This window comes from Streptomyces sp. TSRI0107, from assembly GCF_001905845.1.
In the GTDB taxonomy this organism is placed as follows: domain Bacteria; phylum Actinomycetota; class Actinomycetes; order Streptomycetales; family Streptomycetaceae; genus Streptomyces.
This window is the reverse complement of record NZ_LIVZ01000008.1, coordinates 171,862-226,645: the sequence shown is the minus strand read 5'-3', so window position 1 is coordinate 226,645 and position 54,784 is coordinate 171,862. Positions and strand designations below refer to the sequence as shown.

Sequence of the window (54,784 nt, the reverse complement as noted above, 5' to 3'; positions counted from 1 at the left end):
GCGACGCTCCGCCCGGCCTGACTCGCGACCCGCCGCCAACGCCCTGTCCGCACGCCTCGTACACCTCACGTCCCGGGCCGTGGTCGGCACGGGCCCGCACCCCAGCGTGTCACATCGTCTCCGGGCCCCCGCCGGGCGGCTCAGCGGCCGTCGTACCCGGCCGTGGGCATCGACAGCCTGCGGTGCACGCAGGCCTTCATCCGGGCGTCGTAGAACGGTTCCGCCCGGCCCACGGTCTCCACCCGCACCCCGCGCCGCGCGCACAGGGCGGTGAACTCCTCGACGTCCGACAGGGCGCTGGCCAGCACCCGGCGGCTGGGGGCGAGGAACAGGTCGCAGCCGGGCCGCACCCCGTCCCACAGCAGGGCGTGGTCGGGGCGCAGCGCGCGCACCAGCAGTTCCCGGGTGACGACGTAGCCGTGCTCGACGGCCCAGCGGGCGCACATGGCGTGCTGGCCGCGGGAGTCCACCAGGAAGGGATCGCTCTCCAGTTCCTGAAGCGGCGTCAGGCTCGCGATCGCCGTGACACGGACCGGCCCGGGGCCCTCTCCCATGGCGTCCCCCTCACCTCCGGGTTCGCGGCCGACCCTACTCCTGCCCGTACGCTTCGGGGAGTCGCGCGAAGGGGGCAAAGAGGTGCCGGTGGAGATCACCTGGTGGGGTCACGCCACCTGCACGGTCGAGGATTCGGACGTGCGTGTGCTCACGGATCCGCTGTTCGCGCGCCGGCTCGCGCATCTGCGGCGCCGACGCGGGGCGCTGCCGCCGCCCGGGGCGTGGCGCGCGGATGTCGCGGTGGTGTCACATCTGCACGCCGACCATCTGCATGTGCCGTCGCTCGCGCGGCTCGCGCCGGGCACGCGCCTGCTCGTGCCCCGGGGCGCACCCCGTGCGGTGCCCGGACTGCGCCGGCTCTCCCATCTGCGGGTGACGGAGGTGGCGCCCGGCGACCGGGTGAGCGTGGGGGACCTGCTGATACGGGTGGTGCCGGCGCGGCACGACGGGCGGCGGCTGCCGGTCGGGCCGCACCGCTCCCCCGCGCTCGGCTACGTCGTCGAGGGCGAGGCGCGCACCTACTTCGCCGGGGACACCGGGCTGTTCGACGCGATGGCCGAGGAGGTGGGGCCGGTCGACGTGGCGCTGCTGCCGGTGGGCGGCTGGGGTCCGTACCTCGGCGAGGGGCATCTGGACGCGGGGCGGGCGGCGCGGGCGCTGGCCCGGCTGGCGCCGCGCAGCGCGGTGCCGGTGCACTACGGCACGTACTGGCCGATCGGCATGGACGCGGTGCGCCCGCACGAGTTCCACGCGCCCGGCGACGAGTTCGTGCGGCTGGCGGCCGAGCGGGCGCCGGGGGTGGCGGTGCACCGGCTCGGGCACGGGGAGAGCGTCCGGCCGGAGGTGGCGCGGTGAGCTGGCTGGGGGCCGCCTCGACGACGGTGCCGCCGGAGACCACCCAGCAGGCGATCGGCTATCCGACGCTGTTCCTGCTGGTCCTCGCGGGGGCGCTGGTGCCGGTGGTGCCGACGGGGGCGCTGGTGAGCGGCGCGGCGGTGGTGGCGTTCCATCAGACGGCGCCGTTCTCGCTGGCGCTGGTGTTCCTGACGGCGGCACTGGCCGCGTTCCTCGGCGACATCGCGCTGTACTGGCTGGGGCGGCGCGGGATGAAGTCGAAGAACGGCTCACGGTGGCTGCAGGCCATCCGTTCCCGTGCCCCGGAGGACCGGCTGGCGCAGGCCCAGGACAAGCTGGCCGCGCACGGCGTGGCCGTGCTCGTCCTGTCCCGGCTGATGCCGGCCGGCCGGCTGCCGGTGATGCTGGCCTGTCTGGTCGCCGAGTGGCCGCTGCGCCGTTTCGCCCGCGGCGACCTGCCCGCGTGCCTCGCCTGGGCGGTGACGTACCAGCTGATCGGCATCCTCGGCGGCTCGCTGTTCCCCGAGCCGTGGGAGGGCGTGGTCGCCGCGGTCGCCCTGACGGTGCTGATCAGCGTGGCGCCGGGCCTGTGGCGGCGGCTGCGGGGGTCCGAGGCGCGGTGACCGGGGCCGGCCCGGGGCGTCCTCACTCCAGCACGCGGGAGCCCCCCACCGGCAGGTCCCACAGGTCCGCGCGGTCCAGGCCCGCCTGCTCCCAGGCGGCCCGGACCCGGGTGAGGGGTTCCAGGACGGGCTCGGCGGACAGGACGAAGGTCGCCCAGTGCATGGGGGCCATCCGGGCCGCGCCGAGGTCCCGGGCGGCGCGCACCGCCTCCTCCGGGTCGCAGTGGACGTCGCTGAGCCACCAGCGGGGGTCGTAGGCGCCGATGGGCAGGAGGGCGAGGTCGATGCCGGGGTAGCGGCGGCCGATCCGGGAGAACCAGTGGCCGTAGCCGGTGTCGCCCGCGAAGTAGACCCGCTGCCCGTCGGGCGCGGTGAGGACCCAGCCGCCCCACAGGGAGCGGCAGGTGTCGGTCAGGGTCCGCTTGGACCAGTGGTGGGCGGGGACGAAGTCGAGGCGGACGCCGCGCAGTTCGGACGCCTCCCACCAGTCCAGCTCGGTGACGGTGGTGAACCGGCGGCGCCGGAACCAACCGGCGAGCCCGGCGGGGACGAACACCGGGGTGTCGCGCGGGAGGCGGCGCAGGGTGGGAGCGTCCAGGTGGTCGTAGTGGTTGTGGCTGATGACGACCGCGTCGACGCGCGGCAGCGCGCTCCAGGGCACCCCGACCGGAGTGATCCGCGCGGGGGTGCCGATGATGCGGCGGGACCAGACCGGGTCGGTGAGGACGGTGAGCCCGCCGATGCGCACCACCCAGCTGGCGTGTCCGGCCCAGGTGACGGCGACGGTGCGGGTGTCCACGCGGGGCAGCGGGCCGGGCTCGTACGGCAGCCGGGAGATGTCGGCGAGGCCCTCCTTGCCGGGCCGCACTGCGCCCTCGCGGGCGAACCGGGCGAGGGCCTTGATGCCGGGCAGGGGCGCGGTCAGCCGGTCGTGGAAGGTGCGGGGCCAGACCCTGCGCTCCCCCAGCGGGCGCGGTTCGGCGAGCGGTGGAAAGGGGGGCGCGAGGGGGGAGACGACGGCCGGGTCGTCGGCTTCCCGGGCCGTCGTGCTCGTGGTCGTCGACTCGGACTGCTGCGTCATCGAGGAGGCTCCCATCGCTGAGCGTCGTCGCGGAGGCCGTCGAGGACCGACCTCAGGGTGATCAACGAGCGGTGCAGGTGCGGCAGTTCCAGCGGTGCCGGTGAGCGAAGGCATTCCGTGCGGTCGGCGTCCGAGCCGCCCAGCAGGGCGCCGGTGGACAGCCGGACGCGCAGCGCGCCCAGCTCGTCGCCGAAGCGGTGGCCGCCGGGCGCGGGCATGCCGAGCCGGGCGGAGAGGAAGTCCTCCAGTTCCTGGGCGTCGGTCACGCCGTGCGCGGCCAGCCCGGACTTCAGCGGGCCGAGGTCGGCGTAGAGGTGGCGGCCGGCCCGCGGGGGCAGGGCGAGCGCCCCGGCGGCCACGACCGCGCGGTGCGCGGCGTCGGCCACGCGCGCGTGGAGGCGTACGGTGGCGGCGATCCGCTCGGTGACCGGTTCCGGTTCGGCCAGGGCGTAGGCGGCCGCCGCGGCGACCGGCCCGGCGACGCGGGCGCCGAGCGCGGTGAGGACGTCGAGGACGCGGGCGCGCAGGCCGTCGCCGGACGGGCCGACGGGGAACCGGGCCAGGGCCGCCGGCCAGCCGGGCGGCAGCAGCGCGCCGGCCAGGTCGGTGACGACGGTGACCCGGTCCGGCCACATCTCCGCGGGGCTGAGCAGCACGGTGTCGTGCGGGTCGTGGACGGTGTCGCGCCAGGTCTCGTCGCTGACCAGCTGCAGGCCCTCCCCCGCGGCGGCCTCGATCGTCTCGTGCAGCACCTCCGGCGGCGCCACCGTGGCGGTGGGGTCGTCGGCGACGGACAGCACCAGCAGCCGCGGGTCACCGCCCTCGGCGCGCACCCGGCGCACGGTCTCCAGCAGGGCGTACGGGTCCGGTACGCCGCCGCACTCGGCCGGGGTCGCCACGTGGAAGACGGGCCTGCCGAGCAGCCGGGCGTACGGCGCCCACCAGGCGGCGCAGGGCCGGGGCACCAGGACGTCGCCGCCGAGGGCGGCGGTCAGCGCGAGCAGCACGGCGGGCGCGCCCGGGGCGGCCACCACGTGCTCGGGCGCGGTGGCGAGCCCGCGCCGCGCCCAGTACCCGCAGCCGGCCTCCAGCAGTTCGGGCCCGCCGCCGACGGGTTCCCCGCCGCCCCGGTGCGCGGCCGCGGCGAGCACGCCGACGAGCTCGGGCAGCACGGGCAGCCCGTCGTCGGGCGCCGGCGGGCCGTAGCGGACGGGGCCGTGGCCCTCGGCGTGGGGGCGTGGGGCGCGCGGAGGCCCGGGGTCCTCGTGGCCCCCGGGCCGCACGGGGTCCTCCCCGTCGCCGTCGCCGTCCGCGTGGGGCTCTGTCGCCGTCCCGTCGTGGTCGCTCGTGGTCGCTCCCTGGTCCGCAGGTGGTGTCTTGTCCGAGTCGGGTCGTGTCGGTGTCGTGTCGTCCCGTGCCGTACCGGCCGGGTGGTTCGGGTACCCGCGCTTCTGCGTACCCAGTACGCCGGCGGGTCAGCCTTCCCCGCGGGGCGCCTTGCCGCGCAGCCGGTACACGGCTCCCCCGAAGGCGCCCGCGATGAGCACCCCGCCCGCGACCAGGGCGGGCACGGACGTGTCGAAGGCGCCGCCCTCGCCGGCCCGCACCCCGCGCTGGATGACCGCCGTGCCGCAGTTGGGGTCCTTCAGGTCGGGGCAGGGCTCCGGCTTGCGGGGTTCCTCGGCGCGGCCGCCGGTGCTCTGCCCTGCCTCCTTGCAGCCGCCGTCCTTGGGATCGGTGCAGGACGACGAGTCGAGGGGCGCCTCGGCGCGTCCGCCGCCGATCAGGGCGCCCTCGTCGAGCGGGGTCTTGGCGGCACCCTCGTCGAGAGGGATCTTGGCGGCATCCTCGTCGAGCGGGATCTTGGCCGAACCCTCATCGAGCGGGGCCGTGGCGGCACCCTCGTCGAGCGGAATCTTGGCCGAACCCTCATCAAGCGGGGCCGTGGCGGCACCCTCGTCGAGCGGGGCCGTGGCGGGGCCCCCGTCGCTCGGTGCCGCGGCGAGGGCGTCGGCGCTGTCAGGGGCCACGGTGACGCTGTCGGGGGCCACGGTGACGCTGTCGGGGGCCACCGTGACGCTGTCCGGGGCCACCGTGACGCTGTCGGGAGACACGCTCACGCTGTCGGGCGCCACGGTGAAGCTCGCGCTGAACGCCTTGCCCTGCGCTCCGGACGCGGCCGGGCAGGTCCCGTCCACGGTCCACGCGGAGTCCTGGCCCGACTCCCCCTGGCCGTCCGCCTCGGCCTCCGCCTCAGCCGCCACCCCCTCGTCCTCGCCCCCGTCCTCGTCCTCGCCCGCGTCTTCGGAATCCGCCTCCTCCGCCTCGGCGCCCTCCGGAAGCGCGATCCGCGCGGTGCCCCGGTAGACCGGCCCGGTCGCCGTGCCCTCCTGCCCGTCGGCCAGCCGCAGCTCCACGAGCCCGTCCTCGAAGGCCCGCGAGGTCGCCTCCAGGGTGTCGGGCGGCGTCCCGCCGAGGTCGTCGCAGGTGACGGAGACGGTGACGTCGCCGTCGGGCGCCGCCCGGCCGGGGCTGACCTCGGCGGCCGGCTCGGCGAGCACGGCGGGGGCGTTCCCGCCCACCACGGCCGCGGCCAGCGCGGTGACTATCAGGACTCGTACAGCGGGGCGCATGACGGACTCCCAGCCCGGACGGCGACGGCGGACACGCAGCCATCACATCCGCTGCCCCGACGCGCCGCGCGCGGCCGACCCCCATTAGCGGGAACGTGACGGCCATCGGGGTGACGGCGGCGGGACCCCGCCCCCGCGCGGGGCCAGGTTTTCCCGCCGTCGCGGCGGTGACTCGGCACTCTGCACGCCGACCACGCCCCTCAACCCCACGGGAGGTCCTTCCATGAGCACCAAGGTCGCCGACCACGTCCTCGAGCGGCTGCGCGAGTGGGGTGTGGAGCACGTCTTCGGCTATCCGGGCGACGGCATCAACGGCCTGCTCGCCGCGTGGGGACGGGCGGAGGACCGGCCGCGGTTCATCCAGTCCCGGCACGAGGAGATGTCCGCGTTCCAGGCCGTCGGCTACGCCAAGTTCAGCGGCCGTCTCGGGGTGTGCGCCGCCACCTCGGGACCCGGTGCGATCCATCTGCTCAACGGGCTGTACGACGCCAAGCTCGACCATGTCCCGGTGCTCGCGATCGTCGGTCAGACGCACCGCACCGCGATGGGCGGCTCGTACCAGCAGGAGGTCGACCTGCACTCGCTGTTCAAGGACGTCGCCTCGGAGTTCGTGGAGACGGTGACGGTGCCCGAGCAGCTGCCGAACGTGCTGGACCGGGCGATCCGCACCGCCTACGCGCGCCGCTGCCCCACGGCCGTCATCATCCCAGGCGACGTGCAGGAGCTGGACTACTCGCCGCCGACGCACGAGTTCAAGATGGTCCCCTCCAGCCTGGACCGGACGTCTTGGACGGCGGTGCCGTCCGACGACGCGGTGCGGCGGGCGGCGGAGGTCCTGAACGCCGGTGACAAGGTGGCGATCCTGGTCGGCCAGGGCGCGGCCGGCGCACGGGCCGAGGTGGAGACGCTCGCCGAGCTGCTCGGCGCGGGCGTGGCCAAGGCGCTGCTCGGCAAGGACGTCCTCAGCGACGAGCTGCCGTACGTCACCGGCTCGATCGGGCTGCTGGGCACGCGCGCGTCGTACGAGCTGATGCGGGACTGCGACACGCTGCTGACCATCGGCTCCTCGTTCCCGTACTCGCAGTTCCTGCCCGAGTTCGGCAAGGCGCGGGGTGTGCAGATCGACATCGACCCGCACATGATCGGGATGCGCTATCCGTACGAGGTGAACCTGGTCGGTGACGCGAAGGCGACGCTGGAGCGGCTGATCCCGCTGATCGAGGGCGGGCGGGGCCGTGAGTGGTACGAGACGGTGTGCGACAACGTCCGGCACTGGCACGAGGTGATGGAGCGGCGTGCGGGGCTGAGCGCCGACCCGGTCAATCCGGAGTACGTGGCGCGGGCCCTGGACCCGTTGCTGCCGGACGACGCGATCGTCACCTCCGACTCGGGCTCGACGGCGAACTGGTACGCGCGCCATCTGACGATGCGGGCCGGGATGCGCGGCTCGCTGTCCGGGACGCTCGCCACGATGGGCTGCGGGGTGCCGTATGTGATCGGCGCGAAGTTCGCGCACCCGGACCGTCCCGCGATCGCCCTGGTCGGGGACGGGGCGATGCAGATGAACGGCATGGCGGAGCTGATCACGGCGGCGAAGTACCGGGACCGGTGGGAGGATCCGCGCCTGGTGATCGGCGTGTGGAACAACCGGGACCTGAACCAGGTGACGTGGGAGCTGCGGGCGATGGGCGGCGCGCCGTCCTTCCTGCCGTCGCAGGAGTTGCCGGACGTGCAGTACGCCGCGTTCGCCCGCTCGCTCGGGCTGACCGGGATACGGGTGGAGAAGCCGGAGGACGTGGAGGCCGGCTGGCGGGCCGCGCTGGAGGCGGACGGGCCCGCGGTGGTGGAGTTCCTGACCGACCCCGCCGTCCCGCCGATCCCGCCGCACGCCACCTGGGAGCAGATGGAGGCCACGGCCGCGTCGATCCTGAAGGGCGACGCGGACCGCGGGTCGGTGGTCAAGCAGGGCTTCAAGGCGAAGATGCAGGAGTTCCTGCCCGGCGGCAGGAAGTGATCGCCGGTCGCCTCGGATGCCCCGTCGCCTCTCCCCGACGGGCTCAGGCCGTCGGGAGTCCCGCGTAGTTCGCGGCGAGTTCCGCCGCCGCGTGCGGGGACGTGGTGATCCGGTCCAGCTGGGAGAGCTGGAGGCGGGTGTCGAAGGCGGACTGCGCCGGGTCGGTGTGCAGGGTGGTGGTCATGAAGTACGAGAAGTGCTCCGCCCGCCAGACCCGGCGCAGGCAGGTGTCGGAGTAGGCGTCGAGGAGCGCGGTGGAGCCGGTCGTCCGCAGGTGGCCGAAGGCGCGGGCCAGGACGGTCACGTCGGCCGCCGCGAGGTTGAGGCCCTTGGCGCCGGTAGGCGGCACGATGTGCGCGGCGTCCCCGGCCAGCAGGACCTTCCCGTAGCGCATGGGCTCGGTGACCGAGCTGCGCATCGGCAGCACCGACCGCGCGGTGATGGGCCCGCGGTTCAGCGGGCGGGCGCCCCGGGCGGCGAGCCGCGAGTCCAGCTCGTCCCAGATCCGCTCGTCGGACCAGTCGTCCGGGTCGGTGCCGTTGGGGACCTGGAGGTAGAGCCGGCTGACCTGCGGGGAGCGCATGCTGGCGAGGGCGAAGCCGCGGTCGGAGTGGGCGTAGATCAGCTCGTCGTAGGCGGGCGGCGCGTCGGCGAGGATGCCGAACCAGGAGAACGGATAGGTGCGTTCGTACGTGGTGAGGGTGCCCTCGGGCGCCGCTCGCCGGGTCACTCCGTGGTACCCGTCGCAGCCGACGACCCAGTCGCAGGTCAGGGTGTGCTCGCGGCCGGCGCGGGTGTAGCGGATGACGGGGCTGTCGGTGTCCGCGCCCTCGACGGCGTGGACCCGGGCCTCGAACAGCAGCGGCGGGCCCTCCTTGAGCTGGAGGGCGATGAGGTCCTTGACCACTTCGGTCTGGGCGTAGACCCACACCCGGCGGCCGCCGGTCAGTGAGGGGAAGTCGACGCGGTGGGCGCGGCCGGCGAAGCGCAGCTCGATACCGTCGTGGGGCAGGCCCTCGCGCTCCAGCCGGTCGGCGGCGGCGGCCTCGCGCAGCGCGTCCACGGTGCCCTGCTCGAGGATCCCGGCGCGCTGGCGCTGCTCGACGTAGGCGCGGTCCCGGCTCTCCAGGACGACGCAGTCGATGCCCTGCCGGTGCAGCTGCCGGGCGAGCAGCAGCCCCGCGGGTCCGGCACCGACGATGCCCACACGGGTACGGCTCGGGTACGCCATGGCGCAGCCCCTTTCACTGTGTACGTGCTGTGTACGTGTACGTGCTGTGTACGGATGTTTCGCGCGTTCGCATAGTGAAGTATTCTTCACTCTTGTCGAGCCGAAGTTTCTTCCGCCGCGCGCCGGGTGTCAACACCCTCGACGCCCCTGCTGCCGTACGCGCGCGGGCCCGGCCACGCGTTAGCGTTCACCCGATCCCGACACGAGCACGGAGCGCCCATGTCCCCGACCCACGCCCCGACGGCGGAGCCCTCCGAGGCGGCCCCGGCCGAGGCCGTCGCGCCGCTGATGCGCGGTCTGACGGTGCTGCGCCGGCTCACCGACGCCGACGGGGCACTCAGCCTCGCCGACCTGGAACGGGCGACCGGCCTGGCCCGCTCCACCCTCGACCGGGTCGTCGGCACGCTGGCCCGCATGGGGTACGTCCGCCTGGACGGGCGGACCGTGCTGCTCGCGCCGCGCCTGACGGAGCTGGGCAACGCCTATCTCGCCGCGCTGCGGCTGCCCGCGCTGCTGGGCCCGGCCGCCCGCGTGCTCGCCGACGAGCTGGACGAGTCGGTGTCCCTCGCGGTGCCCGACGGCGCCGGCATCCGGTTCATCCACCAGACGACCCGGCGCCGCACCATGTCGGTGAGCTTCCGCATCGGTGATCTGCTGCCCGCCGAACGCACCGCGCCGGGAGCGCTGTTCGCCGCCCGGTGGGACGAGGAGGCGTGGGCGCGCTGGCGGGAGCGCCGCGCCGCCGACCCCGCGGAGGAGGGCTTTCCGGCCCTGCCGCCGCGCCGGCTGTCCGAGCGCCCGTCCGACGTGGAGTTCACGGCGGCGGTGCGGCTGGCCGCCGAGCGGGGCTGGGCGCTGGACGACCAGCTGATCGAGCCGGGGCTGATCGCGCTGGCGGTACCCGTGCACGGGCCGGACGGCGGCGTGGTCTGCGCGGCGAGCGTGGTGAGCCACACCAGCCGGCACAGCGCGGGGTCGCTGCGCGAGCGCCTGCTGCCCCGGCTGCGGGCCACCGTCGAGGCGATGGAGCGCGAACTGCGCCGGGCGCCCGCGGGCGGCGGGCAGGCGACCGGCCCGTCGGGGCTGGCCGCCTGGACCGGCGCCTCCAAGCAGGAGCTGGGCCGGACGTTCAACGAGTCGCTGGCGCGCGGGCTGACCGTGCTCACCGCGTTCGGCGAGGGCCGCGGGGCGCTCACCCTGACCGCCGTCGCCGAGGCGACCGGGCTGGCCCGGGCCACCGCCCGGCGGGCCCTGATCACCTTCGAGCACCTCGGCTACGTCGTCCAGGACGGGCGCGTCTTCCGGCTCACCCCGCGCGTGCTGGCGCTGGGCTTCCCGCCGCTGTCCCGGACGACGCTGTCGCGGATCGCCGCCCCCCACCTGGCCGCCCTCACCGAGCGGCTGCACGACTCGTCGTCGCTGGCGGTCCTCGACGGCGACGACGTGCGGTACACGGCCCGCGCGGCGGCCCGGCGGATCATGACCGCCGACATCACCGTCGGCACCCGCTTCCCGGCCTACGCCACGTCCATGGGGCGGGTGCTGCTGGCCGGGCTGCCGCCCGCCGAGCGCGCGGCCCGCCTCGCCCGCACCGGCCTCGCCCCGCTCACCCCGCACACCGTCACCGACCCGGGCGAGCTCGCCGTCCTGCTGCACCGGGTGCGGCAGGACGGCTACGCGCTGGTCGACGAGGAGCTGGAGGTGGGGCTGCGGTCGATCGCGGTGCCGGTCCACGACCGCGCGGGGACGGTCGTGGCGGCGGTCAACGTGGCCATGCACGCCAGCCACCGCACCCCTCGGGAGTGCGTCGCCGAGGTGCTGCCCGAGCTGCGGGCCGAGGCCGCCCGCATCGAGGCCGATCTGCACCTCGCGGGGCGGTTCACCGACGTGCCGGCGGTCTGAGGCGGCGCCTCAGGCCTCCGCCGGGGCGGCCGCGGGGGCCTGCGGGCGGGCGCCGCCGAGCCGCCGGGCGAGCGGCACCAGGGCGATGGCGCAGGCGCCGGCCGCGCCGGTCAGGGCGAACGCGGTGAAGCCCCAGCTCTCGTTGCCGTTCTGGGCGAGCACGCCGATCAGCCAGGGGCCGACGATCGCGCCGGTCCGGCCGACGCCGGTCACCCAGCCGAGCCCGGCGGCCCGCTCCTTGTCGCGGTAGACGGTGCCGGTGGCGGCGTAGACCATGACCTGCGCGCTGAACAGCCAGACACCGGTGACGGCCACCACCGCGTAGGTGACGCCGAGCGGCAGGTGGGCCTTGAGCAGCAGGGCGCCCGCGGCGGTGAGCGCGAACCAGATCGCGGAGACCCGGACGGCGCCGAACCGGTCGGCGGTGCGGCCGGCGATCAGCATGCCCACGATGCCGCCCGCGTTGATCACCAGCAGGAAGCTGACCGAGGAGTCCAGGCCGTAGCCGGAGGACCGCATCATCTGGGGCAGCCAGGTGGAGACGCCGTACACCAGCAGCAGGCCGCAGAAGGACGCCACCCAGAGCAGCGGGGTCGCGTAGCGCGCCTCGGGCCGGAACAGCTCCCGGATCGCGGAGAGCCGTCCCTTCGCACCGGCGCCGGGTGCCTCGACGGGGGCGGGCCGGGGCACGCCGTAGCGGTCGGCGACGGCGTACGCCTCGTCGCGGCGGCCGCGGGCCAGCAGCACGCCCGGCGACTCGGGCAGCAGCCGCAGCAGCAGCGGGACGGCGACGACCGCGGGCAGCACACCCGCCCAGAACACCCAGCGCCATCCGGCGGCGGGCGCCAGGGTCATGCCGAGGCCGGTCGCGGCCATGCCGCCCGCGTGGTAGGAGGTCATCAGCAGGCCGGTGGCGAGCGCGGCCCGGCGGGGCGGCGCGAACTCCAGCACCATCGCCAGGCACAGCGGCATCAGCCCACCGAGGCCGAGCCCCGCGACGAACCGCCCGGCGCCGAACAGGCCGGCGCTGCCCGCGAGGGCGCACAGGGCGGAGCCCAGGGAGAACAGGGTGACGCTGGAGACGAGCAGCGGCCGGCGGCCCAGCCAGTCGGTGACGTTGCCGGCCAGCAGCGCGCCGATCAGCATGCCGAACGTGGTCCAGCTGCCGATCGTGCCCGCGTCGGCGGCGGTCAGGCCGAGGCCGGGGTCGTCGAGCATGTACGGCAGCACCGCGCCGTAGATGTTGACGTCCATGCCGTCGAAGAAGACGGCCAGCCAGCACAGGGCCAGGACTGGGAAGACGGAGCGGAATGAGGTCATGGCGGTCCCTGGGAGGTGCGGGGAACGGGAGAGTCTGTTCGCGGTTCACGGTGAAGTTCGCCTGGTGAAAGTTGCTTCACTTTCCGGGCTGGGTGAGTTTCACCGGCCACGCGCCGCACGTCAATGCTTTGCGCACGCCATTGACAGGCGTTGTCCGCGCTTGCAGACTCACCCGGAGCATTCTGGTGAACTGTGGTTCACCAGGCGAACATGCGATCAGTGAACGTACCGCGCACGACTCCGGAGGGCCGCCCCGCATGACCGTCACCCGTGACCTCCTGATCGGCGGCAAGGAGACCCCCGCCGCCTCCGGCCGGACCACCGCGGACATCAGCCCCTTCACCGGCGCCGTGTACGCGACCGTGGCCGCCGCCGGGCCGGAGGACGTCGAGCGGGCCGTGGCCGCCGCGGACGCCGCCTTCGAGTCGTGGGCCGCGCTGAGCCCGTTCGCCCGCCGCGCGGTCTTCCTGAAGGCCGGCGACGTCCTCGACGCCCGCGCCGAGGACGTCGCCGGGCTGATGGAGCAGGAGGTGGGCGCGACCCTTCCGTGGGCCCGCTTCAACGTCATGCTCGCCGCGCAGATACTGCGCGAGGCGGCCGCCGCCGTCACCGCGCCGCGCGGGGAGGTGCTCACCGCCCAGGAGGAGGGCACGCTCGGTCTCGCGGTCCGCGAACCCCTCGGCGTGGTCGCCGCCTTCGCCCCCTGGAACGCGCCCGTCATCCTCGGTGTCCGCGCGGTGGCCGCGCCGCTCGCCGCCGGGAACACCGTCGTGCTCAAGCCCAGCGAGGACGCGCCGATCGCCTGCGGGCTGCTCGTCGCCGACGTGCTGCGCGAGGCCGGGCTGCCCGACGGGGTGCTGAACGTGGTCACCAACGCGCGCGAGGACGCCGCCGCCGTCGCCGAGGCGCTGATCGCCGACCCGCGGGTGCGGGCGGTCAACTTCACCGGCTCCACCCGGGTCGGCCGGGTCATCGGCGCCCACGCGGCCACCCGTCTCAAGCCGGCCGTGCTGGAACTGGGCGGCAAGAACTCCGTCATCGTCCTGGACGACGCCGACCTCGACCACGCCGTCGACGCCGCCGCCTTCGGCGTCTTCATGAACGCCGGGCAGATCTGCATGTCCGCCGACCGGATCCTGGTGCACGAGAGCCTGGCCGACGAGTTCACCCGCAGGTTCACCGCGAAGGTGGCGGCCCTGCCGTCCGGCGACCCCGCGGACCCTCGTACGGTCATCGGCCCGCTGGTCACCGAGGACGCGGCCCGCCGGGTCGCCGCGCTGGTCGCGGACGCGGTGGGCAAGGGGGCCACAGTGCTGACCGGCGGCGGGGAACCCGAGGGCGCGGTGTACCCGGCGACGGTGCTCACCGGGGTCACCGAGGAGATGGACGTGTACCGCGCGGAGGCGTTCGGCCCGGTGTGCACCCTGGCCACGTTCGCCGACGACGATCAGGCCGTCGCCCTGGCCAACGACACGGAGAACGGTCTGACCTGCGGCATCATCACCGAGAACGGCACCCACGGGCTGCGCGTCGCCCGCCGGGTGCACACCGGCATCGTGCACGTCAACGACCAGTCCGTCGGCGACGAACCGCAGGCCCCGTTCGGCGGCGCCAAGGCGTCGGGCTACGGGCGGTTCGGCGGCCGGTGGGGCGTCGAGGCGTTCTCCAACACCCGCTGGGTCACCCTCGCCACCCGGCACGCCCACTACCCGTTCTAGGCACGCCGGGTCCGAACGCGCCGGGCGCGGCCGTCAGTGCGATACCGCCGGCTCGGCGGCGTCCGGTTCCGGCTCCGCCGGCAGCAGCAGCTCTTCGTAGCGGCCCAGGGCCAGCACCACGCCGAGCAGCAGGAACGGGAGCAGCACAGCGAATACCGCCATGGCCTGTCCTTCCGCGAGTGAGGGGCGTGGGGGGCCGGGACCGGGTCTCCGCCGATCCGGTCCGCAAACCCCGTGTCGCCCTCCGCTCGTCGGGTACGCGGTGTCCACCCCAGCAGTCTGGAGGGAGACATGCAGCGAGGCAGTGACCGGCTGAGCGTCCACCGGGACGACGAGATGAAGCACCAACTGCAGGGCATGCTGCGGTCGGGACACTCCACCCGCACCGAGGAGTGGCACGATCCGGAGCCGTCGGCCGAGGACGACCTGCGTGTGGCGGGCGGGCCGGGGCTGGGCTCCCTGGAGGAGACCCGTCTGGAACTGGCCCGGATCCTGGGCCGCAAGCCCTTCCCGGCCGGGCCGGGCGAGCTGATCGGCGAGCTGCGCCGGCACAACGCGCCCGACGCGCTGATCGAGCCGCTGACGCGGCTGCCGCGCGGATCCCGCTACGGCAACGTGCAGGAACTGGCCGAGGCGCTCACCCGCGGGGAGGGAGCGCCGTGATGGCCGACTACGTGAGGGAGGTGATGACGCCGGGCGTGGTGGCGGTCCGCCCCGACGCCTCGCTCGTGGAGGCCGCGCAGCTGATGCGCAGCCAGGACATCGGCGATGTCGTGGTGGCCGACGGGCAGGACGTGGTGGGCGTGCTCACCGACCGGGACATAACGGTGCGGGCGGTCGCCGACGGCGTCGACCCGCTCACCGTGAGCGCCGGACAGGTGTGCACCCCGCACCCGGCCGTGGTCGCCCCCGACGACCCGGTGTCGACCGCGGTGGCGCTGATGCGGGAGAAGGCGGTGCGCCGGCTGCCGGTGGTCGAGCGGGGCCTGCCGGTCGGGATGGTGAGCCTCGGGGACCTCGCGGTGGCGCAGGACCCGGACAGCGCGCTCGCCGACATCAGCCGGGCCGCGCCGGACGACGCCGGCCACCGGGCCGGGCCCGACGTCCGAGGACCCGTATGAGCGGTGCGACCGTCGCCCGGACCGCCGCCACCGGTGTATCCGTCGACGTCGGCGAGGCCACCACGCGGTATGTGATGTACGGGCTGCTCCCCAGCTGGTTCGTGCCCGGCGTCGCCGACTGGGTGATGCACCGGCGCACCCGCATCGAGGAGACCACGGGGCTCAAGGAGTCCCTGATCCACTCGCTGATGATGGCCGAGGTCGGCATCCCCATCGCGCTGTCCCTGCGCCACCACGTCAACCCGCTGCTGCTGTCGGTGCAGCTCGCGGGGGCCGCGGCGCACGAGGCGACCGCGCTGTGGGACGTGCGCACCGCCCATCGCAGCGACCGCGAGGTCAGGCCCGTCGAGCAGCACATCCACAGCTTTCTGGAGTCGCTGCCGTTCGGGGCGATCGCCTCGCTGATGTGTCTCCACCCCGACCAGGTCAGATCGTTGCTGCGCGGAGGACGCGGCGACCCTGACGCCTGGCGGTTCGTGCCGCGCCGGCCGCCGCTGCCGCGCGGCTATCTCGCCGGGATCGCCGCCGCGATCGGCGTGTGCGTGCTCCTGCCGTACGGCGAGGAGCTGCTGCGCTGCGGGCGGGCGGCGGTCCGGCGCCGCAAGGGGCGCCGCCCGGGCCGCGGGGCCGACGGGCGCGCCGCACCGGAACGCTGACCCGAAGGGACGTCGAACCATTATGCGTATCGCTTTTCTGACCGCACCCGAGGGTGTCGAGCAGGTCGAGCTCACCGAGCCCTGGAAGGCGGCCGAGAACGCCGGCCACCAGCCGGTGCTCGTGTCGACGAAGTCCGGCGAGATCCAGGCCTTCGACCACCTCGACAAGGCGGACATGTTCCCCGTCGACGAGGTCGTCGGCGAGACCGCGGCCGGCTCCTTCGACGCGCTCGTGCTGCCGGGCGGGGTGGCCAACCCGGACTTCCTGCGGATGGACGACAAGGCCGTGGCCTTCGTGCGGGACTTCTTCACCGGGGGCCGGCCGGTGGCCGCGATCTGCCACGCGCCGTGGACGCTCGTCGAGGCGGACGTCGTACGCGACCGGGAGCTGACCTCCTGGCCGAGCCTGCGGACCGACATCCGCAACGCGGGCGGCACCTGGGTCGACGAACAGGTCGTCGTCTGCGAGCGCGGCGACAACAAGCTGGTCACCAGCCGCAAGCCGGACGACCTGGAGGCGTTCTGCGCGACCTTCCTGGAGGTGTTCGCGAAGGAGGCCGGGTGAAGCCGCCGTGTGACGCAGCCCGTGTGAGGGCGCCTGTGGTGTGAGGGCGTCCGACGCCGCCGGGAAACCCATCGGGTCTCCCGGCGGCGTTCGTATGCCCGCCGTTCATGCCCGCCGGTGGGCGGCTGCCGAGGGCCGGTGGGTCCTACGGGGTCCGCTCCCGGCCCGCTCCCTTGTCGCCCGGACCCCACTTGCCGACCGGCGTCCGCCCGTCCCTGCGGTCGCCCGTCGGCCCGTCACCGGCCGTCGCGCGGTCGCGGGCGCCGTCCCGGGTGCGGGACGCGGCGACGAAGCGGCGCGGATTGCGGCGCAGGTACTCGCCCTCGAGCTGGGCCATCCGCTCGTTGTGCGCGCGCAGCGCGTCGTTCGAGCCGTAGAGCAGCGTGTCGTGGCGTGTGCGGTGGATCGTCTCCAGCTCTTTCATCAGCTGCTGGTCGTCCAGCCGTCCAGGGTCGACTCCGGTCATCGTGGTGCCCCGCTCGTCGTGTTCGTGTCTGCGGTACGGGTACCCGCCCGGGGAGCAATACCCCCAACGGCATCCGGGAGGGAGCCATGGACCTCGCGTTCCTGAATCCACTCTACGAACATCCGGGCCCCTGGGCCTCCGTGTACGTGGACCTCTCACAGCACGCGGAGGACATGCACCACCAGCGGCACCTGACGGCCGCGGCGATGGCCCGGGAGCTGGCGGGCCAGGGCGCGGACGAGGCGACCTGCGACGCGGTGCGGAACGCGATCGAGGAACTGCGGCACTCTTCCGAGCCGCACGGGCGGGCCCTGTTCGCCCGGGCGGGTGACATCGTGCTGGACCCGTCGCTGACCCGGCCCCCGCAGGGCGGCAGCTGGGCCGTGTGGGCGCCGCTGCCGCGCACCGCGCCGCTGCTCGACCTGGAGGGCGAGGACACGTTGTGCGTGGTGGCGTACATCGACCGCAAGGGCGCCGATTTCGAGCTGCGCAGCGCGGTCGTCCGGGAGGACGCCGGGTCGGTCGCCGGGCGCCAGTGGCCGGTGCACCGCACCAGCTCGGTCGACTGGTCGGAGCGGCACTTCCAGCTGCGGGTGGAGAACACCTGGGAGCACAACGCGGCGGAGATCGCCGACGCGCTCGCCGTCTGCCAGGAGGAGACGCGGGCCGACCTGCTGATCCTGGTCGGTGAGGACCGGGAGCGGCACGCGGTGCGCGACCGGATGCCGCAGCGGCTGCGCGACCAGGTCGTGGAGGCCCCGCACGGCGCGGGCAGCAGGCTGCTGGACGCCGACGTGGAGCAGGCCCGCGCCGAGCACGAGCGGGCCCGCGCGGACGCCGAGCTGGAGCGGTTCCTGGCGGGCCGCGCGCCGGACGCCGAGGGGCGTGTGGTGGCTGCGGAGGGTGTGCCCGCGCTGGTCGAGGCGGCGCGCGAGCACCGGATCGACGAGCTGCTGGTGCGCCCGGACGGCCCCGACAACCACCGTGAGGTGTGGATCGGCGAGGACCCGGACCAGCTGGCGGTGCGCCGCACGGATCTGAGGATCCTCGGCGAGCAGCACTCCTGGCCGGCCCGCGCGGACGACGCGCTGATCCGCTCGGCGGTGGCGACGGCGGCCCCGGCGATCTCGGTCGCCCCGGCGGCCGGCGCCCACCGCGAGGACGTCCCGGTGGGCGGCCTCGGCGCACTGCTGCGCTGGAGCTGAGCGCGGGCGACGGCCGGGGTGGCGCTCGCCGCCCCGGCTGTCGCAGGCCGTGCTCCGGGCCGTTACCGGGCCCGCTCCACCCGGCGTTCGTCCCAGACCGGCTCGGGTGTCTCGCGGACGCGGCCGTCGCTGCCGAAGACCAGGAAGCGGTCGAAGGAGCGGGCGAACCAGCGGTCGTGGGTGACGGCGAGGACCGTGCCCTCGAAGGCCTCAAGGCCCTCCTGGAGCGCCTCGGCGGACTCCAGGTCGAGGTTGTCGGTGGGCTCGTCGAGGAGCAGGGCGGTGGCGCCGGCCAGTTCCAGCAGGAGGATCTGGAAGCGGGCCTGCTGGCCGCCGGAGAGCCGGTCGAAGCTCTGTTCGGCCTGGGCGGTGAGTTCGTAGCGGCGCAGCCGGGACATGGCGGCGCCCCGGTCCTGGGAGTGCTCCCGCCACAGGATGTCGAGCAGGGTCCGGCCGGTCAGCTCGGGGTGGGCGTGGGTCTGCGCGAAGTGTCCGGGCACGACCCGCGCGCCGAGCTTCCACTGCCCCGTGTGGGCCACGTCCTCGCCGGCCAACAGCCGCAGGAAGTGGGACTTGCCGGAGCCGTTGGAGCCGAGCACGGCGACCCGTTCGCCGTAGAAGACCTCCAGGTCGAACGGTTTCATCAGGCCGGTCAGCTCCAGGCCCTGGCAGGTGACCGCGCGGACGCCGGTGCGGCCGCCCTTGAGCCGCATCCTGATGTCCTGCTCGCGCGGCGGCTCCGGCGGCGGGCCGGCCTCCTCGAACTTGCGCAGCCGGGTCTGGGCGGCGGCGTAGCGGGACGCCATCTCGTGGCTGACGGAGGCGGCCTGCCGCAGGTTCAGCACCAGCTTCTTCAGCTGGGCGTGCTTCTCGTCCCAGCGGCGGCGCAGTTCCTCGAATCGGGCGAAGCGTTCCCGGCGGGCCTCGTGGTAGGTGGCGAAGCCGCCGCCGTGCACCCAGGCGTCCGCGCCCGCGGGTCCTGGCTCCACGGAGACGATCTTCTCGGCGGCGCGGGCGAGGAGTTCCCGGTCGTGGGAGACGAACAGGACCGTCTTGCGGGTCTCCTTCAGCCGTTCCTCGAGCCAGCGCTTGCCGGGCACGTCGAGGTAGTTGTCCGGCTCGTCGAGCAGCAGCACCTCGTCGGTGCCGCGCAGCAGCGCCTCCAGCACGAGGCGTTTCTGCTCGCCGCCGGACAGGGTGCGCACCTGGCGCCACTGCGCCTTCTCGTACGGGATGCCGAGCGCGGCCGTGGTGCACATGTCCCACAGCGTCTCGGCCTCGTAGCCGCGTGCCTCGGCCCAGTCGGCGAGGGCCTGCGCGTAGCCGAGCTGGGCGGCCTCGTCGTCGACGGTCATGAGGGCGTGCTCGGCCTTGTCGACGGCCTCGGCGGCCTCGCGGATGCGGGGCGGCGCGACGGACACCAGCAGGTCGCGTACGGTCGTCTCGTCCCGTACGGAGCCCACGAACTGGCGCATCACGCCGAGGCCGCCGCCAACGGTGACGGTGCCGCCGTGCGGGGTGAGCTCACCGGAGATCAGCCGCAGCAGGGTGGTCTTGCCGGCTCCGTTGGGTCCGACGAGGGCGACGACGGCGCCTTCGCCCACCCGGAAGGAGACATCGCCGAGCAGCGTCCTCCCGTCAGGGAGGTGGTACTCGAGGTGTGCGGCTTCCAGATGTCCCATGGGGCCGCATTCTCCGTGGGCGTCCCGGCGGACGGCAAACTCTTATCCGCCGTGGTGCCGGGGCCTGCCGGGCCGGCCGGCCGCGTCGAGGGGCCGCCCGGTGGGGCCGCCCTCGGCCCCGGCGGGGACGGCGGCGACGGTCGCGCCCGCCCAGGACAGCGCCTTCCAGCCGTCGGCGGGCGAACCCTCCAGGACCACCACGCCGGTGTTGTCGAGGAGGTGGGCGGCGGCGAACGGCACGTCGACGTTGTGGGCGCGGGCGGCGGTCCACATGCGGATCGCCGCGCCGTGGCTGAACAGGGCGGCGGTCGCGGCGCCGCCGCGGGCGGCCTCCTCGACCACGGCGTCGTACCGGGCGAGGGCCTCGGTGCCGCTCTCGCCGCCCGGCATCCGCAGCTCCGTGTCCCCGTCGGCCCAGGCGAACACGGTCCGCATGTACCGAAGGCCCCGCTCGGAGTCGCCGGGCAGCATCTCCAGGTCGCCCGCCGACACCTCCCGGATGCCGTCGCGCACGAGCACGTCGAGGCCGCGGGCGGCGGCCAGCGGCGCGGCGGTGAGCTGAGTGCGGAGCATGGTGGAGGCGTAGACGGCCTCGATGTCCTCGCCGGCGAGCGCGTCCGGCAGGGCGGCGGCCTGCCGCTCCCCCAGTTCGGTCAGCCCCGGCCCCGGCACGGTGGTGTCCAGCAGGAACTCCAGGTTGGAGGGGGTCTGGCCGTGGCGGACGAGCAGCAGACGCATGGGGCCTCCCGGGGGCCGGCCGGTCAGGAACCGGGCTCTTCAGGGTACCCGGCCCGGTATGAGCCCTGATGTCGATCTGACCGCCCCGCACCCCGGCCGGCCCGGCCTGCGGGACCACCTGCTCTCCCTGGACTCCCGGCTGTTCGAGTTCGCCGCGGCGCGGCACTGGCCGGCCGCCGAACCGGTGCTGCCGAGGCTGAGCCGCAGCGCCAACCACGGTGTGCTGTGGTTCGCGACGGCCGCGCTGATGGCGGCGAGCCGCACACCCCGGGGCCGCCGTGCCGCCGCGCGCGGTCTGGCCTCCCTGACCCTGGCCTCGGCCACCATCAACACCCTCGGCAAGCGTTCGGTGCGCCGCGCCCGGCCGGTGCTCGACCCGGTGCCGCTGGTGCGGCAGCTGAAGCGGCAGCCGATCACCACCTCGTTCCCGTCCGGGCACTCCGCGTCGGCGGCCGCGTTCGCGGCCGGGGTGGCGATGGAGTCGCCCGCGTGGGGCGCGGCGGTGGCGCCGGTGGCGTTCTCGGTGGCCATGTCCCGCGTCTACACCGGCGTCCACTTCCCGAGCGACGTCGTCGCCGGCGCCGCCCTCGGGGTGGGCGCCGCGTTCGCCGTACGGGGTCTGGTGCCGACCCGCGACCAGCACGCGCCGCCCGCCCGGCCGCGCGCCGAGCTGCCGGCGCTGCCCGACGGCGAGGGACTGGTCGTCGTCGCCAACACCGCGGCGGCCACCGCCGACCGGGTGCGCGGGCTGCGGGAGGCGCTGCCGCACGCGGAGGTCGTGGAGTGCGCGCCGGAGGACGTGCCCGCGCAGCTGTGCAAGGCGGCCGCGCGGGCCCGGGTGCTGGGGGTGTGCGGCGGCGACGGCACGGTGAACGCCGCCGCCGAGATCGCCCTGCGCCACGGGCTGCCGCTCGCGGTGCTGCCCGGCGGCACGCTCAACCACTTCGCCCTCGACCTGGGCGTGGAGGACGTACGGTCCTTCAGCCGGGCGGTCCGCGAGGGCGAGGGGGCGCGGGTGGACGTCGGCCGGTTCTCCTGCGGGGCGCGGCGCGGCATCTTCCTGAACACCTGCAGCCTGGGCGTGTACCCGGAGCTGGTGCGCGAGCGGGACCGCTGGTCGCACCGGATCGGCGGCTGGCCGGCGGGGGTGCTCGCGGCGCTGCGGGTGCTGCGCGCCGACCGGCATCCGCTGGAGGCGGAGGTGGGCGGCCGACCGCGCCCGCTGTGGCTGCTGTTCGCCGGGAACGGCACCTACCACCGGATGGGTCTCGCCCCGGGCCGCCGCCGGGACCTGGCGGACGGGCTGCTCGACGTGCGGGTGGTGCACGGCGGCCGCCGTCCCGCGCTGCGCCTGATCTCGGCGGCCTTCGCGGGGCCGCTGACCCGCTCCCCCGTGCACGCCGCCGTGGCGGTGCCCAGGCTGCGGCTGGCCGGGGTGGCACCGGGCACGCTGCTCGCCTACGACGGTGAAGTCACCGAGGTGGAGGGCGAGGTGATGCTGGAGAAGGAGCCGGAGGCGCTGGCCGTGTACCGCCCCGCGACCTGACACCCGGCAGCCTCCCTGTCCGTATTCTGAAACGAACTGTCTCATCATTCGGCATGCGGAGTACGGTGGCGGCGTCTTCCGCGGGGCTTCGGCGCCGCGGGAGCCTCACCGTCGAGAAGGGGGCACAGCCATGCCGGAAGCGCGGGAGACCGCCGTCTACACGCACGGACACCACGAGTCGGTGCTGCGCTCGCACACCTGGCGGACCGCCGCCAACTCCGCCGCCTATCTGCTCGGCTCCCTGAAGCCCCACATGCGGGTCCTGGACATCGGCTGCGGCCCCGGCACCATCACCGCCGACCTCGCCGAACTGGTCCCCGACGGCCATGTCACCGGCGTCGACACCGCCCCCGGCGTGCTCGACCAGGCCCGGGCCACCGCCGCCGGGCGCGGCCTGACGAACGTCGACTTCGCGGTGGCCGACGTGCACGCGCTGGACTACCCGGACGACACGTTCTGCGTGGTCCACGCCCACCAGGTGCTCCAGCACGTCGGCGACCCGGTGCGGGCGCTGCGCGAGATGAAGCGGGTCACCAAGCCGGGCGGCTACATCGCGGTACGCGACTCCGACTACGCGGGCATGACCTGGTACCCCGCCTCCCCCGGCATGGACGAGTGGGCCGCCCTCTACCAGCGGGTCGCCCGGGCCAACGGCGGCGAGCCGGACGCCGGGCGCCGGCTGCGGTCCTGGGCGCTGGCAGCCGGCCTGACCGACATCACCGCCACCTCCGCCACCTGGACGTTCGCCACGCCCGAGGAGCGGGCCTGGTGGAGCGGCCTGTGGGCGGACCGCACCCTGGCGTCCACGTACGCGCGGGTCGCCGTCGGCGGCGGGCACACCACCGAGGAGGGGCTGCGCGCGGTGTCGGAGGCCTGGCGGGAGTGGGGACGGCAGGAAGACGCCTGGTTCGCCGTTCTGCACGGGGAAATTCTCTGCCGCAAGGAAGTCTGAACGACGTAATTCGGGAAACTCGTACGGCAGGAGGTTCTGAGATGGTTCCCATCCTGCTCGTATTGCTGCTGGTCCTGATTCTCTTCGGCGCCGGATTCGCCGTGAAAATCCTATGGTGGATCGCGCTGGCCGTACTGGTCCTTTGGCTGCTCGGCTTCCTGCTGCGCGGCACGACGGCAGCCGGCTCCAGGGGCCGCTGGTACAGGTGGTGAGGAACCCCGGGACCTCAGTCCCGGGGAAGCAACGGTCCGAGCGGCCCGAGGTCCAGATTCAGGTCCTCGGGCCGCAGTCCGTAGCGCTCACGCAGTTCGGTCATCCGGTCGTCGAGCAGCATCAGGGTGAGCCCGATCCGCTCCTCCTGCTCCTCGGTCAGGTCCCCCGTGTCGAAGCGGCGCACCGCCTGCCGCTCCATCAGCTGGCGCAGCAGCTCGACGACGGTGAGGACGAGCTTGACGAGGTCGCGTTCGACGGTGTCGGGTTCCAGGTCGAGCCGCCTGCGGCGGTCCGGGTTCGTCACGAGGCGGTCCGCCACGGGGTCGTTACTCGTCGCCGGGTCGTTACTCGTCGCCGGGCCGCTCGCCGTTACCGGGTCACTCGTCGTCACCGGGTCGCTCGTCGTCACCGGGTCACTCCTTTCACGTTCACTCTTCCCACGGCGACGGCACCTGCGCGTTCACCGAGCTGATCAGGGCGTTCAGGTCGATGCGGACGAGGTCGACGTCCGCGATGCGCAGCGTGATGTCGCCGGTGATGACGACGCCGCCGGCCAGCAGCCGGTCCAGCAGGTCCACCAGGGCGACCTCCCGGCGTTCCACGACGGTCACGACAGTTCGCCCTCCCCGTTCTCCTCCTCGCCGCCGCCCGCGATGTCTCCCACGAAGGAGTAGGCGGCCCAGGGCCCGGTGAGCTCGACCCGCATTCCCGAGGAGTCGGAATCGTCCTTCGTACGGTCCACCAGTTCCACGAATTCCTCGGAATGGTCGCGCGGCACCAGATAGGCGGCATTGAGCACATTCCGTCCCGCGGCGCCGGAAAGCGCCGGGTTCTGCGGCGGATGCAGCCGGGAATCCTCGGCGTACCCGGAAAGCGATTCGTGCAGCCGTGTGGCGAAATCCTCGGCCTTTTGCCAGAGGTCCTCGCGGGCGCGGACCTGCGAGCGGCGCTGCCGGAGGTAGTCACGGCCTGAGGCGGCCTTCTCACGCGGCCGCTCGCCGCCCTCCGACTCCTGGCCCGGTTCCGGCTCGGTGAAGACCTTCACGCCCCATTCCACCCGCCCGTCCAGCCGCTCCAGGGTGCTCCGGAAGAAGTCCTCGCGGCTCTCGATCATCACCCGCACGGCGCTGTCGTCCCGGAAGACGGTGGCCAGCCGCAGCGGCAACGGGGTGGTGACCGTCGTCAGCGCGTCGATCACCTGCTGGTGGGCGCGCGCCGTGTCGGTGAGCCAGTCCAGGTCCTCCAGGTGGGCGCGCAGCGGCTCCTCGGCGAAGTGCCGCTCGGGGACCGTGCTGACGACGGCGACGAAGCCGTGGTGGTGCAGCAGCCGGGGCGGCACGCCCGCCACACCCGACAGCTGCGACTGGAGGGGGGCGCCGAACGGGCGGCAGACGGCGTACACATAGCGCAGTCCGGTGGTCATCGTGATCGCTCTCCCTCCAGAGCCGCCAGCCGATCCCGCAACTCGGCGTTCTCCCGGGCCAGTTCGTCCTTGCGGGCGAGTTCGTCGCGGCGGGCGCGCGAGGACAGCGCCGGATCGCTCTCCCACCAGTCGATGCCCATCTCCTTCGCCTTGTCGACGGAGGCGACGATGAGGCGCAGCTTGATGGTGAGCAGTTCTATGTCCAGCAGGTTGATCCTGATGTCGCCCGCTATGACGACGCCCTTGTCGAGGACCCGTTCGAGGATGTCCGCGAGGTTGGCGCCGCCGTCGCGGCCGTACTGCTCGGGTAGCCGGCTGGGGGTTGTCATCGGCGGCTCCGTTCGGCGGTCGGCCGGTCGCTCAGGGGTGCGGACGGTGGGCTGTCTCCCACGGGTACCCCGTTCGGCGCGTTCAGCGTGATGTGCCGCGCGAAGTCCGTCAGGTCCCGGCGGGCACGGCGGGCGGGCACCCGCACCAGGGCGGCGGCCCGCTCGGCCGGGCCGCCGGGCCGGTACTCGGCGATCAGCAGCACCCGCGTGAGGTCGTCGGCGAGCGGGTGGAAGGAGACCACGCCCCGCAGGCCGTGCGCGGTCCACACGATCCGGTCGCCGGGCGCCGGGTGGGCCCGCGGATGGCGCGCCCACACGTCGTACGCCGTGCGCGCCGGTACGCCGACGTCGATCCGCTCGACGACGGCGAGTGGGCGGGCCGCCGTACCGCCGCGCCGGTCCGTCAGCCGGTCGACGGCGAGCTCCAGCGCGGCGCGCGCCGGGCCCTTGCCGTCGGCGAGCTTGCGGCCGACGGCGAGGGCGAGCCGGGCGAAGCCGGGGTCGCGGCCCTCGGCGATGTCGGTGAGCCGGACGGTGGCCTCGCCGAGCCCCCGGCCGACCCCGGTCAGCAGCCGCTGCGCCCGGGCGGCCAGATACTCCCGCGCCTCCGCGCGGAGCCGGTCGGCGGCCTCACTGCGGGCCACCTCGGCGAGCAGGCCGGGGCGGCCGGACGCCGCCGGCACGAGAGCGCCGGTCATCGGTCACCGCCTCCCTTCGTCGTACGGGCCCCCGCCTTCGCGGAAGCCGACCTCCGCGCGGCACTCCGCGCGGCCGCGGTCCTCTTGGCCGGCGGCTTCTTCGCGGGGGGCTTCCTGGCGGCGGGCTGCTTGGCACCGGCCTTCTTGGCAGGGGCGTTCTCGGCCGGGGTCTTCTTGGCGGCGGCGTTCTCGGTGGGAGCCTTCTTGGCCGGGGCCTTCTTGGCCGGGGCCTTCTTGGCGGGGGCCTTCTTGGCCGGGGCCTTCTTGGCCGGGGCCTTCTTGGCGGGAGCCTTCTTGGCCGTGGGCTTCGAGGCAGCGGGCTTGTCGGCGGACTGCCCGCCGCCGGACCGCCCCCCACCGGACCGCCCGGCGCGGGACCGCGCGGCCGTGGCCTTCTTCGCGGTGGCCTTCTTGGCCTTCCGCACCGCGGTCTTCTTCGCCGCGGCGTCCTGCGCGGCGGTCTCCGGACGCTCCGGCGCCCGCGCCTCGGACTCCTCGACCGGCTCCTCGCTGCCGTCGCCGTCCCCGTCCAGCGCGTCGTCGATCTCGTCGGCGTCCCCGTCCAAGGGCGCGTCGATCTCGTCGGCGTCCCCGTCCAAGGGCGCGTCGATCTCGTCGGCGTCCCCGTCCAACGGCGCCTCGATCTCATCGGCGTCCTCGTCGACCGGCTCCTCGCCGTCGTCGACATCCCCGTCCAAGGGCGCCTCGAAATCGTCGGCGTCCTCGTCCAACGGCGCGTCGATCTCGTCGGCGTCCTCGTCCAACGGCGCCTCGATCTCCCCACCCTCCGCCGCGGCCCCGCCCGCGCCCAGGCCCGCGTAGATCTCCGCCGTCCGTTCGTGCAGCCGGTCGGCGAGCGCGTCGAGGCGGCGTTCGGCCCAGCGGGCCAGGGTGTCCGCCGCCGCGTCCGGGACGCCCCGCAGGTCCTCGCGGAGTTGCTCCTCGATCTCACGGACCTGCGGGTTCTCCCGGACCCGCCGGGACAGCAGCCGTAGCTGCCGGCGGGCCAGGAGGACCACGGCGACGGCCACCAGTCGGCCCTTCATCGTGACGTCTCCAGCCGGTCGAGGAGTTCGTCCTCGCGGCGGTCGAACTCCTCCTCCGTGATCTCCCCGGCGTCCAGCTGCTCCTCCAGCCGGGCGAGTTCGGCGCGGACCGTGGCGGGGTCGTAGTAGATCCGCTCCGCCTCGGCCAGCACCTGTCTGACCGCCCAGGCGCTGCCGCGCACCGGCGCGAACGGCAGCATCAGCACTTCGCCGATCAGTCCCACGGGCTCAGCCCTCCGCGCTCTGCGCGCCCGCCGCGCTGCCCGCGGTCTGGGCCGGACCCGGCTCGACGAAGCTGTACGGCGGCAGCGGCCCGTTGGCGCGCAGCTCCAGGTGGGGCAGGTTCTTGCGGGCCTGCTCGACCGCGGCCAGGAACGGCTCGGCCGCGTTCCGGTCGACCAGGAAGGAGAGGTTGACCAGCCAACCCGAGGACTCGGGCCCGGCGCTCACCGCTTCCGCGGCCGCCTCCAGCGCCCGCCGCACCTCGGCGGCGTCCTCCGTCTCCTTGGCCCGCACCGCGGCGGCGACCATCTCGCCGAGCCGCAGCTTGCTCTCGTAACTGCCGCCTCCAGCCTGCCGGTTGGCCTCGGCGAGGGACCTGATCTCCTGGTCCTCGGCCATCACGTGATGCAGGACGGCCTCCTCGATGTGGGAGGCCTTGACGTTGTACTCGACCTTGCCGTCGAGAGTCCGCAGCCGTTCCCGATAGTGCTCGGCGCGTTCGGCGAGGACGCCGGTGACCGACTCGTCGTCGGGGGCGACGCTGCCGAACCGCATCGGCAGCACGGGGCCCGCGGCGCCCGCCTCGGCGAGCACGTTCTGATGGGCGATCAGGTCGCGGCGCTTGGGCCGCAGCCCGTCCGGTGCGTCGCTGACGAGGGCCGCCAGCTCACCTTCCTTCAGGACCCGCACCGGGCGGGCGGGATCGCCGACGCCCTCCATGCCGTCGGGGAGCGCGGGGTGGGAGCGCGCGGCGATGCCGTAGACGTAGGTGCTCACTCCTGTTCCTCCTTCCGGCGGGTGGTGGTGCGGCGGCTGCGGGACTTGGGCTCGTTCTCCTCCGAGCCCTCGTCACGGGCCTGCTTGAACGCGTCGGAGATGGTCTGCGCGGCGCCGGACAGGGCGCCCTTGGACTTGCCGCGCGCTCCGGACTCGGTGATCTGCCCGACGACGTCCGGCAGGCCGGGGCTCTTGCGCGGCCCGGACTCCAGGTCGAGGCGGTTGCACGCCTCGGCGAAGCGCAGATAGGTGTCGACGCTGGCGACGACGACCCGTACGTCGATCTTCAGAATCTCGATACCGACCAGGGAGACCCGCACGAAGGCATCGATGACGAGCCCTCGGTCGAGCACGAGCTCCAGGACGTCGTAGAGGCCGCTGGAGCCACCTCCCGAGCCGGTCTGCTGTGCCGGGACAACGGTCATGTCGACCTGTCCTCCTTCTCTGCTGGTGTGGTGGCGGGCGTTCGAGGGCGGCCTAGCGGCCGCCGGGCCGTTGTGCGTCGGCCCGCCCGCGTTCGTAGCGGCGCACGCGCCGGTAGCCGGTGAGCAGGCCCCGGTCGTCGAGTTCCACCTGGTAGCTCGCCATCAGGCTCATCGTGTCGGGAACCCGGGTGAGTTCGAGGACCTCGATCTCCAGGGACCAGCCGTCCTCCGTCTGTTCGAAGGACGACACGGTCTCGGCGGTCATGCCGGTGAGCTCCGCGAGCTGGGTGCGCGCCTCGCGCAGCACCTCCATCGGGCTCGGCCGGTCGTCCGCCGTGGACGTGTTCCGCTTCTGGTTCTCCTGTGAACTGTGTGATTGGGATGTGCTGTTCGTGTTCGACATGGCCACCTCCGTGTTCGGGTGGCCGCTCGTTCTTTGGCCAAACCTGTGGAATGCACAGCGGTGGGGCGCGGCGGGACGGGTGCCGGGGCGTCAGCCGCGCAGCGCGTCGAGCCGGCGCCGGGCCGGTGCGAGGGACCGGCCCCGGTTCAGCACGCCGGCCCACGGGTTGGTGCGGGCCTGGTCGACGGCGTCGGCGAGGGTCCAGCGGCGCGGCCCGAAACCGGGTGTGCCGAGCTGGTCCCAGGTGACGGGTACGGCGACGGGAGCGCCGGGGCGGGCCCGGACGGAGAACGGGGCGACGGCGGTCTGGGCGTAGGCGTTGCGCTGCACGTCCAGGTAGAGGCGGTCGCCGCGGTCCTTCTTGCGGGCGGCGGTGGTGAACCGGTCCGGGTGCCCGGCGGCGAGGGTGTCGGCGACGTCGCGGGCGAACCGCCGTACCTCGTCGGCGTCCTGCTGTCCGTTCAGCGGCACGACGACGTGCAGTCCGCGCGAGCCGGTCGTCATCAGGGCGGACGGCAGCCGCAGTTCGTCGAGCAGTCCGCCGAGCAGACCGGCCGCCTCCCGGACGGACGCGAAGTCGTCGCCGGGCGGGTCGAGGTCGAAGACCAGCCGGTCGGGGCGGTCCAGCCGGCCGGTGCGCGACAGCCAGCGGTGCAGGGTGACGCAGGCCTGGCCGGCGAGGTGGACGAGGGTCGCGGAGTCGTCGCAGACGGTGTGGCAGACGGTGCCGCCCTCCTTGGGCACCTCGACGCGGGTGATCCAGTCCGGGTAGTTCTCCGGGGTGTTCTTCTGCATGAAACGGGGTCCGTCCACGCCGTCCGGATGACGCTCCAGCATCAGCGGGCGGCCGCGCAGATGCGGCAGCATGAACGGCGCGACCGACCGGTAGTAGTCGACGAGGTCGCCCTTGGTGTACTCGGGATGGCCGTCGCCGGCGGGGAACAGCACCTTGCCGGGCCGCCGCACCTCGACGGTACGACGGCCCGCTCGCACGCTGCGTGTGCCCGCATCGGTCACGGTACGACCGCCTGCTCCACCAGCAGGCGTACGGCGGCGGCGATGGACTCGGCGTCGATGCCGGCGGCGTGCAGCTGCTCCTCGGGCGACGCGGAGCCCGGCATCGTCCGCACCGCGAGGCGCACCAGGCGCGGCATGGGGCGGCCGTCGAGGAAGGCCTCGCAGACCGCGTCGCCGAGCCCGCCCTCCGGGTGGTGGTCCTCCACGGTCATCAGGCAGCCGGTGTCCTCGGCGGCCTGGCGCAGGGTGAACCGGTCGACGGGCTTGACCGAGTACAGGTCGACGACCCGCACCTGGATGCCCTCCCGGTCGAGGGCGTCCGCGGCGGCCAGCGCCTCGGGGACGGTGACGCCCGCCGCGACCAGGGTGAGCCGGTCCCCCTCGGAGGAGCGCAGCACCTTGCTGCCGCCGATCGGGAACTCCTCGTCCGGTTCGTAGAGCACCGGGCCGGCGCCGCGCGAGGTGCGCAGGTAGCGGATGCCGTCGAGCCCGGCCATCGCCGCGACCAGCGCGGCCGTCTGGTTGGCGTCGCACGGGTAGAGCACAGTCGAGCCGTGCACGGCCCGGAACATCGCCAGGTCCTCCAGGCCCATCTGCGAGGGTCCGTCCTGGCCGATGGCCACACCGGCGTGCGAGCCGACCAGGTTGATCCCGGCGCCGCTGACCGCCGCCATCCGCACGAAGTCGTGGGCGCGGGTGAGGAAGGCCGCGAAGGAGGAGGCGTACGGCACCCAGCCGCGGGAGGCGAGGCCCACCGCGGCGGCGACCATCTGCTGCTCGGCGATGTAGCACTCGAAGAAGCGGTCGGGGTGTTCCTTGGCGAAGAACTCGGCTCGGGTGGAGTCGCTGACCTCGCCGTCGAGGGCGACGACGTCGTCGCGGGCGGTGCCGAGCGCGGCGAGGGCCTTGCCGTAGGCGTCCCGGGTGGCGACGCCGTCGCCGCCCCGCTCCCACCGTGGGAGGTCTACGGGCGCCCCGTTGCGTACGGTATGCAATATCCGGGCGACCGGCGGTTCGTGTACCTGGACGATCAGGTCCCGCTCCCCGCCCAGCTGCTCGATCGCGTCCTCCGCGTCCGGCAGCGGCTTGCCGTGCAGGCCCTCCCGGTCCTCGACCCCCTCGACACCCTTGCCCTTGAGGGTGCGGGCGAGGATCACGGTGGGCTGGCCCTTGGTGGATATGGCCTCGCCGTAGGCGCGGTCGATGGCGTCGACGTCGTGGCCGTCGATCTCGATCGTGTGCCAGTCGAAGGCCCTGAACCGGCGGCCGTAGGCGTCCAGGTCGTGGCCGTGCCGGGTCGGTCCGCGCTGGCCGAGCCGGTTGACGTCGACGACCACGACGAGATTGTCCAGACGCTCGTGGCCCGCGTGCTCGGCGGCCTCCCACACGGAGCCCTCCGCCAACTCGCTGTCGCCGCACAGCACCCAGACGCGGTAGTCGGTGCGCTCCAGCCGCTTGCCGGAGAGCGCGACGCCGACGCCGACCGGCAGCCCCTGGCCCAGCGAGCCGGTGGCCGTCTCGACCCACGGCAGCCGCTGCGGCGTGGGATGGCCCTCCAGCCGGCTGCCCTGCTCGCGGAACGTCAGCAGCTCCTGGTCGTCGATCGCGCCGGCCGCCTTGAGCACCGCGTAGAACAGGGGGGACGCGTGTCCCTTGGAGAGGATGAAACGGTCGTTGGCGGGGTGGGCGGGACGGTCGAAGTCGTAGCGCAGATGGCCGGCCAGCAGGACCGCCATCAGGTCGGCGGCCGACATCGAGGACGTCGGATGCCCGGATCCGGCGGCGGCCGCCGCGCGGACGCTGTCGACCCGCAACTGCTGCCCCAGTTCGGCGAGTTGGGCGGTGTTCATCGCTCTCCTTCCGCAGGCGTCTCGGACTCGGGGGGATCGGCGGGCAGGTCGGAGGCCTTGACCGGGCCGGGCGGCTCACGGTCGGTGCGCGGCGCGGCCCCCGTGCGGGGATGCCGTACGGGGCCGGGCGGTTCGCCGGCCGAGTCCTCCTCACCGGCGGGGCCGGGCGGCTCGCGGTCGGCCCGGGGCTCGGCGGGGCTCGATCCCTCCTCGCCGGTCACCATCTCGCCGGGGCCGGACGGCTCGATGTCGGCCGAGCCGACGGCACCGGGCGTCTCGGCGTCCAGGAAGGGCCCGGCGACCCCGGACAACTCCGCGTCGCTGTCCACGACGGCGCCCAGGGGACGACCGCCCCGACCCTGGCCCCGTCCCTGACCGTGATCCTGACCGGGGCCCCGCACGGGTTCCTCACCCGGATGGCTCTTGGCGGGTTCCCCACCCGGGTGGTCCTTCGCGGGCTCCCCACCCGGATGACTCTTCGCTGGCTCCCCACCGGGCTGGTTCCTCGCGGGTTCCCCGCCCTTCCCGCTCCGCGCGGGCTCCTCGGCCTCCGGGCTCCGCGCGGCACCGGGCCCGTCACCGACGGCCCGACCGCCCGCGCCCCCGGTTCCGCCTCCGCTCCCGCTGCCGCTCCCGCTTCCGCTTCCGGCTCCCGCCTTCGCTTCGGCCTCTGCCCCGACCTCGTCCGGCGCCCGCACCAGTTCCGGCGAGGCCGTGTCGAGCGGTACCGCCCAGGACCGTACGAGTCCGAGTTGCACGGCCTGCCGGGGCAGTACCGCGTCGAGCAGCCAGTCCGCGGCCACCCGCACCCGGTTGCCCGGCATCGCGGCGAGGTGGTAGCCGCGGGTGACCGCCCCGGCGAGCGGTCCGGACATCGGCACGCCGAGCGGGTTCGCGGCGGCCTGGGTGCCGCCGAGGTCGACGACGAACCCCATGTCGCGGTGCCGGTAGGCCTGCCGCTCCGCCGCGCCGAGCGACGCGGCGACGTTGCGGGCGCAGACCTTGCCCTGCCGCCAGGCGTGCTGTGCGGTCATCGGGGTGTACTCCCCCGGCTTCTCCAGGTCGGGCACGGCGGCCACGTCCCCGCAGGCGAACACCTCGGGCCGGCCGGGCACCTGGAGGTGGGGGTCGACGAGCAGCCGGCCGCGTTCCAGGGGCAGCCCCAGCGACGCGACGAGCGGGTCGGGGCGCACCCCGACGCACCACACGAGGGTGCGGGTCTCGACGTGCTCGCCGTCGGTCAGCAGGACGCCGTCGCGCGTGGCCTCCTTCACGGAGGTGCCCATCCGCACGTCCACGCCGCGCTGCCGCAGCACCCGGTCGGCGGTGCGGGACAGCCGTTCGTCCAGTTCGGGCAGGACGCGCGGCGCCACGTCCAGCAGCATCCAGCGGGGCCGCATGCCCTCGCGCAGGGGATGCTTGCGGACCTGGGCGTCGGTGAAGAGCCGGCCGTGCGCGGCGACCTCGGTGCCGGTGTATCCGGCACCGACGACGACGAACGTGCAGCGTGCCGCGCAGCTCTCGGGGTCGTCGGAGGCGGCGGCGAGTTCCACCTGCCGGGTGACGTGGTCGCGCAGGTAGAGCGCCTCGGGCAGGCCCCGGAAGCCGTGCGCGTGCTCGGCGACGCCGGGGATGGGCAGGAGCTTGTTGACGCTGCCGGCGGCGAGGACCAGCCGGTCGTACTCGAGGGTTCCGTCGCCGCCCTCGGGGTCGCTGTAGTGCACGGTGCGCGCGTCGAGGTCGATCGCGTCGGCCTCGCCGAGCACCAGCCGCACCCGGGGCAGGGTGCCGGAGAGGGAGACGGTGACCCGGCGCGGTTCGAGGATGCCCGCGGCGACCTGGGGCAGCAGCGGCAGGTACAGGAAGTAGTCGGTCGGGTTGAGCAGGGTGATCTCGGCCTTGTCGCGGGCGGCCCGGGACAGGGCGCGGGCCGCCCGGTAGCCGGCGAAGCCGGCGCCGACGACCACGATGCGGGGTCGACTCACGGTGCGCCTCCGGCGTTCTCGCCCGTACGGGGGCAGGTAGGCGGGCACGGACGAGGCCGTACGGGTTCTCCCGTACGACCTCGTACGCGCGGTACGAGCTTTCCGCGTCCCCCCGGCCGGGGCACCCAAACGTCTGCCGGGGGCACCCGAACGTCTGCCGGGCGCACCCGGGCGTCCGCCGTTTCCCCGCCGGGCGGGCGGGCAACTCGGTCGGCCGGTCCCCGGAAGCCCCCGTAGTGGAGGTCCCCCATGCCCGAGTACGGCTATTTCCTGTCCTGCGAGGAATTCGGCCCCGCGGAACTCGTGGAACAGGCCAGGATGGCCGAGCAGGCCGGTTTCCGCTCACTGTGGATCTCGGACCACTACCACCCCTGGAACAGCGCACAGGGGCAGAGCCCGTTCGTGTGGTCGGTGATCGGCGCGCTCTCGCAGGCGGTGTCGCTGCCCATCGAGACGGCGGTAACCTGCCCGACGGTCCGGATCCACCCGGCGGTGGTGGCGCAGGCCGCCGCGACCTCCGCGGTGATGACGAACGGCCGGTTCCGGCTCGGCGTGGGCTCGGGCGAGGCGCTGAACGAGCACGTCGTCGGCCACACCTGGCCGCCCGCGGACGTGCGCCTGGAGATGCTGGAGGAGGCGATCCTGATCATGCGCCGGCTGTTCACCGGCGAGGAGGTCACCCACCACGGCACCCACTACACGGTGGAGAACGCCCGCCTCTACACCGTCCCGGACGAGCCGGTGCCGATCGATGTCTCCGGCTTCGGCCCGAAGGCGACCGCGCTCGCGGCGAGGGTCGGGGACGGGTACATCACGATGATGCCGGAGACGGACATGGTGGAGCGGTTCCGCAAGGGCGGCGGCGGTATGAAACCGGTCAGCGGCGGCACCAAGGTCTGCTGGGGCACCGACCGCGCGGAGGCCGTCCGTACCGTGCGCCGGCTGTGGCCCAACGAGTTCCTGCCCGGCGAGATGGGCCAGGTGCTGCCGTCACCGAGCCACTTCGAGCAGCTGGCGCCGCTGATCACCGAGGAGATGATCGCGCGGAACGCGGTGTGCGGGGACGACGCGGACGAGCACGTGGCCGCGCTGACCGCGTTCGCGGACGCCGGCTTCGACGTCGTCTACGTCAACCAGATCGGCCCCGACCAGCGCGGCTTCTTCGACTTCTACCGGACGAAGGTGCTGCCGCGGCTGCCGGGGAACTGAGGTCTACCGCCGTGCGGCCCGCGTCAGGGCGCGGGCCGCGAGCAGGGCGGCGCCCGCGGTGAGGGCCGTGCCCATCCGGCCGCGCTGCCGGGACAGCCACTGCTGGGGGCTGCGGTCGTGGGACTCCTCGTCGAAGCGGCCGTGCGCCCCGAAGTCGCGTCCGTGCGGCCCGTCGGCCGGCGCCCACAGGTTCCCGCCGCCGGTCGCCTCCTGCCGCTGTCCCGCCTCCGGCCGGGACTCCTGCTGGGAGCCGAACCCGGTGCGCGCCAGGTACCGGTCGAGCAGTCCGGGCGCCACGGCGTTGCCGAGCAGCGTGGCGACCGTGGAGCCGCCGACCCAGTACTCGCGCCGCCGCGGGTGGGACGCCGCGTGGACGATCGCGCGGGCCGCGACCTCCGGCTGGTACACGGGGGCCACCGGGCGGGCGCGGCCCGGCATCCGGCTCAGCAGCCAGTCGAACTGCGGGGTGTTGACCGCCGGCAGCTGCACCATCGTGGTCCGCACCCGGCTGCCCTCGTGCAGCAGCTCGCACCGCAGCGACTCGGTGAAGCCCTGGATGGCGTGCTTGGCCCCGCAGTACGCGCTCTGCAGCGGCACCCCGCGGTAGGCGAGCGCGGAGCCGACCTGCACGATCGTGCCCCGGTCGCGCGGCCGCATGTGCCGCAGCGCGGCCCGGGTGCCGGACACGTAGCCCAGGTAGGTCACTTCGGTGACCCGGCGGTACTCGTCGGCGGTGATGTCGGTGAACGGGGCGAACACCCCGCAGAACGCGTTGTTGACCCAGACGTCGATGTGGCCGAAGGCGTCGACGACCTGCTGGGCGGCGTCCTCGACGGCCCTCGCGTCGGCCATGTCGACGGTGACGACCAGCGCCTCCCCGCCCGCCTGCCGCACGTCGTCGGCGGCTGCGGCCAGGCCCTCGCGGCCGCGGGCCAGCAGGGCGACCCGGTCGCCGCGCGCGGCGAAGGCGCGGGCCGTGGCGCGGCCCACGCCGCCGCTGGCCCCGGTGACCACGACGGCCCGGCCGCGCCCCGTGCGCCTGCCCGTCCCGCGCACCGCGGGTCAGGCCCGGTGGTGCGGGGACTCGGGGTCGGTGCCCTGCTGCCCCGGCGCCGGGGTGCGCGGGGCGGTCGACGGCATCGGCGGGTACGGCATGCCGAGCCCGCTCGGCGGTGCCGCCGGCGGTGTGCCGCCGAGGGTGTGCCCGTCGCCGGAGTCGTACATCGAGTCGTGCTTGGGCCGGGCGGCGCCGCGCAGCGCGTAGGCGACGGCACCGAGCAGGGCCGCGGTGATCAGCGCGGCGGCCCAGTCCGGCAGCGCCAGGGCGAGGGCGAGCCCGACGGCGAGCGCGAGGGCCGCGCCCGCGTACAGGGCGACGGTGCCGGACGCGGCGTACAGCATGGCCGTACGGCGCTGCTTCCGGGTCTGCTGCCGCAGTTCGTCGCGGATCGTCTCGCGCGCCACCTGCGCCAGTTCGTCGACGAGATGTCTGTCCAGATGCTCCAGATGATCCAAGCGGTCCATGGCGGCCGGGTACCCGGCGCCCGCCGCGGGTAACACGTGGTCACCGCGTGGGCGGGCGCATCCGGAAGTCGTACCGCGCGGGCAGCGGTTCGTCGGAGAGCCGGGCCCACAGCTCGCCGATGGCCTCGGCGCCCTCCCGCAGGTCGGCGACCTCGAACCCGGCGTCGAAGACGGCCCGCGCCGCGTCCGGGCGTCCCTCGGCGAGCAGCAGTTCGGCCTCCAGCAGCCGGAACGCGCCGCGCTGCCGGGTGTCCGGGTCCAGGCGTTCCCACACGGCGCGCGCCCCGGCGGCCCGCCCCACCGCGAGCAGCGCCTCGACGGCCTCCCGCGCCAGGGCGGCGGTGACCGCGGCCCGCCCCTCGAAGTCGTCCCGGCACAGGTCGTCGAAGGCCTGCGCGTACCGGTCGGCGGCCCGCTCGGGGTGGCCGTCCACGCGGTCCGCGACGGCGAGGCAGCGCAGGGCGGGCCAGTCGGCGGGGGCGAGGGCGAGGCCCCGCTCCCAGCTGCGCACGGCCTGCGCCCGGTCGCCGGCGTGCCACTGGGCGACCCCCAGGTGGTACTCGGTGAGCGGGGTGGCGGGCGCGGTCTCCAGCATGTCCCGCCAGTGCGGGGCGACCAGGGTCGGCCCGGGCGCCCCGGACCGGCGGGGCTCGGGCAGGGCGCCGGCGTGCAGCAGGTGCAGCCAGGGCGCCTGGGCGTCGTCGAGGGTGCTCTCGTCGAAGGGTGTGCCGGGCAGCTTCCAGCCGCCGCGCAGCACCTCCAGGGCGCCCCAGCCGGAGCCGCGGGCGAGGATCTCGCCGGGTCCGGTGTCGGCGTACGGCCGCCAGGCGGCGTACGCGTCGTCGACGGCCCGGCGCGGCAGGGCGGCCTCCAGCCGGTCCTCCGCGGTGCGCAGTACGTCGGTCCACTCGCCGTCGGGCGGGGTGCCGAGCGGCCCGTACGCCTCCAGCCAGGACACCTCGCTCTCCGCCTCCAGGCGGACGTGTTCGAGCTGGGTGCGGGCGAGACCGGCCTGGATCTCGCAGTAGCCGCCGGTGCCGGGCTCGGTGAGCCAGTCCTGCCAGCGCCGTCCGCCGCCGCCGGTGCCCCACACGAAGAGCTTGCGGCCGCGCAGCACGTCGGTGGAGGTCTGCACCAGGCCGTGTCCGTCGGCGCCGACCGCGGCGATCCAGCGGCGCCGGCCGTCGGGCAGGTCGTAGAACCAGTCGGCGGCGTGGGTGCTGTTGAGGGGGTACGTGCGGTCGACGCCGTCGTACGCCGGTACCGGCACCCGGCGCAGCCGCCGCTCGTAGCCGAACTGCCAGGCCTCGTCGGCGGGCGCCAGCACCCGGCACTGCTCGGGGACGGCGATGTTGGACCACCAGTAGGTGGGCACGGGGCGCTCGTGCGGGTTGCGGACGCGGACGCCGACGTGGAGGAAGTCGGAGCCGTCCGGCAGCCACAGGTCGACCTGGAAGGGCAGGTCGCGCAGGCGTTCCCACTCCCACAGCCGCAGCATCTCGCCGCCGTCGGGGGCGGGGACGCGGGCGGCGTGCAGGGGTGAGCAGGACAGGGTGGTGTGGCCGGTGGCGCCGATGTTCCATTCGACGCCGCCGGAGAACCAGGCGCCGTTGAGGGCGAAGTTGGCGGGCTGCAGGACGGGGTTGCGGTAGAGGAGTTCGCGGCCCCGGTGCACGAGGGAGACGAGCCGTCCGCCGAGGCCCGGGAGCACGGTGGCGCTCAGCCGGTCGTTCTCGATCACCAGCGCGTCCAGGTCGCGGGGTGAGCGGCGGCGGCCGTAGCCGTCGCGGAGCGGGACGGGCAGCAGGCCGCGCAGTGGCTCGTAGGCGATCTGGCGGGCCATGTCGCGCGGCAGGTCCCGGCGGTCCCGCTCGTCGGCGCGATGCGCCTCGTCGAGGGGCCGCAGCGGGGGCAGCGGGTTGTCGGGACCCGATTCGGCGGCGGGCAGGGTCACTACGGCGCGTCGGATCGTCGTCACGATCACCATGGAACCGGGCGAGCGGCCCGCTGCACAGAGGATCTGCCGGTCAGGATTGGGCAAAGGCGTCCCTGCCGCGCGTACGACGATATTCCGTATGCGGTCGACGGTCGCCGTCGGCCGCGTCCGACACCACGACGAAACGCATCGAGAAGTGCTTCAGCGGTACGAGATGGCGGCGGCGCTCGCCGAGGACCGTGCCGAGTCGGCGCTGCGGGCGCTCGGCTACGGTTTCACGGGCCTGAAGTCGACCGTCACGGACCTCGACACGATGAAGGTCAACCGGAAGCCCGCATCTCGGCGGTGAGCGCCCAGCGTTCGTGGTCGCGCCAGGCCCCGTCGATGAAGAGCATGTCCGGCGAGAAGCCCTCCAGGCGGAAGCCCAGGGCCTTGGCGAGGCCGATGGAGGCGGTGTTGCCGGGCTGGACGTTGATCTCCAGGCGGTGCAGCCGCATCGGCCCGAACGCGTACCCCACCACCAGCTCCAGGCCCTCGCGCATCAGCCCGCGCCCGGCGGCGTGCGCGAAGGCGCCGTAGCCGAGGGCGCCGCACTGGAAGCCGCCGCCGACGATGTTGTTGATGTTGATGAACCCGGCGATCGCCCCGGGTCCGTCCGCGCCGTCCTTCTCGCAGACCAGGAAGCCCGCCTTCGCCGGGTCGTCGATGAGCCGGCCGGCGTAGGCGCCGTACGCCTCGAGGGTGTCCGGCGGGAACAGCCACGGGTGGTGCAGGTCCTTGCTCTCCCGGACGCGCGCGACGAACTCGTCGCCGTCGCGGTGGGTGAAGTGGCGTATCCCCACCCGGGGGCCCTCGGCGAGATAGCGGGAGGTGGCGTGCGGCATTGGAACAGCCTACGCCGGGGTCTTCGGGCTCATGGGACCAGAGTGAGCCCGAAGCCCGCCGTCCGCACGGCGGGGGCGCCCGCGGGGTGACTCAGCCGCCCGTCACCGGGAGGCGCAGCACGCCGGTGTCGTCCGGCGCGCTCACCACGGTCACCGGCTTCACGCCCCGGTTGCCGAAGTAGGCGCCGTCGCTCGCCGCGATCACGAACCGCAGCCGGTGCCCCTGCGGGTAGCGGTGGACGATCCCCGGCAGGGTGACGGTGAACCGCTCGGTGACGTCCGGCACCCGCACCGGGGCGACCAGCCGGCGCACCAGCGTCTTGGTGCCGTCGGGCGCGACGTCGTACAGCTTGGCGAACAGCACGAGCTTGTCGGCGGCGTCGTCGGAGTTCTGGGTGCGTTCGGCCGCCGGGGAGACGACCTTCAGGGTGACGCGGGGCGCGCCCACGACGGTCAGCGGCCGGGTCAGCGGCTCGCCGGTCCACGCGAGGTGGGTGCCGGGGGTGTCGTACGGCTCCGGATCGGGCAGTCCGATCAGCCCGGCGAGCGAGCTCTCCGAATGGCTGCTGGGCAGCAGCCAGTTGGTGTAGGTGCGGCTGCCGCGCGTCACCTTCGTCCGGTTGTCCACGAGCTTGCCGTCGCCGGAGAGGTACAGCGTGCTCGTGGGTGCGGGCGGCGCGTCGGCGGTGGCGTAGGTGTCGTCCGGGTCGCTGATCCAGTCGCGGTAGTAGGCGAAGGCCGGTCCGGTGTCGGTGCGCCGGTGGCGCAGGTGGCGGTCGAACCAGGCGAGGACGCGGCGGCCGACGTAGCTGGTCTCCAGGTTGCCCTGGGCGAGGTTCAGTTCGCCGGCGGCGGGATCGGTGAGGCCGCCGCTGTGGCCCCAGGCCTGCCAGATCATCTTGACCGGTGTGCCCTGCGCCTTCAGCGTCCGGTAGGTGGCGGTCGCCTCGTTGAGGTTGAACAGGCTGTCGGCCTGCCCTTGCACCAGGAGGGTCGGTGTCCTGACCCGGTGCAGGTAGGAGGCCGGGGAGACGCTGTGGGCGTAGTCGAGCAGCTGGTCCGTCCGGTCGGCCGGGTAGCTGCCGGAGTTGAGGGTGCGCACCGTCCGGCAGGCCTGGGTGACGAAGTGCAGGCAGGCCAGGGAGTTGATGCGGGACGGGTCGAGGCTGGGCTGGAGCAGCGGCTGGCCCTCGCCCATGAGGTAGAAGCCGTTGGTCCACTGCCATTTGAAGGCGCCCGGCACTCTTTGGGCACCGACCGCGTTGTTCGGGTCGAGGGAGTAGGCGAGGTCGTTCCAGGTGATCATCGGCACGAGCGCGTCGACGCGCCGGTCGACGGCGGCGGTGGCCAGCTGTACGGCGCCGCCGTAGGAGCCGCCGATCATGCCGACGCGCGGGTCGCCGGCGCCGTCGAGGGTGACGTAGTCGGCGCGGGTGCCGTCGTCGGCGGCACGCTTCCCGGCGAGGAAGTCGACGAGCTGGGCGGCGGCACGGCCGTCGGTCTCCGGGTCGTCGAGGGAGATGAGGCAGCCCGACTTGCCGAAGCCGAGCCCGGAGTAGACGAGGGAGACGTATCCGCGCTGGGCGAAGGCCTTGCCGATGGCGTCCGTGGACCCGTCGTCCTTGCTGCCGCCGAAGCCGTTGGTGCCGAGCACGGCGGGGGCGGGGTGGTCGCGGTCGGCACCGGCGGGCCGGTACAGGTCGGCGTCGACGGTACAGGTGCGGTCGCCGGCCCGGACGGTGAACGTCAGCGGGGTCACCGTGTAAGCAGTGGTCGCGGCGGCGGGAGCGGTGAGGGCGAGCGGTGCGGTCAGGGCCGCGCCGAGCGCGGCGGCGAGGGCGGCACGTGGTCTGGGGACACGTCGGGGCACATGGACCTCCACGCTGAGGACAACCCGATACCGACCAGTAGGTACTGGCCGGTAGTCATGCTGTGACACGTGTCAGGGAAGGTCAATCACCCGGATGAGGGTTTCTTGACGGAAATTCAACTGACTGATGGCGAGCGTGCGTTCAGCTCAACGCGGGTTCGTCCAGCGTCAAGGTCCCCGCGTCCGCGTCGAGTTCCGCCCGTATTCCGAACGGGATCGTCAACGCCCCGGCGCAGTGGCCGAATCCGAACTCCTCCACCACCGGCACCCCGAGCGGGCCGAGCCGTTCGGTGAGCAGGGCGCGCACCCGGTCGTAGGGATCGCACTCCTCCCACGAGCCGAGCAGCACCCCGCGCACCCCGTCGAGCCAGCCGGCCCGCAGGAGCTGGGTGAGATAGCGGTCCAGGCGGTACGTCTCCTCCCCCACGTCCTCCAGACAGAGCAGCCCTCCGGACGCGCCGGGCCGGGCGTGCGGGTGGCCGAGTTCGGCGGCGAGCAGGCACAGGCAGCCGCCGAGGACGACGCCGCGCGCCCGGCCCGGCAGCAGGGCGCGGCCCCCGGACGCGATGGTGCGGACGGTCTCCGGCGCGAACAGGGTGGCCCTCAGGTGTTCCTGGGCGCGGTCGTTCTTGACGAAGTCGATCCCGGCGGCCATCGGCCCGTGCAGGGTGACCAGGCCCAGCCGGGTGGCGAACGCCTCGTGCAGCGCGGTGACGTCGCTGAAGCCGACCAGTACCTTCGGGCCCGCGGCGCGCAGCGCGTCCCAGTCGAGCAGGTCGGCCATGCGCTGCGCGCCGTAACCGCCGCGGGCGCACAGCACCGCCGCCACCGACGGGTCGCACCAGGCGGCCTGGAAGTCGGCGGCCCGGTCGGCGTCGGTGCCCGCGAGGTAGGGGAACTCGTGGTGCCGGCCGAGGACGTGCGGTGCCACCACCGGGTCGAGGTCCCAGCCGCGCAGCACGTCGAGCCCGGCCTGCAGCCGCTCCTCGGGCACGGGCCCGCTGGGCGCGACGACCGCGACCCGGGCGCCGGGGGCGAGCCGGGGCGGGCGGACGAGTTCCTTCACCTGATCGACTCCGCTTCCGTCACTTGGTCAGCTCCAGCCGGGGCACGCCCGGCGGTGGCCGCAGCCCGAAGACCTGCGCGTACAGGGACAGTTCCGCCTCCAGGGCGCGGACCATGGTCTCCGCCCGGCGGAACCCGTGGCCCTCGCCCTCGAAGGCGAGGTAGGCGTGCGGCACCCGGCGTCCGTCCAGCCGGGCCAGGAACCGCTCGCACTGCACGGGCGGACAGATCACGTCGTCCAGTCCCTGGAGCAGCAGAAACGGTACGGCAATCCGGTCGGCGCGAGTCACCGGCGAGCGCTCGGCGTACCGTGCGGGCACCTCGGCGAACGGCCCGACCAGGCTCTCCAGGTAGCGGGACTCGAAGTCGTGGGTCTCCCCCGACGCCCAGCCGGCGAGGTCGAGGACGGGATAGCTGATCGTGCCGCAGGCGTAGACGTCGCCGGCGGCCAGGGAGGCGGCGGCCGTCCAGCCGCCCGCGCTGCCGCCCCGGATCGCCAGCCGCGCCCGGTCCGCGGTGCCCTCGTCGGCGAGGGCGAGCGCGACGGCCGCGCAGTCCTCGACGTCAACCACCCCCCACTGCTCGCGCAGCTGCTCCCGGTAGGCGCGCCCGTAGCCGCTGGAGCCGCCGTAGTCGACCTCGGCGACGCCGATGCCGCGCGTGGTGAAGTAGGCGATGGCGAGGTCGAGGACGAGCGGGGCGCGGTCGGTGGGCCCGCCGTGCGCCCACACGACGTACGGCGGCAGCTCCTGGGCGGGGGCGGTGCAGACCGGATGGTGCGGGGGGTAGACGCGGGCGTGGATCTCGCGGCCGTCGGGGCCGGTGAAGGTGCGGATCTGCGGCTCGGGGTAGTAGGCGGGGTCGACGGCGTCGTCGTGCGCGGCGGCGACGACCCGGGCGCGGCCGGTCCGGGTGTTGAGCTCGACCACCTCGTAGGCGCTGCGCGGGCTGGCTCCGACGGCGACGACGCGCTCGCCGTGGACGGCGAGGGTGGGCGCGAACTCGGTCCACGGGCCGGCGGCGTCGACGAGTTCGCCGGATTCGGGATCCAGTATGCCGAGTGCGGTCGACCCGCGACCGTGTACCGCGGCGATCAGCCCGTTGTCCAGCGGGGCGAACCAGTGGTGTCCTACCTTCCACAGCGGGCCGCCGAACTCCTCCTCGCGCGGGCACAGGGCGGTCGGCTCGTCGTCGCGGTCCAGGTGCCACCGGTAGAGGTTCCACCAGCCCGTACGGTCGCTTGTATACAGAAGACTGCCGTCCGTCGACCAGTCGGCCTGCGCGATGGACTCCTCCGGTCCGCCGGCCACCGTCCGCGCGTCCCGCAGCCGTCCGTCGTCCCCGACATCGGCGACGCGCAGTTCCGTCCCGTCCCACGGCATCCGCGGATGGTCCCAGCCGAGCCAGGCCACGCGCCGCCCGCCGGGCGCGAGCCGCGGCCCGGTGACGAACCGGTGCCCGCCGTCGCTGAGTTCCCGCACGGCGTCCCGGTCCTCGGCGGCGGAGCCGTCCAGCGGTACGGCGGCGAGCACCCGGCGGACGTCGCCGGGCCCCTCGCCGGTGAACTCCTCCAGGACGCACCACACCTCGCCGCGGTCGGCCCGCACCAGCGGATCCGCCCAGCGCAGCCCGCCGCCCACCGCCGACACCGGCGTCAGCGGACGCGGGGCGCCGCCGCCGGGCTCGTACCGGTACAGCCGCTGGTCGGCGAAGTGCGCGAACACCACCAGCGGCCGGCCGTCGACGACCGCGCCCGCCCAGGGCCGCCCGCCGTACTCCCACACCCTGCTGCGCACGTTCCACGGCGCGGGCAGCACCGCCTCCTCCCCGCCGTCCGGGAGCCGGCGCACCAGGGCGCGCCGTCCGCCCTCGGCGGGCCGCGGCTCGGTCCACCACACCTCGTCGCCGACGAATCCGACGTACTCGGGACGGCCGTCGTGGGCGGCGGCGACGGCCGCTTCGATCGGCGAGGGCCACGAGCCGTAGGGCAGGGTGTGCACCTGTCTCCCCCGTCCGCCTAGGCCGTCCGCAGGAAGCGGTCGAGGACGCGCACCCCGAAGTGCAGCGCCTCCACCGGCACCCGCTCGTCGACGCCGTGGAACATGGCCTGGTAGTCGTAGCCCTCGGGCAGCTTCAGCGGGGTGAAGCCGTAGCCGGTGATGCCGAGCCGGGAGAACTGCTTGGCGTCGGTGCCGCCCGACATGCAGTACGGCACGACATGTCCCTCCGGCGCGAACTCCTCGACGGCCGCGCGCAGTCCGGCGTACGTCGCCGAGTCCACCGGCGCCTGGAGGGCGACCTCGTGGTGGTGGAACTCCCAGTCCACGTCCGGCCCGGTGAGCAGGTCCAGGGTGGTGCGGAACTCCTCCTCGCCGCCGGGCAGATACCGCCCGTCGACGTACGCCACCGCCTCGCCCGGAACGACGTTGATCTTGTAACCGGCGTCCAGCATCGTCGGGTTGGCGCTGTTGCGCACGGTCGCCTCGACCAGCTTGGCCGTCGGCCCGAGCTTCTCCAGCAGCCGGTCCACGTCGCCGAGGTCGGTGTCGATGCCGTAGAGGGCGGCGAGTTCGGTGAGCGCGGCCCGCACGGTCGGGGTGAGCCGCAGCGGCCACTCGTGGGCGCCGATCCGGGTGATCGCGGCGGCCAGCCGCGTGACCGCGTTCTCCCGGTTCACCTTGGAGCCGTGCCCGGCACGGCCGCGCGCGGTGAGCTTGAGCCAGGCGGTGCCGCGTTCGCCGGCGGCGATCGGGTAGATCTGGCGGCCGAGGCCGTCGTGGAAGGTGAACGCGCCGGACTCGCTGATGCCCTCGGTGCAGCCCTCGAACAGCTCCGGGTGCGTGTCGGCGAGAAACCCGGAGCCGTCCTCGGCGCTGGCCTCCTCGTCGGCGGTGAACGCGATCACGATGTCGCGGCGGGGCCGCACCCCCGCGCGGGCCCAGGCCCGGACGACGGCGAGGATCATCGCGTCCATGTTCTTCATGTCGACCGCGCCCCGGCCCCAGACGACCCCGTCGCGGACCTCCCCGGAGAACGGGTGCACACTCCAGTCGGCGGCCTCGGCGGGGACGACGTCCAGGTGACCGTGCAAGAGCAGCGCGTCGGCGGACGGGTCGGTGCCCTCGACGCGGGCGACGACGTTGGTCCGGCCCGGGGTGCGTTCCAGGAGGACGGGGGCGAGTCCGGCCTCGGCGAGCCGCGCGGCCGCGTACTCGGCGGCGGGCCGCTCCCGGCAGTCGCCGCCGCCCCGGTTGGTGGTGTCGAGGCGGATGAGGTCGGAGGTGAACTCGACGACCTCGTCCATCGCGAGCCGGTCAGCCATACTGCTCCTCCACGGCGGCCGAGACGACGGTGGTGACCGCCTTGAAGGTGCGGATCGTCTCGTACATGGTCGGACTGGTGTACGCCACCTTGCGTTCCCCGATGCGGTCGACACCCGGCACGACCGTGGCCGCCGACGACAGGTGCTCGGCGTCGAACTCGACGGCGACTGTATACGGTCCACCGACGACCGGATCCCGTCTCCCGGCGAGCGCCACCGCCTGCTTCGCCGCCGCCCGGATGTCGGCGGCGGTCCTGGCCGGCGTCCGGCACACGGCCGCGTACCGCGACACATGGTCCTTCACCGCGACCTTCAGCGCCTCGGGCGCGTACCCGAGCGCGTCCTCGCACGCCACGTCGTCGCCGGTGACCAGCACCACCGGGACGCCGTACTCGGCGACCACGTGCGCGTTGAGCAGGCCCTCGCTGGCCCGGACGTCGTCGAGCCAGACGCCGGTGATGGAGTTGGCGAGATAGGTGTGGGCGAGGACGCCCTCCATGCCGGCGCCCGCGTGGTAGCCGACGAACGCGATGCCGTCGACGTCGCCGTGCTGCACGCCCTCCACCATGGACAGCGCCTTGTGCCGCCCGGTCAGCATCTCGACCCGTTCGTCGAGCTGTTCCAGGAGCAGGTTGCGCATGGTCCAGTGCGCCTCGTTGACCAGCACCTGGTCCGCGCCGCCGTCGAAGAAGCCCAGCGCGGCGGCCTGGACGTCCGAGGTGAACATCGACCGGCACCGCTCCCACTGCGGTGTCCCCGGCAGGACGTCGGCCGGCCAGGTGACGCCGGTGGCGCCCTCCATGTCGGCGCTGATGAGGATCTTCACCATGCTCCCAACTCCGCCGTTCGCGGCCGCGGATCTTTGTCCGCCTCACGTTACGCGCGGCCCGGACCGCAGACCAGAACATGCGCGCGCCGGCCGCCGTCGTGGCGCCCCGGCGTCCCCGTCCCTCAGGCCGGGACGACCGGCACCCGGTCGTGCCCGCCGAACTCCAGGACCGGGTAGCCCAGTTCGAGGGCCTGGGCGACGATCCAGGCGCTGTCGGCGATGCTCATGCCGGGCAGGAGCGCGGGGAGCCTGCGGGCCAGTTCCAGGGCGGCGGGGACGTCGGTGCGCGGGGTGAAACCGGGCGCGACGCGCTCGACGGCCAGGACGTCACCGGGCTCCCCGGCAGGGGCGCGCTCCCCGTGCTCCCGCGGGCGCAGGGCCGCCGCGTCGACGGCGAGCACCAGCAGCCGTTCGGGGCCGGGTCCGGCCAGCGGGTAGGCCCACCACAGCACGGCGACGCGGTCGCCGGTGGGCACGGTGAGGCGGGCGCGGCCCGCGGCCGGGTGACGGGACGCGGGGGCCTCGTCCGGCGCGAGTGCGCCCGTGACGGGCAGCAGGTCGATCGCCGGGCGGCCGAGCGCGGCCTCCTCGGCTGCGCCGAAGAGCCGTCGCGCGCCGCCGCTCCAGTGGGACACCAGTCCCTCGCGGTCGACGACCGCCACGGCGAGCGGAACACGTCCTGGCGCGGCCGGGTCCGTGACCGCGATCGTCCCGGCCTCGTGGCCGCCAGGCGCCCCGGCCCCCCGGTCGGTGCCATGATCCATGGCCCAGGCCCTCTCTCCCCACGGCTGCGGATGATCTGTGCCCCCGGTTCACCACCGTACGGCGACGGCCGCCGGTAAGGGGAGCCGACACGGGAATTGCCGTCACCGGCCGCGCCCGCCCGCATCCGCCCGCACCGGCCGCGCGGCCCGCACCGGCGCGTACGCCCGCGCGGCGGCGGCGCCGCGGGCCGGTTCGTCAGTCCTCGTGCCCGAGCAGGAGATCGCGTTCCGTGCGCCCGCCGCCCGCCACCTGGAGCACGGTGGCAACGGGCGGGTAGCCGGCCGCGATGACGGTGTACTCGCCGGAGGACAGGTCGACGAAGCGGAAGGTGCCGTCGACGCCGGTGGTCATGGTGTCGACGACGTTGCCCGCCGCGTCCAGCAGCGTCACCCGCGCGTCCTCGACGGGCCGTCCGCCACCGGCCCGCACGGTGCCGCGCAGTACGGCGCCGCCCGCGAGTTCGATGTCCTGGCGGGTCTCGCGGGAGGCCTGGACGGTGACGGGCAGCGCGGCCGGGCGGAACGCGGGGGCGCTGGCGGCGAGGGTGTACTCGCCGGCGACCAGGTCGGTGATGACGTATCCGCCCTCGCGTCCGCTGCGGGTGCTGGCGACGACCTCCCCGTGGACGTTGGTGAGGGTGACGGTGGCGTCGCGCACCGGGGTGCCGTCGGCGGTGACGACCGTGCCCGCGAGGCGTCCGGCGCCGCCGAGGACGACGTCCAGCTCGACGGGTCGCTCGCCGACGGTCACGGAGACGGCCTGCGGCTGGTGGCCGCCCGCGGCGGCGATCAGCACGTACGCGCCGGAGCCCGGGGTGGCCAGCGCGTACCGCCCGTCGTCGCCGCTGGCGCCCCGCCCGATCTGCTGTCCGGCGACGTCGATGAGCGTGAGCGCCGCGCGGGGGACGACGGTCCCGTCGGGGTGCTGCACCGTGCCGCAGACCGGGATGCCCGCGGCGTACGCCGTGCGGGCGTGCGGGATCGGGGCGGGTGCCGGCGCGGGCACCGGCGTCTCCGGGGCGGTGGTGGGGGCGTTGTGGGACACCAGGGGTTTCTCCTTGAGGAAGAAGGCGATGAGCAGGCCGAGGACGAGCACCGGCACGAGGTAGAGGAAGATCCTCGGCATGGCGTCGGCGTAGGCCTGGATGTAGCCGTCGCGCAGCTCCGCGGGGAGCGCGTGGACCAGTTCGGGGGTCAGGGCCTGCGGGTCCGGGAGTCCGGCGCTCGTCCGCGCGGGGAGGTGGTCGCCGAGGGAGTCGGTGAGCCGGTCGGCGAAGAGGGTGCCGAAGATCGCGGCGCCGACACTGCCGCCGATCTGCCGGAAGTAGTTGTTGGCGCTGGTGGCGGTGCCGAGGTCGGCGGGGCGCACGGAGTTCTGCACGGCGAGGATCAGCACCGGCATCACCAGGCCGATGCCGGCGCCGAGGACGGCCATCCAGACGCTGTAGTGCAGCCGGGGTGTGTCGGTCTCCAGGCGGGAGAGCAGCCACATGCCGACGGCGGACAGGACGCTGCCGAGGACGGGGTAGATCTTGTACCGGCCGGTGTGGCTGATGAGCTGCCCGGAGACGATGGAGGCACCGACGATGCCGCCGGTCATCGGCAGCATGAGCAGTCCGGACTCGGTGGCGCTGGCCCCGTCCACCATCTGCAGGTAGGTCGGCAGATAGCTCGCGGCGCCGAACAGGGCGACGCCGACGACGAGGCCGACCAGGCCGGTGATGTTGAAGACGGAGTCCCTGAACAGCCGCAGCGGGATGAGGGGTTCGGCGGCGAAGCGCTCGGCGACGAGGAAGAGGAGGGTGGCGGCGACGGCGCCCGCGCCGAGGCCGAGGATGACGCGCGAGTCCCAGGCGTACTCGGTGCCGCCCCAACTGGTCAGCAGGACCAGGCAGGTGGAGGCGGCGGCGAGCAGGGTCGCGCCGAGGACGTCGAGGCGGGCCTTGACGGCGGGCTTGGGCAGTTCGAGGACGACGGCGACGACGGCCATGGTGACCAGGCCGAAGGGCACGTTGACGTAGAAGCACCAGCGCCAGGAGAGGTGGTCGGTGAAGTAGCCGCCGAGCAGTGGTCCCGCCACCGAGGCGAGTCCGAAGGCGGCGCCGATCAGGCCCATGAACCGGCCGCGCTGCCGGGGCGGCACGATGTCCGCGATGATCGCCTGGACGCCGATCATCAGTCCGCCCGCGCCGACGCCCTGCACCGCGCGGTAGGCGATCAGCTGGTCCATGGTCTGGGCGCGGCCGGCGAGCGCGGAGCCGGCGACGAAGACGACGATGGCGAACTGGAAGACGCCCTTGCGGCCGAGGAGGTCGCCGAGCTTGCCATAGACCGGCAGGCCGACGGTGGCGGTGAGCAGGTAGGCGGTGATCGTCCAGGACATCTTGTCCAGGCCGTGCAGCTCGCCGACGATCCGGGGCAGCGCGGTGGCGACGATCATCTGCTCCAGGGCGGCGAGGAGCAGCGCCAGCATCAGCGCGAAGAAGACCAGCCGCACCCGGCGGGGGCCGAGTCCGGCGGCCGGGGCGGCGGGGGACGCGGGGAGCCGCGGGGGCGCGGCCGCCACCGGTTCGTCCTGTACCAGAGTGCTCCCGCCCACGTGCCGCTCCCCTCGTCGCACTGCCACACAATTGCCGCTTAAAGCGACAACTACGAGCAAGCGCGACGAGTTACGGCGTAAAGCCGGTCGACAGGAAGGACCACTCGATCCGGTGAGGGCATCAACGCCCTTGGGAGCGTGGGCTCTTGGCTACTTCTCGACCTCGGCGGCGAGCCTGGCGAGCACCGCGTCGTAGATCCGGCCGAGGCCCTTGGGGGCGAAGGTCTTCTCGAAGAAGCCGCCGATGCCGCCGGCGCCGTTCCACACGGTGGTCACGACGACCCGGGCCTTGCCCTCGCCGGCGGGGGTGACGCGCCAGGTGGTGACCATGGAGGAGTTGCGGTCCTTCTCGACCAGCTCGCCGTCGGTGGGCTCGCTGACCTCGAGGAGGCAGTCGCGCACGCGCTTGCTGGTGGCCTGGAGCTTCCAGTGGACGAGGGTGCCCTCACCGTCGCCGCCCTCGCGCACCTCGTACTCGCTGAAGTGCTCGGGCAGCAGCTTCGCGCGCGTGCCGCCGTAGTCGGCGAGGGTGTCGAACACCGTCTCCGGGTCCGCCGCGACGACCCGCTCGGTAGTGGCCTCGACCTGCGCCATTGCGTTCCTCCAGCACCTGGGTTCTCGGGGTTGGGGCAAGCCAACCACCCCGGCACCCGGCCGCCAAATCGGGGGTCCGGGCTCGTCCGCACGATCATGGGAACAGATGTTCTATTCTATGGCCGAGCACTACCGAGGAGGCGTCATGCGCTGGGAGAACCTCTCCGCCGAGCCCGACGACCACGGCCGGACCGATCCCGCGCTGTTCGGCGCGGACGCGGTGATCACTCGTACGTTCGACACCCCGGAGTTCCGCGGCATCACCTTCCACGAGGTGCGGGCCCGCTCGATCCTCAACCGGGTGCCCGGCGCCTCCCGCATGCCGTTCGAGTGGACGGTCAACCCCTACCGGGGCTGCACGCACGCGTGCGTCTACTGTTTCGCCCGCAAGACGCACAGCTACCTGGACCTCGACACCGGCCTCGGCTTCGACTCGCAGATCGTGGTCAAGGTGAACGCGCCGGAACTGCTGCGCCGCCAGCTCGGCTCGCGCCGCTGGCAGGGGGAGCACATCGCGATGGGCACCAACGTCGACTGCTACCAGCGCGCGGAGGGCCGCTACCGGCTGATGCCCGGCATCATCGCCGCCCTGCGCGACCACGCGAACCCCTTCTCGATCCTGACCAAGGGCACCCTGATCCTGCGCGACCTGGACCTGCTGACCGACGCCGCGCGGGTGACGGACGTCGGCATCTCCGTCTCGGTCGGCTTCACCGACACCGAGCTGTGGCGCACCGTGGAACCGGGCACCCCGGCGCCCGAGCGGCGCCTGGACGTCGTACGGACCCTCGGGGACCACGGGATCGGCTGCGGGGTGCTGATGGCACCGGTGATCCCGTTCCTGAGCGACCACCCCGCCCAACTGCGCGCCACGGTGCGGGCGATCGCGGCCTCCGGGGCCACCTCGGTCACCCCGCTGACGCTGCATCTGCGGCCCGGCGCGCGGGAGTGGTTCATGGCCTGGCTGGAGCGCGAGCATCCGCATCTGGTGCGCCGGTACGAGCGGCTGTACGCGGACGGCGCCTACGCCCCGAAGTGGTACCAGCGCCGGATCACGCGTCAGGTGCACGAACTCGCCCAGGAGTACGGCATCGGACCGGCCCGCGCGGGGATGCCGCGGCGGATCCGGGAGCCCGAGCCGGCCCCGCCGACGGCGCCGGAGCCGACCCAACTCTCGCTCATCTGAGAGGCATTCGAGGGCATCCAGCGACCCAATCGGGTCAAGCATGGCCAGAACATGTTCTTTCGGGTGCGCTCCCCGGGACGATGCGGCGAGGACCGTGATCCTCGCGGTCCCCCAGCCCTCCGTCCCGGGAGGACCCCATGCACTCCTTGAGAACACGCGCGGCCGTGCTCTGCGGCGCCGCCGTCGCCCTGGCCGGAACGGTCACGGCCGCTCCCGCGCAGGCGAGCGCGCCCCGCGCGGACACCGCTCCCGCCACCGAGCTCACCTGGACGAAGTGCGGCACCAAGAAGTACCCGGCGCTCCAGTGCGCGTCCCTGAAGGTGCCGCTCGACCACACGAAGCCGCGCGGGCGGCAGATCACCCTGGCGCTGTCCCGGGTGCCGCACACCGCGAAGACGTACCAGGGGCCGCTCCTGGTCAACCCCGGCGGGCCCGGCGGCAGCGGCCTGACCCTCGCCGGGTTCGTCGCCTCCACGCTGCCGGAGGAGGTCGCCGCCCAGTACGACGTGATCGGCTTCGATCCGCGCGGGGTCGGCAAGAGCGAGCCCGCACTGGACTGCCGGCCGGGGTACTTCACCCCCGCGCGGCCCGACTCGGTGCCGGGCACGCCCGCCGTGGAGCGGGCCAACCTGGCGCGCGCGAAGGCGTTCGCGGAGGCCTGCGGCGAGAAGCACGCCGACCTGCTGCCGTACATCGACACGGTCAGCACCGCGCGGGACATGGACCGCATCCGCCGGGCCCTGGGCGCCCGGCGGATCAACTACTTCGGCTACTCGTACGGCACCTACCTCGGCGCCGTCTACGCCAAGCTGCACCCGCAGCGGGTGCGCCGCGCGGTCCTCGACTCGGTCGTCGACCCGGCCGGCGTCTGGTACGAGGCGAACCTCGCCCAGGACGTCGCCTTCGACGAGCGCCACCGCGCGTTCATGGCGTGGGTCGCCCGGCACCACGACACCTACGGGCTCGGCACGGACCCGGAGCAGGTGGAGGCCGCCTGGTACGCGATGCGGGCGGAGCTGGCGAGGAAGCCGGCGGGCGGCACGGTCGGGGCGGCCGAGCTGGAGGACACCTTCCTGCCGGGCGCCTACTACAACGGCTACTGGCCGTACCTCGCCGAGGCCTTCTCCGCGTATGCCGTCGACAAGGACACGGGACCGCTCGTCGAGGTGTACGAGGACTACGGCGCGGTGGACGCGGCCGGCGACAACAACTACGGCGTCTACACCGCGGTGCAGTGCCGGGACGCCAGGTGGCCGCGCGACTGGGAGCGGTGGCGCGCGGACAACTGGGAGGTGTTCGCGAAGGCGCCGTTCATGACCTGGAACAACGCCTGGTACAACGCGCCGTGCGCGTTCTGGCCGGCCCGGAGCCGGCACCCGCTGCCCGTCGCGAACCGCCTTCTGCCGCCGGTGCTGCTGTTCCAGGCGACCGGGGACGCGGCCACCCCGTACCCGGGCGCCGAGCGGGTCCACCGGCTGCTGCGCGGCTCAAGCCTGGTCGTCGAGGAGGGCGGCGGCAACCACGGCGTCACGCTGAGCGGCAACGCGTGCCTTGACGGGCACCTGACGGCGTATCTGAGGGACGGCACGGTGCCGCGCGGCGACGGCGGCGTGGACGCGGTGTGCGCGGCGCAGCCGGATCCGAAGCCGCTGAGCGGGAAGTCGGTCGCCCCGACGCGGGGGGCGACCCTGCACGGGCTGCTCGGCTTCCGCGACTGACGGGACCGGCCGAACCTACCGGCCCCACCGACCGGCCCCACCGACCGGGCGGCCCGACCGGACGGCCCGTCGGGGGCGTTGTCAGACCCGTGGTCCACCATGGACCCATGACCGAGCTGACCAGGATCCCCGCCCCCGACGGTGTCGCCCCCGCCGCGCAGTACTCCCATGTCGTGATGGGCACCGGCCGCTTCGTGGCGATATCGGGTCAGCTGCCGCTCGACGAGTCCGGCGCCCTGGTCGGCCGGGACGACCCGTCCGCCCAGGCCCACCAGGTCTTCGCCAACCTGCGCCGCTGCCTGACCGCGGCGGGCGCCACGTGGGACGACGTCGTCAAGCTCACCTACTACGTCACCGACGTCTCCCACCTGCCCGCGATCCGCGCCGCCCGCGCCGCCCACCTCGCCGACGACCGGCTCCCCGCCGCCTCCGCCGTCCAGGTCGCCGCCCTGGTCCGCCCCGAGTTCCTGATGGAGGTCGAGGCGTTCGCGGTGGTCGCGCCGTAAGGGCCGCGCGGGCGGCGGACGGCCTGCGCGGAACGGGCTGGTCGGGCCGCCGGTTCAGCGCTGTTTCGGGATGCGCGCCAGGGCCCGTACCGCCGCCTCGGCCAGGGTCGGGTGGGCCAGCGCCTCGTTGAGGACGGTCCGGGCCCGCGGGTCGGCCAGCGTGCCGAGGCCCTCCACGCAGGCGAGGGCGACGCGGCGGTAGGGGTCGTGGGGGCGCAGCCGGCGTTGCAGGGTGGTGATGAGGGCGGGGACGGATTCCGGGGCCCGCAGTTCCACCAGCAGGCGGACCGGGTGCAGGGCGTAGGCCACGCGCAGTTCGTTGGTGGCGAGGGCGGCCGCCGCGCGGGCCGTGCGGGGATCGCCGAGGCGGGCGAGGGCGTGCGCGGCGGCGGCGCAGCGGGGCGGGTCCCGGTGGTTGAGGAGGAGGACCAGGGCTTCGAAGGCGCGGCGGTCGCCGCCGAGGCCGAGCCGGAACGCGGCGAGTTCCCTGGCCCACAGCGGCTGTCCGGGGGCTGTCAGGACCTCCGCCAGTTCGTCCTGGTCCTCGGTCGCCAGCAGATGCTCGTACGCCGCCGAGGCTCCCGACTCCTGCCGTAAGCGCTCGGTGAGCGCTCGTGACGCTTCGTCCCTCACATCCATGAGGTGAGGGTAGGGGTGATCGGCGCGGCGAGGGACCTACATCACAAAGGCGGGGGGCTGGCGCGCTCGTTACCCGCAAGTTAAGCTCAGACGAGCGAGTTACCCACTCGCACCCCCTCTCGACGGTCTGGTGACGCGGCCGCCGGGAGGTGCAGTCGGTTCGGTACGTCTCTCGTACCAGGTACGACTCGGCCACGGGACAGGGCCGGTCGGTTCACCGCCGCTCGGCGGACGTGTGCGCGTCCGCTTCGACCGGCACCGGGCGTGTGCGCTCGCAGCCCGGACAACACCCGCATCTCCGCACGCACCCGGTGCGCCCCTCGGCGCACCCGGGCGTGTTTCCCGTCGTCACCCTCATTTCTGGAGTCCCGCGATGGCCGCTCCCCTGTCCGACAGTTCTTCCCTGTCCCCGCTTAGGACCGTCGCCGTCGTCGGCCTCGGCACCATGGGCACCGGCATCGCCGAGGTGCTCGCCAAGGCCGGCCGCACGGTCGTCGGCATCGACGTCAGCGAGGCCCAGGCCGCGCGCTGCGTCGCCGCCCTGGAGGCCTCCACCGCCCGCGCCGTGGAGCGCGGCAAGCTCACCGAGCAGGAGCGCGCCGACGCTCTCGCCCGGGTCCGCACCGCCACCGACCTGCGGGCCGCGGCCGAGGCCGACCTCGTCATCGAGGTGGCTCCGGAGTCGTACGAGATCAAGCAGCAGATCTTCCGGGAGCTCGACGGTGTCGTGCGGCCCGAGACGATCCTCGCGACCGGCACCAACGCCCTCTCCGTGACCCGGCTGGCCGCCGAGTCGGCCCGCCCGGAGCGCGTCCTCGGCCTGCACTTCTTCAACCCGGCGCCGGCGATGAAGCTGGTCGAGGTGGTCTCCTCGGTGCTGACCGCGCC

Annotated in this window: 53 protein-coding genes and 3 pseudogenes (2 of these 56 running past the window's edge); 19 read left to right on the top strand and 37 right to left on the bottom strand. The window is 74.1% G+C overall.

The window, feature by feature from the left end; translation table 11 throughout:
* Both AMK31_RS23600 and AMK31_RS23595 read right to left on the bottom strand, forming a co-directional pair.
* Window positions 1–53, bottom strand: partial view of a phage holin family protein gene (locus AMK31_RS23600; RefSeq protein WP_073942614.1) — the 5' end (the start) only. The gene continues 2,083 nt to the left of window position 1, outside the view; 53 of the gene's 2,136 nt are visible here — the first part of the coding sequence; it begins with the start codon at window positions 51–53; its stop codon lies off the left edge, out of view.
* A gap of 87 nt (window positions 54–140) precedes the next feature.
* The gene (locus AMK31_RS23595) at window positions 141–554 is read right to left on the bottom strand and encodes a hypothetical protein (RefSeq protein WP_073942613.1); all 414 of its coding nucleotides are present in this window, start codon (window positions 552–554) and stop codon (window positions 141–143) included.
* Window positions 555–636: 82 nt separating this feature from the next.
* Between AMK31_RS23595 and AMK31_RS23590 the strand changes: the two genes are divergently transcribed.
* The gene (locus AMK31_RS23590) at window positions 637–1,410 is read left to right on the top strand and encodes an MBL fold metallo-hydrolase (RefSeq protein ID WP_073942612.1); all 774 of its coding nucleotides are present in this window, start codon (window positions 637–639) and stop codon (window positions 1,408–1,410) included.
* Window positions 1,407–2,033: a DedA family protein gene (locus AMK31_RS23585; RefSeq protein ID WP_073942611.1), complete on the top strand. Its 627-nt coding sequence runs from the start codon at window positions 1,407–1,409 to the stop codon at window positions 2,031–2,033. Before AMK31_RS23590 ends, AMK31_RS23585 begins: the two co-directional genes overlap by 4 nt.
* Before the next feature lie 22 nt (window positions 2,034–2,055).
* Here the strand turns inward: AMK31_RS23585 and AMK31_RS23580 are convergent, their stop codons facing one another.
* From AMK31_RS23580 to AMK31_RS23570, 3 genes are all read right to left on the bottom strand, one after another.
* Window positions 2,056–3,114, bottom strand: a complete 1,059-nt coding sequence (locus AMK31_RS23580; protein ID WP_073942610.1) for an MBL fold metallo-hydrolase — start codon at window positions 3,112–3,114, stop codon at window positions 2,056–2,058.
* The gene (locus AMK31_RS23575; RefSeq protein WP_073942609.1) at window positions 3,111–4,397 is read right to left on the bottom strand and encodes an aminotransferase class I/II-fold pyridoxal phosphate-dependent enzyme; all 1,287 of its coding nucleotides are present in this window, start codon (window positions 4,395–4,397) and stop codon (window positions 3,111–3,113) included. Before AMK31_RS23575 ends, AMK31_RS23580 begins: the two co-directional genes overlap by 4 nt.
* A gap of 192 nt (window positions 4,398–4,589) precedes the next feature.
* Window positions 4,590–5,747, bottom strand: a complete 1,158-nt coding sequence (locus tag AMK31_RS23570) for a hypothetical protein (RefSeq protein ID WP_073942608.1) — start codon at window positions 5,745–5,747, stop codon at window positions 4,590–4,592.
* Window positions 5,748–5,970: 223 nt separating this feature from the next.
* On the opposite strand from AMK31_RS23570, the gene AMK31_RS23565 reads away from it, so the two are divergent.
* A complete protein-coding gene (locus tag AMK31_RS23565) occupies window positions 5,971–7,761 on the top strand; it encodes a thiamine pyrophosphate-requiring protein (protein ID WP_073942607.1) in 1,791 nt (596 codons plus the stop codon).
* A 43-nt stretch (window positions 7,762–7,804) separates the two neighbouring features.
* Here the strand turns inward: AMK31_RS23565 and AMK31_RS23560 are convergent, their stop codons facing one another.
* Window positions 7,805–8,992, bottom strand: a complete 1,188-nt coding sequence (locus tag AMK31_RS23560) for a 4-hydroxybenzoate 3-monooxygenase (RefSeq protein WP_073942606.1) — start codon at window positions 8,990–8,992, stop codon at window positions 7,805–7,807.
* A gap of 219 nt (window positions 8,993–9,211) precedes the next feature.
* Between AMK31_RS23560 and AMK31_RS23555 the strand changes: the two genes are divergently transcribed.
* Window positions 9,212–10,894 (top strand): IclR family transcriptional regulator domain-containing protein, encoded by a 1,683-nt coding sequence (locus AMK31_RS23555; protein ID WP_073942605.1) that lies wholly within the window; start codon window positions 9,212–9,214, stop codon window positions 10,892–10,894.
* Between the two features lie 9 nt (window positions 10,895–10,903).
* Here the strand turns inward: AMK31_RS23555 and AMK31_RS23550 are convergent, their stop codons facing one another.
* Window positions 10,904–12,214 carry an MFS transporter gene (locus AMK31_RS23550; RefSeq protein WP_073942604.1) on the bottom strand — a complete coding sequence of 437 codons (1,311 nt, stop codon included), beginning with the start codon at window positions 12,212–12,214 and terminating at the stop codon, window positions 10,904–10,906.
* 257 nt (window positions 12,215–12,471) lie between these two features.
* Between AMK31_RS23550 and AMK31_RS23545 the strand changes: the two genes are divergently transcribed.
* Entirely contained in the window at window positions 12,472–13,932 is a 1,461-nt protein-coding gene (locus AMK31_RS23545) for an aldehyde dehydrogenase family protein (RefSeq protein ID WP_073942603.1), read from the top strand.
* A gap of 33 nt (window positions 13,933–13,965) precedes the next feature.
* Here AMK31_RS23545 and AMK31_RS42165 read toward each other — a convergent pair whose 3' ends face one another.
* On the bottom strand, window positions 13,966–14,094 hold the full coding sequence (locus AMK31_RS42165) for a hypothetical protein (protein ID WP_274535973.1): 129 nt from the start codon (window positions 14,092–14,094) through the stop codon (window positions 13,966–13,968).
* 129 nt (window positions 14,095–14,223) lie between these two features.
* Here AMK31_RS42165 and AMK31_RS23540 point away from each other — a divergent pair, with 129 nt between their 5' ends.
* The 4 genes from AMK31_RS23540 to AMK31_RS23525 are packed head-to-tail and all read left to right on the top strand — an operon-like array spanning window position 14,224 to window position 16,274.
* The gene (locus AMK31_RS23540; protein ID WP_073942602.1) at window positions 14,224–14,595 is read left to right on the top strand and encodes a DUF2795 domain-containing protein; all 372 of its coding nucleotides are present in this window, start codon (window positions 14,224–14,226) and stop codon (window positions 14,593–14,595) included.
* Entirely contained in the window at window positions 14,595–15,053 is a 459-nt protein-coding gene (locus AMK31_RS23535) for a CBS domain-containing protein (RefSeq protein WP_073942601.1), read from the top strand. The genes AMK31_RS23540 and AMK31_RS23535 overlap by 1 nt, the downstream gene beginning before the upstream one ends.
* The gene (locus AMK31_RS23530; RefSeq protein WP_073942600.1) at window positions 15,050–15,709 is read left to right on the top strand and encodes a diguanylate cyclase; all 660 of its coding nucleotides are present in this window, start codon (window positions 15,050–15,052) and stop codon (window positions 15,707–15,709) included. Before AMK31_RS23535 ends, AMK31_RS23530 begins: the two co-directional genes overlap by 4 nt.
* 22 nt (window positions 15,710–15,731) lie before the next feature.
* A complete protein-coding gene (locus tag AMK31_RS23525) occupies window positions 15,732–16,274 on the top strand; it encodes a type 1 glutamine amidotransferase domain-containing protein (protein WP_073942599.1) in 543 nt (180 codons plus the stop codon).
* A gap of 247 nt (window positions 16,275–16,521) precedes the next feature.
* Here AMK31_RS23525 and AMK31_RS23520 read toward each other — a convergent pair.
* Window positions 16,522–16,740 (bottom strand): annotated as a pseudogene (locus tag AMK31_RS23520) (DUF6158 family protein); the annotation flags it as partial.
* Window positions 16,741–16,826: 86 nt separating this feature from the next.
* On the opposite strand from AMK31_RS23520, the gene AMK31_RS23515 reads away from it, so the two are divergent.
* Window positions 16,827–17,945 (top strand): baeRF2 domain-containing protein, encoded by a 1,119-nt coding sequence (locus AMK31_RS23515; RefSeq protein ID WP_073942598.1) that lies wholly within the window; start codon window positions 16,827–16,829, stop codon window positions 17,943–17,945.
* A gap of 62 nt (window positions 17,946–18,007) precedes the next feature.
* Here AMK31_RS23515 and AMK31_RS23510 read toward each other — a convergent pair whose 3' ends face one another.
* Both AMK31_RS23510 and AMK31_RS23505 read right to left on the bottom strand, forming a co-directional pair.
* Window positions 18,008–19,627 (bottom strand): ABC-F family ATP-binding cassette domain-containing protein, encoded by a 1,620-nt coding sequence (locus AMK31_RS23510; RefSeq protein WP_073942597.1) that lies wholly within the window; start codon window positions 19,625–19,627, stop codon window positions 18,008–18,010.
* A gap of 42 nt (window positions 19,628–19,669) precedes the next feature.
* Entirely contained in the window at window positions 19,670–20,365 is a 696-nt protein-coding gene (locus AMK31_RS23505; protein ID WP_073942596.1) for a histidine phosphatase family protein, read from the bottom strand.
* A gap of 58 nt (window positions 20,366–20,423) precedes the next feature.
* Here AMK31_RS23505 and AMK31_RS23500 point away from each other — a divergent pair, with 58 nt between their 5' ends.
* The 3 genes from AMK31_RS23500 (at window position 20,424) to AMK31_RS23490 (ending at window position 23,075) form a co-directional block, all read left to right on the top strand.
* Window positions 20,424–21,911 (top strand): bifunctional phosphatase PAP2/diacylglycerol kinase family protein, encoded by a 1,488-nt coding sequence (locus AMK31_RS23500; protein ID WP_073942595.1) that lies wholly within the window; start codon window positions 20,424–20,426, stop codon window positions 21,909–21,911.
* Window positions 21,912–22,041: 130 nt separating this feature from the next.
* Window positions 22,042–22,863, top strand: a complete 822-nt coding sequence (locus tag AMK31_RS23495) for a class I SAM-dependent methyltransferase (RefSeq protein WP_073942594.1) — start codon at window positions 22,042–22,044, stop codon at window positions 22,861–22,863.
* Window positions 22,864–22,904: 41 nt separating this feature from the next.
* A complete protein-coding gene (locus AMK31_RS23490) occupies window positions 22,905–23,075 on the top strand; it encodes a hydrophobic protein (protein WP_073942593.1) in 171 nt (56 codons plus the stop codon).
* A gap of 14 nt (window positions 23,076–23,089) precedes the next feature.
* On the opposite strand, the gene AMK31_RS23485 is transcribed toward AMK31_RS23490, so the two are convergent.
* The 13 genes from AMK31_RS23485 to AMK31_RS23425 all read right to left on the bottom strand — a co-directional run bounded on the left by AMK31_RS23485 (window position 23,090) and on the right by AMK31_RS23425 (window position 33,233).
* Window positions 23,090–23,395, bottom strand: coding sequence for a gas vesicle protein K (locus tag AMK31_RS23485; RefSeq protein ID WP_241842709.1), 306 nt, complete (start codon window positions 23,393–23,395; stop codon window positions 23,090–23,092).
* A 109-nt stretch (window positions 23,396–23,504) separates the two neighbouring features.
* Window positions 23,505–23,687: a gas vesicle protein gene (locus tag AMK31_RS23480; protein ID WP_073942592.1), complete on the bottom strand. Its 183-nt coding sequence runs from the start codon at window positions 23,685–23,687 to the stop codon at window positions 23,505–23,507.
* Window positions 23,684–24,499 carry a GvpL/GvpF family gas vesicle protein gene (locus AMK31_RS23475; protein ID WP_073942591.1) on the bottom strand — a complete coding sequence of 272 codons (816 nt, stop codon included), beginning with the start codon at window positions 24,497–24,499 and terminating at the stop codon, window positions 23,684–23,686. The genes AMK31_RS23480 and AMK31_RS23475 overlap by 4 nt, the downstream gene beginning before the upstream one ends.
* Window positions 24,496–24,828, bottom strand: a complete 333-nt coding sequence (locus AMK31_RS23470) for a gas vesicle protein (protein WP_073942590.1) — start codon at window positions 24,826–24,828, stop codon at window positions 24,496–24,498. Before AMK31_RS23470 ends, AMK31_RS23475 begins: the two co-directional genes overlap by 4 nt.
* Complete coding sequence (locus tag AMK31_RS23465; protein WP_073942589.1) at window positions 24,825–25,526, bottom strand: hypothetical protein; 702 nt, start codon at window positions 25,524–25,526, stop codon at window positions 24,825–24,827. Before AMK31_RS23465 ends, AMK31_RS23470 begins: the two co-directional genes overlap by 4 nt.
* Window positions 25,523–26,572 carry a hypothetical protein gene (locus AMK31_RS41075; RefSeq protein ID WP_073942588.1) on the bottom strand — a complete coding sequence of 350 codons (1,050 nt, stop codon included), beginning with the start codon at window positions 26,570–26,572 and terminating at the stop codon, window positions 25,523–25,525. Before AMK31_RS41075 ends, AMK31_RS23465 begins: the two co-directional genes overlap by 4 nt.
* Window positions 26,569–26,796, bottom strand: a complete 228-nt coding sequence (locus AMK31_RS23455; RefSeq protein ID WP_073942587.1) for a gas vesicle protein GvpG — start codon at window positions 26,794–26,796, stop codon at window positions 26,569–26,571. The genes AMK31_RS41075 and AMK31_RS23455 overlap by 4 nt, the downstream gene beginning before the upstream one ends.
* A 4-nt stretch (window positions 26,797–26,800) precedes the next feature.
* Window positions 26,801–27,571, bottom strand: a complete 771-nt coding sequence (locus tag AMK31_RS23450; RefSeq protein ID WP_073942586.1) for a GvpL/GvpF family gas vesicle protein — start codon at window positions 27,569–27,571, stop codon at window positions 26,801–26,803.
* Entirely contained in the window at window positions 27,568–27,996 is a 429-nt protein-coding gene (locus AMK31_RS23445) for a gas vesicle structural protein GvpA (RefSeq protein ID WP_073942585.1), read from the bottom strand. Before AMK31_RS23445 ends, AMK31_RS23450 begins: the two co-directional genes overlap by 4 nt.
* Window positions 27,997–28,048: 52 nt before the next feature.
* Window positions 28,049–28,399: a gas vesicle protein GvpO gene (locus AMK31_RS23440; protein ID WP_073942584.1), complete on the bottom strand. Its 351-nt coding sequence runs from the start codon at window positions 28,397–28,399 to the stop codon at window positions 28,049–28,051.
* Between the two features lie 90 nt (window positions 28,400–28,489).
* Entirely contained in the window at window positions 28,490–29,416 is a 927-nt protein-coding gene (gene ligD, locus AMK31_RS23435; protein WP_241842706.1) for a non-homologous end-joining DNA ligase, read from the bottom strand.
* Entirely contained in the window at window positions 29,413–31,266 is a 1,854-nt protein-coding gene (locus AMK31_RS23430; protein WP_073942583.1) for a transketolase, read from the bottom strand. Before AMK31_RS23430 ends, ligD begins: the two co-directional genes overlap by 4 nt.
* A complete protein-coding gene (locus AMK31_RS23425; protein ID WP_443333944.1) occupies window positions 31,263–33,233 on the bottom strand; it encodes an FAD-dependent oxidoreductase in 1,971 nt (656 codons plus the stop codon). The genes AMK31_RS23430 and AMK31_RS23425 overlap by 4 nt, the downstream gene beginning before the upstream one ends.
* Before the next feature lie 267 nt (window positions 33,234–33,500).
* On the opposite strand from AMK31_RS23425, the gene AMK31_RS23420 reads away from it, so the two are divergent.
* Window positions 33,501–34,460 (top strand): LLM class F420-dependent oxidoreductase, encoded by a 960-nt coding sequence (locus AMK31_RS23420; protein ID WP_073942581.1) that lies wholly within the window; start codon window positions 33,501–33,503, stop codon window positions 34,458–34,460.
* Window positions 34,461–34,463: 3 nt separating this feature from the next.
* Here the strand turns inward: AMK31_RS23420 and AMK31_RS23415 are convergent, their stop codons facing one another.
* Genes AMK31_RS23415 through AMK31_RS23405 form a run of 3 tightly spaced genes read right to left on the bottom strand, consistent with a single transcriptional unit; the run spans window position 34,464 to window position 37,971 of the window.
* Window positions 34,464–35,516, bottom strand: a complete 1,053-nt coding sequence (locus tag AMK31_RS23415) for an SDR family oxidoreductase (protein ID WP_073942580.1) — start codon at window positions 35,514–35,516, stop codon at window positions 34,464–34,466.
* 6 nt (window positions 35,517–35,522) lie between these two features.
* Window positions 35,523–35,984 carry a phage holin family protein gene (locus AMK31_RS23410; RefSeq protein ID WP_073942579.1) on the bottom strand — a complete coding sequence of 154 codons (462 nt, stop codon included), beginning with the start codon at window positions 35,982–35,984 and terminating at the stop codon, window positions 35,523–35,525.
* A gap of 40 nt (window positions 35,985–36,024) precedes the next feature.
* Window positions 36,025–37,971: a DUF5107 domain-containing protein gene (locus AMK31_RS23405; protein ID WP_073942578.1), complete on the bottom strand. Its 1,947-nt coding sequence runs from the start codon at window positions 37,969–37,971 to the stop codon at window positions 36,025–36,027.
* A gap of 160 nt (window positions 37,972–38,131) precedes the next feature.
* Here AMK31_RS23405 and AMK31_RS40460 point away from each other — a divergent pair.
* Window positions 38,132–38,269 (top strand): annotated as a pseudogene (locus tag AMK31_RS40460) (DUF6204 family protein); the annotation flags it as partial.
* On the opposite strand, the gene AMK31_RS23400 reads toward AMK31_RS40460, so the two are convergent.
* The 9 genes and pseudogenes from AMK31_RS23400 to AMK31_RS23360 all read right to left on the bottom strand — a co-directional run bounded on the left by AMK31_RS23400 (window position 38,241) and on the right by AMK31_RS23360 (window position 49,847).
* Entirely contained in the window at window positions 38,241–38,804 is a 564-nt protein-coding gene (locus tag AMK31_RS23400; protein WP_073942577.1) for a GNAT family N-acetyltransferase, read from the bottom strand. The pseudogene AMK31_RS40460 and the gene AMK31_RS23400 overlap by 29 nt on opposite strands.
* Before the next feature lie 91 nt (window positions 38,805–38,895).
* Window positions 38,896–40,674, bottom strand: a complete 1,779-nt coding sequence (locus AMK31_RS23395; protein WP_107468698.1) for a CocE/NonD family hydrolase — start codon at window positions 40,672–40,674, stop codon at window positions 38,896–38,898.
* Between the two features lie 142 nt (window positions 40,675–40,816).
* The gene (locus AMK31_RS23390; protein WP_073942575.1) at window positions 40,817–41,740 is read right to left on the bottom strand and encodes a S66 peptidase family protein; all 924 of its coding nucleotides are present in this window, start codon (window positions 41,738–41,740) and stop codon (window positions 40,817–40,819) included.
* 19 nt (window positions 41,741–41,759) lie between these two features.
* On the bottom strand, window positions 41,760–43,739 hold the full coding sequence (locus tag AMK31_RS23385) for a dipeptidyl-peptidase 5 (protein ID WP_073942574.1): 1,980 nt from the start codon (window positions 43,737–43,739) through the stop codon (window positions 41,760–41,762).
* A 17-nt stretch (window positions 43,740–43,756) separates the two neighbouring features.
* A complete protein-coding gene (locus tag AMK31_RS23380) occupies window positions 43,757–45,061 on the bottom strand; it encodes a M20/M25/M40 family metallo-hydrolase (RefSeq protein ID WP_073942573.1) in 1,305 nt (434 codons plus the stop codon).
* Window positions 45,054–45,887 (bottom strand): M55 family metallopeptidase, encoded by an 834-nt coding sequence (locus AMK31_RS23375; RefSeq protein WP_073942743.1) that lies wholly within the window; start codon window positions 45,885–45,887, stop codon window positions 45,054–45,056. The genes AMK31_RS23380 and AMK31_RS23375 overlap by 8 nt, the downstream gene beginning before the upstream one ends.
* Window positions 45,888–46,018: 131 nt before the next feature.
* Window positions 46,019–46,654, bottom strand: a pseudogene (locus AMK31_RS23370) (PAS domain-containing protein); the annotation flags it as partial.
* Window positions 46,655–46,850: 196 nt separating this feature from the next.
* The gene (locus AMK31_RS23365; RefSeq protein ID WP_073942571.1) at window positions 46,851–49,253 is read right to left on the bottom strand and encodes an MFS transporter; all 2,403 of its coding nucleotides are present in this window, start codon (window positions 49,251–49,253) and stop codon (window positions 46,851–46,853) included.
* 150 nt (window positions 49,254–49,403) lie between these two features.
* Window positions 49,404–49,847, bottom strand: coding sequence for an SRPBCC family protein (locus AMK31_RS23360; protein WP_073942570.1), 444 nt, complete (start codon window positions 49,845–49,847; stop codon window positions 49,404–49,406).
* Window positions 49,848–49,992: 145 nt separating this feature from the next.
* On the opposite strand from AMK31_RS23360, the gene AMK31_RS23355 reads away from it, so the two are divergent.
* From AMK31_RS23355 to AMK31_RS23345, 3 genes are all read left to right on the top strand, one after another.
* Window positions 49,993–51,033 (top strand): Rv2578c family radical SAM protein, encoded by a 1,041-nt coding sequence (locus tag AMK31_RS23355; RefSeq protein WP_073942569.1) that lies wholly within the window; start codon window positions 49,993–49,995, stop codon window positions 51,031–51,033.
* Window positions 51,034–51,179: 146 nt separating this feature from the next.
* Window positions 51,180–52,751: an alpha/beta hydrolase gene (locus tag AMK31_RS23350; RefSeq protein ID WP_073942742.1), complete on the top strand. Its 1,572-nt coding sequence runs from the start codon at window positions 51,180–51,182 to the stop codon at window positions 52,749–52,751.
* A 107-nt stretch (window positions 52,752–52,858) separates the two neighbouring features.
* Complete coding sequence (locus tag AMK31_RS23345; RefSeq protein WP_073942568.1) at window positions 52,859–53,257, top strand: RidA family protein; 399 nt, start codon at window positions 52,859–52,861, stop codon at window positions 53,255–53,257.
* A 54-nt stretch (window positions 53,258–53,311) separates the two neighbouring features.
* Here the strand turns inward: AMK31_RS23345 and AMK31_RS23340 are convergent, their stop codons facing one another.
* Window positions 53,312–53,896 carry an adenylosuccinate lyase gene (locus AMK31_RS23340; RefSeq protein ID WP_073942567.1) on the bottom strand — a complete coding sequence of 195 codons (585 nt, stop codon included), beginning with the start codon at window positions 53,894–53,896 and terminating at the stop codon, window positions 53,312–53,314.
* 373 nt (window positions 53,897–54,269) lie between these two features.
* Between AMK31_RS23340 and AMK31_RS23335 the strand changes: the two genes are divergently transcribed.
* A protein-coding gene (locus tag AMK31_RS23335) for a 3-hydroxyacyl-CoA dehydrogenase family protein (protein ID WP_073942566.1) crosses the window boundary here: on the top strand, window positions 54,270–54,784 show its 5' portion. The gene runs 1,294 nt beyond the window's last position; 515 of the gene's 1,809 nt are visible here — the first part of the coding sequence; its start codon is at window positions 54,270–54,272; the stop codon falls past the right edge of the window.

What these genes read in the sequence shown, in the direction of transcription:
- AMK31_RS23595 (WP_073942613.1), bottom strand. Translation starts at nt 554, where the DNA reads ATGGGAGAGGGCCCCGGGCCGGTCCGTGTCACGGCGATCGCGAGCCTG.
- AMK31_RS23580 (WP_073942610.1), bottom strand. Translation starts at nt 3,114, where the DNA reads ATGACGCAGCAGTCCGAGTCGACGACCACGAGCACGACGGCCCGGGAA.
- AMK31_RS23570 (WP_073942608.1), bottom strand. Translation starts at nt 5,747, where the DNA reads ATGCGCCCCGCTGTACGAGTCCTGATAGTCACCGCGCTGGCCGCGGCC.
- AMK31_RS23565 (WP_073942607.1), top strand. Translation starts at nt 5,971, where the DNA reads ATGAGCACCAAGGTCGCCGACCACGTCCTCGAGCGGCTGCGCGAGTGG.
- AMK31_RS23560 (WP_073942606.1), bottom strand. Translation starts at nt 8,992, where the DNA reads ATGGCGTACCCGAGCCGTACCCGTGTGGGCATCGTCGGTGCCGGACCC.
- AMK31_RS23555 (WP_073942605.1), top strand. Translation starts at nt 9,212, where the DNA reads ATGTCCCCGACCCACGCCCCGACGGCGGAGCCCTCCGAGGCGGCCCCG.
- AMK31_RS23550 (WP_073942604.1), bottom strand. Translation starts at nt 12,214, where the DNA reads ATGACCTCATTCCGCTCCGTCTTCCCAGTCCTGGCCCTGTGCTGGCTG.
- AMK31_RS23545 (WP_073942603.1), top strand. Translation starts at nt 12,472, where the DNA reads ATGACCGTCACCCGTGACCTCCTGATCGGCGGCAAGGAGACCCCCGCC.
- AMK31_RS42165 (WP_274535973.1), bottom strand. Translation starts at nt 14,094, where the DNA reads ATGGCGGTATTCGCTGTGCTGCTCCCGTTCCTGCTGCTCGGCGTGGTG.
- AMK31_RS23540 (WP_073942602.1), top strand. Translation starts at nt 14,224, where the DNA reads ATGCAGCGAGGCAGTGACCGGCTGAGCGTCCACCGGGACGACGAGATG.
- AMK31_RS23535 (WP_073942601.1), top strand. Translation starts at nt 14,595, where the DNA reads ATGGCCGACTACGTGAGGGAGGTGATGACGCCGGGCGTGGTGGCGGTC.
- AMK31_RS23530 (WP_073942600.1), top strand. Translation starts at nt 15,050, where the DNA reads ATGAGCGGTGCGACCGTCGCCCGGACCGCCGCCACCGGTGTATCCGTC.
- AMK31_RS23525 (WP_073942599.1), top strand. Translation starts at nt 15,732, where the DNA reads ATGCGTATCGCTTTTCTGACCGCACCCGAGGGTGTCGAGCAGGTCGAG.
- AMK31_RS23515 (WP_073942598.1), top strand. Translation starts at nt 16,827, where the DNA reads ATGGACCTCGCGTTCCTGAATCCACTCTACGAACATCCGGGCCCCTGG.
- AMK31_RS23510 (WP_073942597.1), bottom strand. Translation starts at nt 19,627, where the DNA reads ATGGGACATCTGGAAGCCGCACACCTCGAGTACCACCTCCCTGACGGG.
- AMK31_RS23505 (WP_073942596.1), bottom strand. Translation starts at nt 20,365, where the DNA reads ATGCGTCTGCTGCTCGTCCGCCACGGCCAGACCCCCTCCAACCTGGAG.
- AMK31_RS23500 (WP_073942595.1), top strand. Translation starts at nt 20,424, where the DNA reads ATGAGCCCTGATGTCGATCTGACCGCCCCGCACCCCGGCCGGCCCGGC.
- AMK31_RS23495 (WP_073942594.1), top strand. Translation starts at nt 22,042, where the DNA reads ATGCCGGAAGCGCGGGAGACCGCCGTCTACACGCACGGACACCACGAG.
- AMK31_RS23490 (WP_073942593.1), top strand. Translation starts at nt 22,905, where the DNA reads ATGGTTCCCATCCTGCTCGTATTGCTGCTGGTCCTGATTCTCTTCGGC.
- AMK31_RS23475 (WP_073942591.1), bottom strand. Translation starts at nt 24,499, where the DNA reads ATGACCACCGGACTGCGCTATGTGTACGCCGTCTGCCGCCCGTTCGGC.
- AMK31_RS23470 (WP_073942590.1), bottom strand. Translation starts at nt 24,828, where the DNA reads ATGACAACCCCCAGCCGGCTACCCGAGCAGTACGGCCGCGACGGCGGC.
- AMK31_RS23465 (WP_073942589.1), bottom strand. Translation starts at nt 25,526, where the DNA reads ATGACCGGCGCTCTCGTGCCGGCGGCGTCCGGCCGCCCCGGCCTGCTC.
- AMK31_RS41075 (WP_073942588.1), bottom strand. Translation starts at nt 26,572, where the DNA reads ATGAAGGGCCGACTGGTGGCCGTCGCCGTGGTCCTCCTGGCCCGCCGG.
- AMK31_RS23445 (WP_073942585.1), bottom strand. Translation starts at nt 27,996, where the DNA reads ATGACCGTTGTCCCGGCACAGCAGACCGGCTCGGGAGGTGGCTCCAGC.
- AMK31_RS23440 (WP_073942584.1), bottom strand. Translation starts at nt 28,399, where the DNA reads ATGTCGAACACGAACAGCACATCCCAATCACACAGTTCACAGGAGAAC.
- AMK31_RS23430 (WP_073942583.1), bottom strand. Translation starts at nt 31,266, where the DNA reads ATGAACACCGCCCAACTCGCCGAACTGGGGCAGCAGTTGCGGGTCGAC.
- AMK31_RS23420 (WP_073942581.1), top strand. Translation starts at nt 33,501, where the DNA reads ATGCCCGAGTACGGCTATTTCCTGTCCTGCGAGGAATTCGGCCCCGCG.
- AMK31_RS23410 (WP_073942579.1), bottom strand. Translation starts at nt 35,984, where the DNA reads ATGGACCGCTTGGATCATCTGGAGCATCTGGACAGACATCTCGTCGAC.
- AMK31_RS23405 (WP_073942578.1), bottom strand. Translation starts at nt 37,971, where the DNA reads ATGGTGATCGTGACGACGATCCGACGCGCCGTAGTGACCCTGCCCGCC.
- AMK31_RS23400 (WP_073942577.1), bottom strand. Translation starts at nt 38,804, where the DNA reads ATGCCGCACGCCACCTCCCGCTATCTCGCCGAGGGCCCCCGGGTGGGG.
- AMK31_RS23380 (WP_073942573.1), bottom strand. Translation starts at nt 45,061, where the DNA reads ATGGCTGACCGGCTCGCGATGGACGAGGTCGTCGAGTTCACCTCCGAC.
- AMK31_RS23360 (WP_073942570.1), bottom strand. Translation starts at nt 49,847, where the DNA reads ATGGCGCAGGTCGAGGCCACTACCGAGCGGGTCGTCGCGGCGGACCCG.
- AMK31_RS23355 (WP_073942569.1), top strand. Translation starts at nt 49,993, where the DNA reads ATGCGCTGGGAGAACCTCTCCGCCGAGCCCGACGACCACGGCCGGACC.
- AMK31_RS23345 (WP_073942568.1), top strand. Translation starts at nt 52,859, where the DNA reads ATGACCGAGCTGACCAGGATCCCCGCCCCCGACGGTGTCGCCCCCGCC.
- AMK31_RS23340 (WP_073942567.1), bottom strand. Translation starts at nt 53,896, where the DNA reads ATGGATGTGAGGGACGAAGCGTCACGAGCGCTCACCGAGCGCTTACGG.